The sequence below is a fragment of the Nitrosomonas mobilis genome, assembly GCF_900103035.1.
GTDB lineage: Bacteria > Pseudomonadota > Gammaproteobacteria > Burkholderiales > Nitrosomonadaceae > Nitrosomonas > Nitrosomonas mobilis.
In genome coordinates this window covers 1-57,671 of the sequence record NZ_FMWO01000020.1, presented here as the reverse complement: position 1 = coordinate 57,671, position 57,671 = coordinate 1, and the positions used below count along the sequence as shown (strand labels likewise).

General features: G+C 49.0%; 57 protein-coding genes (1 of these 57 running past the window's edge). 37 read left to right on the top strand and 20 right to left on the bottom strand.

Features of this window, described 5'->3' with window-relative positions:
* The 6 genes from NSMM_RS00950 to NSMM_RS00925 form a co-directional block, all read left to right on the top strand.
* Positions 1–288, top strand: partial view of a flagellar protein FlaG gene (locus NSMM_RS00950; RefSeq protein WP_090283702.1) — the 3' portion only. It extends 87 nt beyond the left edge of the window; the window shows 288 of its 375 coding nt (coding positions 88–375); its start codon lies beyond the left edge, outside the window; it ends in the stop codon at positions 286–288.
* A gap of 32 nt (positions 289–320) precedes the next feature.
* A complete protein-coding gene (gene fliD / locus NSMM_RS00945) occupies positions 321–2,375 on the top strand; it encodes a flagellar filament capping protein FliD (protein WP_090283700.1) in 2,055 nt (684 codons plus the stop codon).
* 50 nt (positions 2,376–2,425) lie between these two features.
* Positions 2,426–2,896 carry a flagellar export chaperone FliS gene (fliS, locus tag NSMM_RS00940; protein WP_245654624.1) on the top strand — a complete coding sequence of 157 codons (471 nt, stop codon included), beginning with the start codon at positions 2,426–2,428 and terminating at the stop codon, positions 2,894–2,896.
* Positions 2,893–3,258: a flagellar protein FliT gene (locus tag NSMM_RS00935; protein WP_090283696.1), complete on the top strand. Its 366-nt coding sequence runs from the start codon at positions 2,893–2,895 to the stop codon at positions 3,256–3,258. Before fliS ends, NSMM_RS00935 begins: the two co-directional genes overlap by 4 nt.
* A gap of 88 nt (positions 3,259–3,346) precedes the next feature.
* Entirely contained in the window at positions 3,347–4,336 is a 990-nt protein-coding gene (locus tag NSMM_RS00930; RefSeq protein ID WP_090283695.1) for a flagellar hook-length control protein FliK, read from the top strand.
* A gap of 61 nt (positions 4,337–4,397) precedes the next feature.
* On the top strand, positions 4,398–4,646 hold the full coding sequence (locus NSMM_RS00925) for an EscU/YscU/HrcU family type III secretion system export apparatus switch protein (RefSeq protein ID WP_090283862.1): 249 nt from the start codon (positions 4,398–4,400) through the stop codon (positions 4,644–4,646).
* Positions 4,647–4,677: 31 nt separating this feature from the next.
* Here the strand turns inward: NSMM_RS00925 and NSMM_RS00920 are convergent, their stop codons facing one another.
* The 5 genes from NSMM_RS00920 to NSMM_RS00900 form a co-directional block, all read right to left on the bottom strand.
* Entirely contained in the window at positions 4,678–5,382 is a 705-nt protein-coding gene (locus NSMM_RS00920; protein WP_090283693.1) for a PEP-CTERM sorting domain-containing protein, read from the bottom strand.
* A gap of 188 nt (positions 5,383–5,570) precedes the next feature.
* Entirely contained in the window at positions 5,571–6,359 is a 789-nt protein-coding gene (locus NSMM_RS00915; RefSeq protein WP_090283691.1) for a flagellar brake protein, read from the bottom strand.
* Positions 6,360–6,381: 22 nt separating this feature from the next.
* Complete coding sequence (gene fliE / locus NSMM_RS00910) at positions 6,382–6,708, bottom strand: flagellar hook-basal body complex protein FliE (RefSeq protein ID WP_090283689.1); 327 nt, start codon at positions 6,706–6,708, stop codon at positions 6,382–6,384.
* Between the two features lie 13 nt (positions 6,709–6,721).
* A complete protein-coding gene (locus tag NSMM_RS00905; RefSeq protein WP_245654623.1) occupies positions 6,722–8,041 on the bottom strand; it encodes a sigma-54-dependent transcriptional regulator in 1,320 nt (439 codons plus the stop codon).
* A gap of 31 nt (positions 8,042–8,072) precedes the next feature.
* Positions 8,073–9,275, bottom strand: coding sequence for a sensor histidine kinase (locus NSMM_RS00900; protein ID WP_245654622.1), 1,203 nt, complete (start codon positions 9,273–9,275; stop codon positions 8,073–8,075).
* A 201-nt stretch (positions 9,276–9,476) separates the two neighbouring features.
* On the opposite strand from NSMM_RS00900, the gene fliF reads away from it, so the two are divergent.
* From fliF to NSMM_RS00870, 6 genes are all read left to right on the top strand, one after another.
* Positions 9,477–11,108 carry a flagellar basal-body MS-ring/collar protein FliF gene (gene fliF / locus NSMM_RS00895; RefSeq protein WP_090283858.1) on the top strand — a complete coding sequence of 544 codons (1,632 nt, stop codon included), beginning with the start codon at positions 9,477–9,479 and terminating at the stop codon, positions 11,106–11,108.
* The gene (gene fliG, locus NSMM_RS00890) at positions 11,098–12,090 is read left to right on the top strand and encodes a flagellar motor switch protein FliG (RefSeq protein WP_090283684.1); all 993 of its coding nucleotides are present in this window, start codon (positions 11,098–11,100) and stop codon (positions 12,088–12,090) included. The genes fliF and fliG overlap by 11 nt, the downstream gene beginning before the upstream one ends.
* Before the next feature lie 85 nt (positions 12,091–12,175).
* Positions 12,176–12,877 carry a flagellar assembly protein FliH gene (locus NSMM_RS00885; RefSeq protein WP_090283682.1) on the top strand — a complete coding sequence of 234 codons (702 nt, stop codon included), beginning with the start codon at positions 12,176–12,178 and terminating at the stop codon, positions 12,875–12,877.
* Entirely contained in the window at positions 12,874–14,283 is a 1,410-nt protein-coding gene (fliI, locus tag NSMM_RS00880; RefSeq protein ID WP_090283680.1) for a flagellar protein export ATPase FliI, read from the top strand. Before NSMM_RS00885 ends, fliI begins: the two co-directional genes overlap by 4 nt.
* 180 nt (positions 14,284–14,463) lie before the next feature.
* Complete coding sequence (fliJ, locus tag NSMM_RS00875) at positions 14,464–14,913, top strand: flagellar export protein FliJ (RefSeq protein ID WP_090283678.1); 450 nt, start codon at positions 14,464–14,466, stop codon at positions 14,911–14,913.
* 57 nt (positions 14,914–14,970) lie between these two features.
* On the top strand, positions 14,971–16,083 hold the full coding sequence (locus tag NSMM_RS00870; protein WP_090283676.1) for a flagellar hook-length control protein FliK: 1,113 nt from the start codon (positions 14,971–14,973) through the stop codon (positions 16,081–16,083).
* Between the two features lie 48 nt (positions 16,084–16,131).
* Here NSMM_RS00870 and NSMM_RS00865 read toward each other — a convergent pair whose 3' ends face one another.
* Positions 16,132–19,167, bottom strand: a complete 3,036-nt coding sequence (locus tag NSMM_RS00865; RefSeq protein ID WP_090283674.1) for an efflux RND transporter permease subunit — start codon at positions 19,165–19,167, stop codon at positions 16,132–16,134.
* Positions 19,164–20,225 (bottom strand): efflux RND transporter periplasmic adaptor subunit, encoded by a 1,062-nt coding sequence (locus NSMM_RS00860; RefSeq protein WP_090283672.1) that lies wholly within the window; start codon positions 20,223–20,225, stop codon positions 19,164–19,166. Before NSMM_RS00860 ends, NSMM_RS00865 begins: the two co-directional genes overlap by 4 nt.
* Positions 20,226–20,533: 308 nt before the next feature.
* On the opposite strand from NSMM_RS00860, the gene NSMM_RS00855 reads away from it, so the two are divergent.
* From NSMM_RS00855 to NSMM_RS00815, 9 genes are all read left to right on the top strand, one after another.
* The gene (locus NSMM_RS00855) at positions 20,534–21,901 is read left to right on the top strand and encodes a DEAD/DEAH box helicase (RefSeq protein ID WP_090283856.1); all 1,368 of its coding nucleotides are present in this window, start codon (positions 20,534–20,536) and stop codon (positions 21,899–21,901) included.
* 584 nt (positions 21,902–22,485) lie between these two features.
* Positions 22,486–23,058 carry an LPS export ABC transporter periplasmic protein LptC gene (gene lptC, locus NSMM_RS00850; protein ID WP_090283670.1) on the top strand — a complete coding sequence of 191 codons (573 nt, stop codon included), beginning with the start codon at positions 22,486–22,488 and terminating at the stop codon, positions 23,056–23,058.
* A gap of 55 nt (positions 23,059–23,113) precedes the next feature.
* The gene (gene lptA / locus NSMM_RS00845; protein ID WP_342671769.1) at positions 23,114–23,680 is read left to right on the top strand and encodes a lipopolysaccharide transport periplasmic protein LptA; all 567 of its coding nucleotides are present in this window, start codon (positions 23,114–23,116) and stop codon (positions 23,678–23,680) included.
* 40 nt (positions 23,681–23,720) lie between these two features.
* A complete protein-coding gene (gene lptB, locus NSMM_RS00840; protein WP_090283668.1) occupies positions 23,721–24,443 on the top strand; it encodes an LPS export ABC transporter ATP-binding protein in 723 nt (240 codons plus the stop codon).
* Between the two features lie 43 nt (positions 24,444–24,486).
* Complete coding sequence (locus tag NSMM_RS00835) at positions 24,487–25,959, top strand: RNA polymerase factor sigma-54 (RefSeq protein WP_090283666.1); 1,473 nt, start codon at positions 24,487–24,489, stop codon at positions 25,957–25,959.
* A gap of 46 nt (positions 25,960–26,005) precedes the next feature.
* Positions 26,006–26,338 (top strand): ribosome hibernation-promoting factor, HPF/YfiA family, encoded by a 333-nt coding sequence (gene hpf / locus NSMM_RS00830; protein WP_090283664.1) that lies wholly within the window; start codon positions 26,006–26,008, stop codon positions 26,336–26,338.
* 270 nt (positions 26,339–26,608) lie between these two features.
* On the top strand, positions 26,609–27,085 hold the full coding sequence (locus tag NSMM_RS00825) for a PTS sugar transporter subunit IIA (protein ID WP_090283662.1): 477 nt from the start codon (positions 26,609–26,611) through the stop codon (positions 27,083–27,085).
* A complete protein-coding gene (gene hprK, locus NSMM_RS00820) occupies positions 27,072–28,055 on the top strand; it encodes an HPr(Ser) kinase/phosphatase (RefSeq protein WP_090283660.1) in 984 nt (327 codons plus the stop codon). Before NSMM_RS00825 ends, hprK begins: the two co-directional genes overlap by 14 nt.
* Positions 28,056–28,115: 60 nt before the next feature.
* Entirely contained in the window at positions 28,116–28,739 is a 624-nt protein-coding gene (locus tag NSMM_RS00815; protein ID WP_090283658.1) for a flavin prenyltransferase UbiX, read from the top strand.
* Between the two features lie 30 nt (positions 28,740–28,769).
* Here the strand turns inward: NSMM_RS00815 and NSMM_RS00810 are convergent, their stop codons facing one another.
* From NSMM_RS00810 to pstC, 5 genes are all read right to left on the bottom strand, one after another.
* Complete coding sequence (locus tag NSMM_RS00810; RefSeq protein WP_090283654.1) at positions 28,770–29,375, bottom strand: 5-formyltetrahydrofolate cyclo-ligase; 606 nt, start codon at positions 29,373–29,375, stop codon at positions 28,770–28,772.
* Complete coding sequence (mutY, locus tag NSMM_RS00805; RefSeq protein ID WP_090283652.1) at positions 29,368–30,465, bottom strand: A/G-specific adenine glycosylase; 1,098 nt, start codon at positions 30,463–30,465, stop codon at positions 29,368–29,370. Before mutY ends, NSMM_RS00810 begins: the two co-directional genes overlap by 8 nt.
* Positions 30,466–30,530: 65 nt before the next feature.
* Positions 30,531–31,358, bottom strand: a complete 828-nt coding sequence (gene pstB, locus NSMM_RS00800) for a phosphate ABC transporter ATP-binding protein PstB (RefSeq protein ID WP_090283649.1) — start codon at positions 31,356–31,358, stop codon at positions 30,531–30,533.
* Complete coding sequence (gene pstA / locus NSMM_RS00795; RefSeq protein ID WP_090283648.1) at positions 31,352–32,278, bottom strand: phosphate ABC transporter permease PstA; 927 nt, start codon at positions 32,276–32,278, stop codon at positions 31,352–31,354. Before pstA ends, pstB begins: the two co-directional genes overlap by 7 nt.
* A gap of 64 nt (positions 32,279–32,342) precedes the next feature.
* The gene (gene pstC / locus NSMM_RS00790) at positions 32,343–33,272 is read right to left on the bottom strand and encodes a phosphate ABC transporter permease subunit PstC (RefSeq protein WP_090283853.1); all 930 of its coding nucleotides are present in this window, start codon (positions 33,270–33,272) and stop codon (positions 32,343–32,345) included.
* Positions 33,273–33,795: 523 nt separating this feature from the next.
* On the opposite strand from pstC, the gene NSMM_RS00785 reads away from it, so the two are divergent.
* A complete protein-coding gene (locus NSMM_RS00785) occupies positions 33,796–34,482 on the top strand; it encodes a TIGR04282 family arsenosugar biosynthesis glycosyltransferase (protein ID WP_090283646.1) in 687 nt (228 codons plus the stop codon).
* Positions 34,483–34,663: 181 nt separating this feature from the next.
* Here NSMM_RS00785 and NSMM_RS00780 read toward each other — a convergent pair whose 3' ends face one another.
* Together NSMM_RS00780 and NSMM_RS00775 are read right to left on the bottom strand one after the other, a co-directional pair.
* Positions 34,664–35,491, bottom strand: a complete 828-nt coding sequence (locus tag NSMM_RS00780) for a transglycosylase SLT domain-containing protein (RefSeq protein WP_245654621.1) — start codon at positions 35,489–35,491, stop codon at positions 34,664–34,666.
* Positions 35,492–35,744: 253 nt separating this feature from the next.
* Positions 35,745–36,326 (bottom strand): exopolysaccharide biosynthesis protein, encoded by a 582-nt coding sequence (locus NSMM_RS00775; protein WP_281200859.1) that lies wholly within the window; start codon positions 36,324–36,326, stop codon positions 35,745–35,747.
* Between the two features lie 286 nt (positions 36,327–36,612).
* Between NSMM_RS00775 and NSMM_RS15435 the strand changes: the two genes are divergently transcribed.
* On the top strand, positions 36,613–36,753 hold the full coding sequence (locus NSMM_RS15435) for a hypothetical protein (protein WP_176753815.1): 141 nt from the start codon (positions 36,613–36,615) through the stop codon (positions 36,751–36,753).
* 108 nt (positions 36,754–36,861) lie between these two features.
* Here the strand turns inward: NSMM_RS15435 and bamC are convergent, their stop codons facing one another.
* The 4 genes from bamC to NSMM_RS00755 form a co-directional block, all read right to left on the bottom strand.
* A complete protein-coding gene (gene bamC / locus NSMM_RS00770) occupies positions 36,862–38,013 on the bottom strand; it encodes an outer membrane protein assembly factor BamC (RefSeq protein ID WP_090283639.1) in 1,152 nt (383 codons plus the stop codon).
* Positions 38,014–38,022: 9 nt separating this feature from the next.
* Positions 38,023–38,901, bottom strand: coding sequence for a 4-hydroxy-tetrahydrodipicolinate synthase (gene dapA / locus NSMM_RS00765; RefSeq protein WP_090283850.1), 879 nt, complete (start codon positions 38,899–38,901; stop codon positions 38,023–38,025).
* Between the two features lie 74 nt (positions 38,902–38,975).
* Positions 38,976–41,567, bottom strand: a complete 2,592-nt coding sequence (clpB, locus tag NSMM_RS00760; RefSeq protein ID WP_090283637.1) for an ATP-dependent chaperone ClpB — start codon at positions 41,565–41,567, stop codon at positions 38,976–38,978.
* Positions 41,568–41,634: 67 nt separating this feature from the next.
* Positions 41,635–43,116 (bottom strand): FMN-binding glutamate synthase family protein, encoded by a 1,482-nt coding sequence (locus NSMM_RS00755; RefSeq protein ID WP_090283635.1) that lies wholly within the window; start codon positions 43,114–43,116, stop codon positions 41,635–41,637.
* A gap of 50 nt (positions 43,117–43,166) precedes the next feature.
* Here NSMM_RS00755 and nadC point away from each other — a divergent pair, with 50 nt between their 5' ends.
* The 8 genes from nadC (at position 43,167) to NSMM_RS00725 (ending at position 50,828) form a co-directional block, all read left to right on the top strand.
* Positions 43,167–44,015: a carboxylating nicotinate-nucleotide diphosphorylase gene (nadC, locus tag NSMM_RS00750; protein ID WP_090283633.1), complete on the top strand. Its 849-nt coding sequence runs from the start codon at positions 43,167–43,169 to the stop codon at positions 44,013–44,015.
* Positions 44,016–44,351: 336 nt separating this feature from the next.
* Positions 44,352–44,957 (top strand): hypothetical protein, encoded by a 606-nt coding sequence (locus NSMM_RS00745; RefSeq protein ID WP_090283631.1) that lies wholly within the window; start codon positions 44,352–44,354, stop codon positions 44,955–44,957.
* 110 nt (positions 44,958–45,067) lie between these two features.
* Complete coding sequence (locus tag NSMM_RS00740; protein ID WP_090283628.1) at positions 45,068–46,114, top strand: DUF4917 family protein; 1,047 nt, start codon at positions 45,068–45,070, stop codon at positions 46,112–46,114.
* Between the two features lie 78 nt (positions 46,115–46,192).
* Entirely contained in the window at positions 46,193–46,495 is a 303-nt protein-coding gene (locus NSMM_RS14970; protein WP_143001812.1) for a hypothetical protein, read from the top strand.
* A 120-nt stretch (positions 46,496–46,615) separates the two neighbouring features.
* Entirely contained in the window at positions 46,616–47,200 is a 585-nt protein-coding gene (locus NSMM_RS00735) for a hypothetical protein (protein WP_090283626.1), read from the top strand.
* 862 nt (positions 47,201–48,062) lie between these two features.
* Positions 48,063–48,707: a glutathione S-transferase family protein gene (locus NSMM_RS00730; RefSeq protein WP_090283624.1), complete on the top strand. Its 645-nt coding sequence runs from the start codon at positions 48,063–48,065 to the stop codon at positions 48,705–48,707.
* Between the two features lie 33 nt (positions 48,708–48,740).
* The gene (locus NSMM_RS16695) at positions 48,741–48,872 is read left to right on the top strand and encodes a hypothetical protein (protein WP_281200857.1); all 132 of its coding nucleotides are present in this window, start codon (positions 48,741–48,743) and stop codon (positions 48,870–48,872) included.
* A gap of 228 nt (positions 48,873–49,100) precedes the next feature.
* Positions 49,101–50,828, top strand: a complete 1,728-nt coding sequence (locus NSMM_RS00725) for a hypothetical protein (RefSeq protein ID WP_218120946.1) — start codon at positions 49,101–49,103, stop codon at positions 50,826–50,828.
* A 52-nt stretch (positions 50,829–50,880) separates the two neighbouring features.
* Here NSMM_RS00725 and NSMM_RS16910 read toward each other — a convergent pair whose 3' ends face one another.
* Entirely contained in the window at positions 50,881–51,129 is a 249-nt protein-coding gene (locus NSMM_RS16910; protein ID WP_425412342.1) for a transposase-like zinc-binding domain-containing protein, read from the bottom strand.
* Positions 51,130–51,641: 512 nt separating this feature from the next.
* Between NSMM_RS16910 and NSMM_RS00720 the strand changes: the two genes are divergently transcribed.
* The 6 genes from NSMM_RS00720 (at position 51,642) to NSMM_RS00695 (ending at position 56,881) form a co-directional block, all read left to right on the top strand.
* Positions 51,642–52,517, top strand: a complete 876-nt coding sequence (locus NSMM_RS00720; RefSeq protein WP_090283620.1) for a YfdX family protein — start codon at positions 51,642–51,644, stop codon at positions 52,515–52,517.
* A gap of 249 nt (positions 52,518–52,766) precedes the next feature.
* The gene (gene smbP / locus NSMM_RS00715; RefSeq protein ID WP_090283618.1) at positions 52,767–53,180 is read left to right on the top strand and encodes a small metal-binding protein SmbP; all 414 of its coding nucleotides are present in this window, start codon (positions 52,767–52,769) and stop codon (positions 53,178–53,180) included.
* 113 nt (positions 53,181–53,293) lie between these two features.
* A complete protein-coding gene (locus tag NSMM_RS00710) occupies positions 53,294–53,863 on the top strand; it encodes an HdeD family acid-resistance protein (protein WP_090283616.1) in 570 nt (189 codons plus the stop codon).
* 288 nt (positions 53,864–54,151) lie between these two features.
* On the top strand, positions 54,152–54,835 hold the full coding sequence (locus NSMM_RS00705) for a response regulator transcription factor (protein ID WP_090283614.1): 684 nt from the start codon (positions 54,152–54,154) through the stop codon (positions 54,833–54,835).
* A complete protein-coding gene (locus NSMM_RS00700) occupies positions 54,822–56,099 on the top strand; it encodes a sensor histidine kinase (RefSeq protein ID WP_090283612.1) in 1,278 nt (425 codons plus the stop codon). Before NSMM_RS00705 ends, NSMM_RS00700 begins: the two co-directional genes overlap by 14 nt.
* A 344-nt stretch (positions 56,100–56,443) precedes the next feature.
* Positions 56,444–56,881, top strand: a complete 438-nt coding sequence (locus NSMM_RS00695) for a tetratricopeptide repeat protein (RefSeq protein WP_218120945.1) — start codon at positions 56,444–56,446, stop codon at positions 56,879–56,881.
* On the opposite strand, the gene NSMM_RS00690 is transcribed toward NSMM_RS00695, so the two are convergent.
* Positions 56,868–57,660, bottom strand: a protein-coding gene (locus NSMM_RS00690) for an IS5 family transposase (protein WP_176753814.1) whose coding sequence is annotated in 2 segments (ribosomal slippage) — positions 56,868–57,402 and positions 57,401–57,660 — 795 coding nt in all. Because the reading frame shifts where the segments join, the coding sequence is not laid out codon by codon here. The genes NSMM_RS00695 and NSMM_RS00690 overlap by 14 nt on opposite strands.
* Positions 57,661–57,671 lie beyond the last annotated feature (11 nt).

The following is a 57,671-nucleotide window of genomic DNA, read 5'->3' as shown; positions in this document are numbered from 1 at the left end:
GCCATCACTACAGAAAATAGTCTACCGACCAAAGCTGCCCCAGCAGTAAAAGCCGAGCCAGGCTCGCCTGAGAAGGTAGCAGATGCCGTTAAACAAATCGAGCAGTTCACGCAGTCTGTGGCACAGAACCTGAAGTTTTCCATCGATGAGGATACCGGCAAAACCGTGGTCAAAATCATGGATTCGCAGACCAATGAGCTGATTCGCCAGATTCCATCGGAAGAAGCGATCAACATCGCGCGCACGCTCGGCAAGATCGAGGGCGTACTGTTCAACGATCAGGCCTGATTCCACAATCAGCAACAGGACAGGAGAATACCATGCTCGCATCACCCGGAATTGGCTCAGGACTCGACATCAACGGCATCGTCACCCAGTTGATGACGCTGGAACGCAGGCCCCTGCAGTTGCTCGATACACGGGAAACCCAGCAAAAGGCCCAACTGTCAGCCTTTGGTAATATCAAGAGTGCGTTGTCTACGTTTCAGGAAACGCTGAAGACACTGTCTGATCCGTTGAAATTTTCTGCAACCACCGCCAGTTTTGCCGACAGTTCGCTGGCGGTGGTCAGCACCAGCGGCAATGCCGTGCCCGGCAGCTATGCAATCGAAATCAAAAGCCTGGCACAAGCACACAAAATCAAGTCAGAGAATTTTGCCTCCAGCAGCGACGTCGTCGGCAGCGGTACGTTGACGATCCAGTTCGGCGCCTATAACGAGGATGGCAGTTACACAGTCAATCCGGACAAGCCCGATCAAACCATTACTATCGACTCCGACCAATCGACCCTGGCGGGCGTTCGCAGCGCCATCAATAATGCCAATGCGGGCGTAACCGCCAGCATAGTCAATGATGGCAGTGGCAGCCGCCTGGTAATTGCCTCGCAGGATGGTGGAACAAGCAATGCGCTTCGCATTACCGTCAGCGACGATGATGGTAATGCTACCGACAATGCCGGCCTCTCCCGGTTAGCGTTTGATGCTTCCACTGGCGGGGTATCCAATCTGTCCCAAGCGATGGCAGCACGCAATGCTTCGCTGGTGGTCGACGGCATTCTCATTACCAAGTCAACCAACACCATCACCGATGCAATTGAAGGCGTGACCCTCAACCTGCAGAAAACCAACGAAGGCAGCACCGCATTGCTGACCATCGAGCGTGATGTGGACAGCATCAAGGAAACAGTGAAATCGTTTGTCGATGGGTACAATGCACTCGACAAAACCATCAACGGCCTGACCCGTTTTGACTCAACCAACCGTCAGGGCGCAGTACTGACGGGCGATTCGATTACGAGAACCATTCAATCGCGCATGATGGCCATTTTCAATACGCCCTTGACCACGACCAGCGGAGGATTGAGCCACTTGTCCGAGATCGGCATCACGTTCCAGAAAGACGGCAAACTGGCGCTCGACGCGAACAAGCTGGACGCCGTGCTGGCTGATCCCGGTAAAAATATCGCTGCGTTTTTTGCCAACCAATCTGCGACGACTTCAACAATCTCAGATTCAGTGACAACAAGCGATGCCCTGATCTCTATCGTCAACCCACCAGCAGCTTTCCAGGCTGGTAATTATGCGGTCAATATCACTCAGCTCGCCACACAAGGCAATGCGACGGCGAGCAAGGTTGCAGGGCTGAGTATCACCTCGTTGATTGGGTTTGCCAACAACACATTGAATGTGACCATTGATGGCGTCAGCGCCAGCATCACACTGGCTAATGGCTCATATAACGCAGATTCACTGGCGGCGGAAATCCAGTCCAAAATCAACAGCAAAGCTGCCTTTTCAGCAGCGGGCATCTCAACGACCGTCAGTCAGAATGCGGGGGTATTGTCCGTTACGTCGAGCAGCTATGGCGCGAGCTCCAATGTGCTAATCACCGGCGGCAATGGCAAAGATGATATTTTTGGCTCCCCCACGCAGACGGCCGGGCAGAATGTCGCTGGCACGATTGGCGGACTCGCAGCGACTGGGTCCGGCAAGACACTGAACGCAAGCGGCGCTCTGAGCGGCCTGGTTCTGAACGTCAATGGCGGCAGCACTGGTGCACGTGGTACCGTAGATTTAACGCAAACGACCGAGACGATTGGATCCGATCCGAATTCCATCGGCCTTGCTGGACGGTTGAATACCTTCATTGATGGTCTGCTGCGCAGCGATGGTCTGATCGATGGGCGCATGGACGGGATCAATACCTCCATTCGCGATATCGGCAGGCAACGTGATGCAGTCGATCGCCGCCTGGAGGATGTGGAAAGACGTTTTCGCACGCAGTTTTCAGCATTAGATACATTGCTCGCCAGCATGAGCCAGACCAGCAACTTCCTGCAGCAGCAACTGGCCAGCTTACCCGGATCGGGCAGATAATCCCGATTCACTAACAACCATTACACGCTGCTAATCCGAAAATAAATACCATGCAAGGAGAACTCATGTTTGCAAACTCATCCAGTGCCATTTCCGCTTACCGCAAAGTAGGCGTGGAATCCGGCGTCACTATCGCCGACCCTCACAGACTGATTCTGATGCTGTTTGAGGGCGCGCAGCAGGCACTCAATCGCAGCAAGCTGCATATCCAGCAGAACGAAATTGCCGCCAGAGGCGAGATGATTTCAAAAGCGATCATGATCATCGACCATGGCTTGAAGGCGAGTCTCGACGTCAAGGCGGGCGGCGCACTTGCCGAGCAGCTCGCTCAGCTCTATGACTACATGACCGATCGCCTGCTGCAGGCCAACCTGCGCAGCAGTGTTGAAATCATCGATGAAGTCAGCCAGTTGCTCGGCGAATTGCATGACGCCTGGGCAGCGATTGGCAAAAAACCCGCCGCCAGTGGCAAGCTGGCGCAGATCGAAAAATTATTCGAAACCGGAATGGCAGTCAAATGATTGAAAATAACTCGACCAACCATACGGCGGAATATATGAATGGCGCACAAACCATTGCGGCTTATGAAGGAATATTGGCGATTACCGGCAAAATGCTGCAAGCCGCGCATGCCAGCGACTGGGATGGACTGGTCGCGCTGGAGCAGGAGTGCAAACACATTACCAGCCGTCTGATCGGCCAACAGACGCAACATAAACTGGACGAGTCGCAGCAGAAAAAAAAAATAGCGCTGATTCAGCAGATTCTGGCGCATGACGCAGCAATACGTGCCGTGACCGAGCCATGGATGATGCATTTGCAGAATCTGCTGAGCAGTTCTCATCACAAACAACAATTGAACCAGGCTTATCGGGCGGATTGACGGGCAAATTAATCCCACATCGGTTGCCGATCATTGACATACATCGAGTAGAATTCCGACTGGTTATACGAATGTCGGAATTCTACTCATGATTACGCATCCGGTTTATCCGGCACAAATTTTATCTGCCTCGCCAGGCAAGGCGCTCTCGCCGGTTCAGCCGGTTAATCCGGTTCAGCCTGCACCCGATGCCACTCAATCGGATACGCCCGCGTTCACGCTGGGGCAGAAATATCTTGCGCAGGTTGAAGCTCGGCTGATGGGTGGCTCATCACTGGTGAATGTGGCGGGTCAATTACTCGATATGCGCTTGCCCCCGGCAGCGGCAAAAGTAGGCAATCAAATTGATTTGACACTGGTCGCGCAGTCACCGCGGCTGCAGTTTCTGCTCGCCAGCAATGCACCCGCCACCAGCCAGACAGCCACCCTCAGCCCGATTGGTCAGTTTCTGGCACACTTGTTCAAGCCGGCACCGCCGACGCTCAGCCAGACCGCCCCGTTATTGCCGGCACCGCCAACCACCAGTCATGCCCTGCCGAGCATCCTGCAACAGGCAATCGCACAAAGCGGCCTGTTTTATGAATCCCATCTGGCACAATGGGCGAATGGGCGCAAATCGCTGGATTCAGTCAAACAGATGCCGCAAAGCGCGTTGCCAGCGCATACCGCCATCATGGATCTGGAAACACCTGCGCCCGATACCGCGAAAATTCTGCCCATTGTGCAGCAGCAACTACAGGCGCTGGAAACCGGGCAACTACACTGGCGGGGAGACATCTGGCCAGATCAGGCCATGGAATGGATAATTCATGAGCAGCCTACAAATCATGCCGACACAACCGAAAGTCCTGCCCGCTGGCAAACCCATCTGCGCCTGCAGTTACCCAAACTTTCCGAAATCAATGCCACCCTGATCATCGATGCACAAGGGGTACGCATCAAACTGAATGCCAGCGCGGAAGCAACCACTCATCTGATGAAAGATGAGCAGGCGGCTTTGATTGCCGCCCTGTCTGCCGCCAGTTTGTCGGTACAGGAAATCGAGATCGAACCCCATGCCCCCACCCAGACCAGTTGATCCGGATAATCCAATCGACCCTTCTACCGGTCCCTCTGGACAGCCGGTGAAACCCACGCCCATGCAACATGCGGTTGCACTCAGCTATCACAGCGGCATGACTGCACCCACAGTAGTGGCGAAAGGGAAAGGACTGGTTGCCGAAGAAATTATTCGCCGTGCTCAGGAGCACGGCATCTATGTGCATGAATCCGCGGAGTTGGTGGCAATGTTAATGCAGCTTGATCTGGATGGACGCATCCCGCCCGAATTGTATATTGCCGTTGCTGAGCTGCTGGCGTGGCTTTACCGGCTGGAAAGTAAAAACTAAACAAAATTTTCCAGCCAGCATGTCTTCAACGTCAGATAATGCGTTTTCTGACAGCCATCAATCCCAGAAAACCCAGTCCCATCAAAAACAGCATGGCAGGTTCGGGTATTTCCTGATTGCTCTCTGCCGCCAGCAAACGGAACTGGCCATCCCAGGCGGTTGGACCCGTAAATTTCAGTTGAAATTGACTGACCGCCTGGAAAGCGAGCGGGTCGCTGAAAGTAGCGAAGTTGACAAAGAAATTGCCTGGGCCAGTGAATGTTTGCAGCCCGGAGGTGGATGGTGTCAGCGTGTTGCCATTGACGATCATTTCTACGTTGATATTCAAATCGATAGCGATTACTTCCAGCAAAATGGCATTGGAAAATGCCGTGAAATCGCTGGTTGCAAAACCATTCCAGGTAATCGTGGCCGTGCCCGCGGAAAAAGTATTGTTAGAGACGGCCAGCATGCCACCCGTGCCTGGGCCACCCGGCTCGCCGATCAGAATGGTCTGATCACCAAATCCACCGCCAGTGGCATCAGAAAACAGCGTTCTCTGAATACCCGCCAGACTGCTGGCGGTAGCAGAAAGCGCAAGGGGAGTGCTGCCGGTGCCCGGCGCTATTCCAGAATCACTGACTGTTTGAAAATCCGTGAAATCATCGATTAAAAAAACGGCATGTGCATTGGTTGAAATTGCCAAAACACTCAATAACAGCGCTCCACCAAGAAATATCTTTGTATTCTGTAACATTATTCTGACTCCTCGTCATTATGATTTGGACACGATTTTTCAATTGCTATCTATATAAGAGCAGTATTCGTGCCAACAAATATTTATTTTTAATATCAATATGTTAAAAACGAGTGCATGTACACATTCACAAAGATGTAATCAAAATCGACAACCCGCCACTCACCTCATTACTTGCAGGCATCCTGTCAAGCATCACGCCGGAACTGCCGCTCCTGCTGCTCCAGCCGGGTAATGTAGCGTTGAATCAACATACGGCCATCTTCCGGCAGGTTAATAAATTCACAACCTGCCCGCTGGCAGGAAAGCCCGTTCTTCAGCGTCATGGAATAGGAATTTCTGATTGCTGCCGTCACGACAATTTCACCTGCCTCGGGGAAATTGAGCAGACATCCGGCAAAAACCTTTCCCGGCTCCAAATCAAGCGCATAGTGCTGATCGATCAGCGCCATGCCACCACAGCTGATATCAAATAAATTAAAAATGGCTTCACTTTGCTGGTCATGGTCTACCAGCATGGTAAACAGGCAGGTTGCAGGGTTGCTGACCGGGGTCATGATGCGATAGAAATTGCGACGCTGAAAACGCAGCAACGAAGATGGAATTTTGGCTGCAAATGTGGGGCGACCTTCAAACTGTACCAGTTGAAATTTCTCACAGCAGAATTCGATTTTGACCCGGTTCTGTGAGGAGACACAGGTAACGGTATTGGCCTTGAGGACAAGTTCATTCATGGCTGGATCATTGCCAAGATCAACCAACAGCAGATTCCTGGCAGGCTCAATCGCCAGAATGGAGGACAGCACAAATTGGCCACTGCGTTCCGGAAAGAGCGACAGCAACGATTTCTCCTGTTGAATAGCCTTGAGTATAAACTGAATTTCAATTGGCGAATTCACGCCAAAATTCTCTTGCAGATCGTCTGCTGATTGATATGCGTCGTCATAATGACCAGAAACCAGATGCGGGTTGGACATAATTACCTCTTGTTAAGATTGCTTACACTTGCATGTTCATGATTTCTTGATACGCCGTCACCAGGCGGTTTCGTACCTGTATCATTGACTGAAACGAAATATTTGCCTTTTGCAGTGAAATCATGACTTCATGCAATTGAGTATCCGGATCACCACGTGCAAATCCCTGGGTTAATTGTCCAGCAGTTTGCTGGACGTCGTTGACCTGATCGACAGCGGACTTGAGCAGTTGTCCAAAATCTGCCTGTGGCGCAGTGGTTCCTGCGTCGGGTTTAGCGTTTCCCGCTGCCAGCTCAGATGCAGCTCTGATTTGCGCCAGCATCTGGTTGATACCTGAAGAAATTTCCATCACTTAGCTCCTGTTAACATCCGGAAAGGCGATACTGCTGTAACTTGTAACGCAAGGTGCGTTCGGAAATACCGAGCTTCTGTACCGCCAGCTTGCGTGATCCATTGACAGCCGCGAGCGTTTGCAGAATATGCTCACGCTCCAGCGATTTGATATCACGCAAATCGGTAACTGGCCTGGTATCGATGGCGGGCGACTGCTCCTGAATAGGGCTGGCCGGCAAATTGAGATGGGCCGCCTCGATTGATTCTGATGCCATGATCATCGCGCGTTGCATGACATTTTCCAATTCACGCACATTCCCCGGCCAGGCATAATTCTCCAGGGAATCAATCGCTGACTGCTTCAGGGTGTAACATAATTGTGCATCCTGGGCAGTCCTGGCCAGAATATGTCTGGCAAGCGGCACGATGTCCTTCGGGCGCGTTCTGAGTGGCGGAATCTCCAGTGGAAACACATTCAGCCGGTAATAAAGGTCCTCGCGAAACGCCCCCTCGCGCACCCGTGCGGCCATATCCCGGTTTGATGTGGCGATCAGACGAAAATCTAGCTTGATCAGCTTGTTCCCGCCCACTCGTTCCACTTCCCGCTCCTGTAACACCCGCAACAGTTTCGCCTGCAGACCCAGTGGCATTTCTGAAATCTCGTCGAGCAGCAGAGTGCCGCCGTTGGCCTGTTCAAATTTACCGGCCTGTGATTGGACGGCGCCGGTAAATGCTCCTTTCTCATGACCGAACAGGATGGCTTCCAGCAGATTTTCCGGAATGGCCGCACAGTTGATCGCCACAAAAGGTGCAGTGGCACGGGGTGAATGCTGATGGATATAACGGGCAAATACTTCCTTGCCGCAGCCGCTCTCGCCGGTCAGCATCACGGTTGCAGCTGATTCCGCCACTTTTTTCGCCAACGAGAGTAGATTGAGAGTTTGGGGGTCACGTGCCACGAGATTCGATGTTTCGTCACTGGCGACAGGCAGCAGGTAATGCCTGACATGCGCCAGCAAGCTGGCTGAATCGAAAGGTTTGCTCAGATAATCGCAGGCACCGTCACGCATCGCGGCCACCGCCTTTCCGATCTCACCAAAAGCCGTCATCAATACCACCGGTATGACCGGAAATTGCCGTTTGATATTCTGTAGCAGTGTATGGCCATCCATGGGTCGCATTTGCACATCACTGATGACGAGCCCGACGGGTTGTGCCGCCAGCTGCTGCAACGCCTGTTCGCCATCCGCAGCGGTCAGACTCGCGATGCCCGCCAGATGCAGCGTCGCACTGAGCGCCTCGCGAAGATCAGGATCGTCTTCAACAATCAAAACCGGTAAATTTTGCATTTCTGCCATCTCCCTATTGTTAGAGGTGCCCTCAAATTTTTCTCGGCAAACACACCGTAAAACGACTGCCCGCTCCCGGCACCGACGCCACCCGGATTTCTCCGCGCATCGATCGCACTACATCATGCGCAATCGCCAGACCGAGCCCGGTTCCTTCAGAACGGGTCGTAAAGAATGGATCAAATAACCGCTCCACCACTGCCGGTTCGATTCCCGGTCCGTCATCACCTACTGTCAGCATGACCGCATCTTCGGTCGCTTCACAGGAAAGCGTAATTCGGCTACCTGCAACAGACACCTGGAGAGCATTTTCCAGCAGACTGCTCAGGACGCTGCACAGCGAGTCCTGATTGGCATGGAGGCAGACATTATTGCTGTTGTCGGTCACGGTCAGCCGTACATCCGCGCGTTGCAGCTGCGGTGTCATCATCCACTGCAACTCGCTCAACAGGGCAGACAGCCTGACCTCATGCGTCGGAATACTGTCACCCTTGACGAACTGCAACATATTGCAGATCAGCTGTTCCAGATGCTGCAGCCGTTCCTGCGTCTTAACGGCAAAACGCTGACGCGCCTGAATACTCAGTGCTTCACTGCTCAGGTGTTCCGCATACAGCAATGCAGTGGATAATGGTGTACGCAGCTGGTGTGCCAGGCCAGCAGCCATTTCGCCCATCGCCGCCAACCGCTGGTTACGCCGATTCTGCTCGCGCATGGCATGTGCTTCGCTGATATCGTGAATCAACAGGATACGTGTCTGATCGACTACCGAGATGCTGCTCTCGATATACACACGCTGCACGCGGGTGGTTTCCGCCGCGAAATGCCATTCACCAGCCACGCCTGCCGGACACAATCTATCCTGCTCGATTTGCCACCAGCGGCAACCAAGCAGGGGTTCACCCAGCAATCGCAGCGCTGCGGGGTTGACCTGCTCGATACGATCGTCCTGATCCAGCGTGACTACCCCGGCAGGCAGGGCAGTCAATAACTGACTCAGTTTCTGCGACAACGCTTCCTTAGCCATCAATTCATGTTGCAGCTCACCATTGGCGAGCGCCAGTTCCTGCGTAAGCTGGTGGACTTGTTGCTGCAACGCCTGATAAACGCCAGAAAGCTGTGCTGAAGCCTGACTGAATTGTGCAAATGCCGCTTTCAGTTGCTGCTGGTCAACAGCCAGACTAACGTTATCCATAGTGTGCATCGAAACCGGAACTGTTTTTTCTGTTTTCATTGCCGCGCAGCTTAGCATTGCTCATGGGTTCAATCATTGAGCAAATAGCGCGGCCAAATGTGGTCTTTTTCATCATTCGGAAAATATGAAAATCCTGATAATCCTGCTATCCGCACAGTCAGCCTGAATCTACAATCAATTTTTGGCTGGTTACGACAAACTGAGGCATACCAAAGCAATAGCGAGGCAGGAGAGAAATCCATGGCAACGATTCCAAACGAGACAGAAGCGGTTAATCGGCTCGATCAAATCAAGCAATTATCCGTGCAGAAAAAACTGGGGCTGATGCTGGCAGCGGCCACTATCATTGCATTGATTGCTGGTGCCTGGATGTGGAGTCAAACACCGGATTACCGCATACTTTACGCTAATGTCTCCGATCAGGATGGCGGGGCAATCATTGGCGCACTGCAGCAAATGAATATTCCCTACAAATTTGCGGATGGCGGTGGAGCCATTCTGATTCCTGGCGGACAGGTGCACGAGGTACGTTTGCGTCTGGCCAGCCAGGGGCTGCCCAAGGGAGGGCTGGCCGGGTTTGAGATTCTGGAAAACCAAAAATTTGGCTCCAGTCAATTTCTGGAACAGGTCAATTATCAACGTGCGCTCGAAGGGGAATTGTCCCGCTCGATCCAGTCCCTATCGGCAGTCGAAGGTGCGCGCGTTCACCTGGCCATTACCAAGCCAACTGTGTTTGCCAGAGAGCGTCAGCAACCCAGCGTATCCGTATTGCTCAATCTTCATCCTGGCAGAGTACTTGCTGCTGAACAGGTCAGCGCCATTGTGCATCTGGTTTCGAGCAGTATTCCCAATCTGCCGGTCAAGAATGTGACCGTTGTTGACCAGCATGGCAATTTACTCAGCGCGCAAAAAAATGATACCGAAGAAACCGGGCTGAATCCCAGTCAGCTCAAATACGTGCAAGACCTGGAACAAAATTTTGCGCGCCGTATTGAGGCCATACTGACCCCGCTTACCGGGCCGGCCAATGTGCATGCCCAGGTCACCGCCGATCTGGATTTCTCCCGAGTGGAACGTGCCGAAGAAACTTATAAGCCCAATAATAATACTGTCGAAGCTGCAGCAATCCGCAGTGAGCAGAAATCGGAGTCACTTTCTATCGCACAAGCGGAAGGCGGCATCCCCGGAGCATTGACTAATCGCCCCCCTGCTCCCGCCCAAGCCCCTGTTGAAGTCGATGCACAGGCGACTGAAGCAGCCCAGGCCGAAAAAACCACGCCTACGGATAGCCGCAAGGAATCAACCACCAATTATGAAGTTGATAAAACCATCTCGCATACCCGTCAGTCAACAGGCCGAATCAACCGGCTATCCGCCGCCGTCGTGATCAACTACCGCAGTCGACTGGATGAGGAAGGTAATCCAATCAACGCAGCTCTACCCGCCGAAGAAATCGATAAGATCACTGATCTCGTCAAACAAACCATCGGTTTTAATGAGGCACGTGGTGATACGCTGACCGTGACCAACAGTCAGTTCAACCTTACAGAAGAAACCTTCGAGGAAATACCCTTCTGGAAAGCGCCGGAAACGATTCAGCTTGCCCAGGATATTGGCAAGCAACTTCTGATTGCGGCGATCGTGCTGTATTTTCTGCAAAAGATACTGCGGCCATTTCTCAAGACATTGCTGCCTCCGCCGCCACCGGTACCTGCGCTAGCACATGCGGAATTAGAAAGTGAACAGCCAGCTCAAGCTGTCAGGGTAATCACGCTGGAGGAAAATCTACAGCAGGCGAGATTCCTGGCTGTTAATGAACCTTCCATTGTGGCCAATGTTATTAAAGGATGGGTGGCTGGCAATGAACGATGAAGGTATTTTAAAAAGTGCCATTTTGCTGATGTCACTGGGTGAAGAAGAAGCTGCCCAAGTTTTTCGCCACCTCGCGCCCAAGGAAGTACAGAAGCTCAGCGAAGCGATTGCAGGTCTGAATGACATCAAGCGCGACAAGATAGAACTGGTGCTGGAGGAATTCTGCAGTCAGGCAAAAGACAAAACTTCGCTTGGACAGAATGCCAGTGACTACCTGCGCAAGGTGCTCACCAAAGCGCTGGGGGAAGACAAGGCCAACGCCCTGCTCGACAGGCTCAATCAGAGTGACGATACGAGCGGTATCGAAAGTCTGAAATGGATGGATGCGGCGGCGGCTGCTGAACTGATCAAGAGTGAACATCCCCAGATCATCGCCACGGTCATGGTACATCTGGAACGCGATCAGGCCAGTGCAGTTCTCGCGCTGTTTACCGAACGGCTGCGTAATGATGTTCTGCTGCGCATCGCTACGCTTGACAGTGTGCAACCGGCTGCGCTGCGGGAATTGAATGGCGTGCTCGGCAAACTGCTATCCGGCAGCGACAATATCAGAAAACCACGCATGGGCGGCATTCGAACCACTGCTGAAATCATGAATTTCATGCCAACCGCACTCGAAGCCGGCATCATGGAAAATTTCTCCCAGTATGATGAAGATATTGCCCAGAAGATCATGGATGAAATGTTTGTGTTTGATGATCTGATGAAGGTCGATGATCAGGGTATTCAGCTGCTGCTGCGGGAGATCCAGTCAGATTCACTCATTACCGCTCTCAAAGGCGCCAGGGAAGAATTGCGCACCAAGATCTTTAAAAACATGTCACAGCGTGCAGCCGAGACGCTGCGCGAAGACCTGGAATCCAAGGGACCGGTACGTGTCTCGGAAGTGGAAACCGAACAGAAGAAAATCCTCAAGACTTTGCGCCAACTTGCCGATGATGGTCGTATCGTGCTGGGTGGAGGGGCAGAAGGATTTTTGTAATCGCCCTTAAGTCAGTCTAATGTTTCTTCAATTTTTTCAATTTTTTTCTTGCTGACATTGAAACAATTTAACCAAGGACACCGCGATGGATGCCGCTCAAGTAATTGCAAAAAAAGACCTGACTGACTGGAAAAAATGGGAATTTAGCGCACTCGATGCTTTCAGGTCTATGAAAAAAAATGAGACCGCAGAACCGCCGATCCCCAAACCTGCAAAAGCCACCCGGGATGCCAATGCGCCATCCCGGCAGAAAGCTGACATTCTACCCACGGCAGATCAAATAGAGACTATTTACCAGCAAGCGCGGGATGAAGGCACGCAGGCAGGCTACCAGGCAGGTAGGGAGCAGGCTGCCCAGGAGAGTACGGCAGAGCGACAGCGCCTGTATTTGTTGATTGGTTCCTTTGAGCAGGAATTGATTAAAATAGATCAAACCATCGCACAGGATGTGCTGGCGCTTGCCATGGATCTTGCCAGAAAAATGGTGGGACAGGCTCTCCAGGCCAGACCCGAGCTGGTGCTGCCCGTCATTGAGGCGGCGCTTCGCCAGTTGCCAGTCACCACTCAGCCCTTGCACCTGAAGCTTCATCCGCAGGATGTAGCATTGGTTCAGGAACACCTCGCCAGCCAGTCAGCCCAATCAAAATGGGAAGTCATTGAAGACAGCCAAATCGAGCCCGGTGGCTGTCTGGTGGAAAGTGGCGGTTGTGAAGTGGATGCCACCCTGCCTACCCGCTGGCAACGCACGTTGGCCAGCCTGGGGCAGGAACAGCCCTGGTTGATATGAGCCATACCGACATTTGCGCACACACCCCCCTCTGGCAGGATTTTATCCGGAATTGTCAGCAACTGGTCACGCCGGTCGATCCCTATCTGATCAGCGGTACCTTGACTCGTGTTGCTGGTCTGGTAATGGAAGCGGTTGGGCTAAAACTGGCAGTCGGCACCAGTTGCCTGGTCTTGCTGCCCAACGGCAACAATGTCACAGCCGAAGTGGTCGGTTTCTCCGGGGAAAGACTGTTCCTGATGCCCTCCAGCGATGTTTACGGACTCGCTCCCGGCGCCAAAGTCATTCCATTGGAATATCTGGGTAATATGCCACATGTCGGTGTCGCGCAACACCCGAGACGGCGTGCGGCAGATCGCACCAAGCACATCCAGGTCGGTCAGGCATTGCTTGGTCGCGTGCTCAATGGAGTCGGTGAGCCGCTGGATCGTGGCGGCATACTCAATTGTGATCACAGCGTGCCACTCTACAGTCGCCCCTTCAATCCATTGGAACGCGCACCCATCGAGGAAACACTTGATGTCGGAGTACGCGCAATCAATACGCTGTTAAGTGTGGGTCGTGGCCAACGCATGGGATTGTTTGCCGGTAGCGGTGTCGGCAAAAGTGTGTTGCTTGGCATGATGGCACGCTACACCAGCGCCGATGTTATCGTAGTCGCGCTGATTGGTGAACGTGGTCGCGAAGTCAAGGAATTTATCGAGAATATCCTCGGCAGCGCAGGTCTGCAGCGTTCGGTGGTGATTGCCGCTCCTGCGGATACTTCTCCGCTGATGCGTCTGCAGGGCGCCGCTTATGCCACTGCCGTTGCAGAATATTTCCGCAATGAAGGCAAACATGTGCTATTGATCATGGACTCACTGACCCGTTTTGCCATGGCGCAACGCGAAATTGCCTTGGCGATTGGTGAACCACCCGCTACCAAAGGCTATCCACCCTCGGTTTTCGCACGCCTGCCACAACTGGTGGAACGTGCAGGCAACGGTCGTCTGGGCAGCGGTTCAATTACCGCTTTTTACACGATCCTGACTGAAAACGATGATCCTAATGATCCGATTGCCGATAATGCACGCGCCATTCTCGATGGTCATATCGTACTGTCGCGTCAACTGGCGGAGTCCGGCCATTATCCGGCAATCGACATTGAGGCCTCGATTAGCCGTGTGATGCCCAGTATCGTTACCTCCCAGCAGCTTGAACGCGCGCAGCGTTTCAAAGGACTGTATGCACGCTATCGACAAAACCGGGATTTGATTAATGTTGGTGCCTATATTCCGGGAAGTGACCTGCAACTGGATAAGGCGATCAAACTTTATCCGGATATGGAATCCTTTCTGCAACAGGGTATGTTTGAGGCGGCGCATTCTACCGACAGCATCAGTCAATTCATGCGATTAGCGTTATGAGCCCATTCGTTATGTATTCAACCAGAAGAATAAAGGGCATTTTTAACAACACCAGATTTCGTCACAACACTTTGTTACTTTCAAGAAATGTTTTCTTATATATCAAAAATATACGACGTCGACATTTTTTACTCGTGTCGCGTTTTGTTGAAAACTTTGAATTTTTAGAGGCGCCCTGAAATGTCTACTCCCCGCACTCTGAAACTGTTGACCGATCATGCTCGCAAGCAGGCGGATGATTGCGCCATCAAATTAGGCAAGTTGAACCGCAAACAGCAGGAATCCGAAAAGACACTGAAGATGCTGCTGAATTACCGGCAAAGCTATCAGCAACAACTTGCGGAGTATTCCGCAAATGCTGTCAACCCGGTCGAATTGCGTAATTTCATGGCTTTTATCAGCAAACTGGATGCCGCAATTGCGGAACAGCAAAAACTGGTCCTGCATACCCAAAAACATACCGCGGCAGGTAGCAGCGAATTTCAGCAGCATCGCCAAAAATTAAAAACTTTCGATACATTGACGCAGAAACAACAGCATCAACAGGCGGTTTGTTTGATGAAACACGAACAGAAGCAGCAAGATGAACACGCGACCAACAGCGTGAGTCGCCGCAAATCTTCTTCATGATTTATGGTATGGAAATTGCTAATAAATTGTATCCATTAATTTTATAAAGTAAACATCATGCTGAATTTACCCTTGCTACCTATTTCCCAGCCTGCCTCCAGCAATGCCAGCAGCGCAATCAGTTCGGCCGCGCCTGTCACGCCTGTTTCTGAGCAACCTCGCGATCAAGCTTTCAGTGAGGTGCTGAAAAATACCGAGAAAGAGGCGGTTGCGGAAGCGCAGAGCGATATCACGATTGAACCCATCACCACGGACGAATCGTCAGTTGAGTCACCAGTTGAATTGCCTGTAGTCATGAGCACCGGCACCGTCTCCATTCCGCCAGGGAGCGGGATTATCAATCCGGCCATACCGCTGACATCCGGAATGTTATCAACCACCATCCAGTCTGCTACCGATAGCTTTACCGCTCAACTGCAAACCAGGACGTCCATAACAGGTCAATCGGACTTTTTTACCAGCAACCCATCCAACGCAAATACATTGCCACCGAAATGGCTAACCAGTCCCGCTCATTCCATTTCATCAAAACTTGGTCAATCAGTATTCGCTGGCACCTCTTTGTTGAATGCAGACGCCGATATGTCTACCCTGGCATCAAAACTAACGGAAGCTCTGCCTGATATCAATATAATCGCGGATCATTCGGCAATTCCAACTGATAGCGGCAAATCCTTGCCGTTATCCCTTTCATCAGCAAATCCCTCTCCAGCAGCAACGACCAGTGTGCCCATGTCTGCTGCCTTGAGTGATCCAGTCTGGCCGGATGAATTTAGTCAGAAAGTTACCTGGCTGGCTACAGAACGATTGCAAACAGCCGAGTTGAAATTGCATCCGGCACATCTCGGACCAATCGAAGTCCTGTTGAAAATTTCCAACGAACAGGGAATACAGCAATTAACTGCCCAGTTCACGTCGCAGAATCCGCTGGTACGCGAAACCATTGAAGCAAATTTATTGCGATTACGCGAAGCCATGGCAGAAAGCGGCATCACCTTAACCGATACTTCCGTTGGTGCGGACACCCCTCGTCAGGACGCACGAAACCCACAGCAGACACCTGCCCATCCATATCCGTCAGGCAGAAAAAATGCAGGCAGTATCGACATCCAGCAAGATTCCGGGAAAATGGCCATCAGCCAGATGGGCATCATTAATACATTTGCTTGAAGGTGACTTTAAAAACTATCTTTGTAAACAACCGGTATCTGATTGCGATCAACGTATCCTGAACCAGAGCGCGTACAGCGCCGGGACAAAAAGCAGAGTGATTGCGGTACCGACCAGTACGCCCCCGATTAATACATAGGCGAGTGGTCCCCAGAAGCTGTCGAATGTCAGGGGAATGAAGGCCAGTGCAGCGGCTAGCGCTGTCAGGACAACCGGACGGGCCCGGTGCACAGCGGCTTCCACCACGGCAGGCAGAATTTCCATCCCCGCCGCAATGTTGTCTGACACTTGCTGGGTAAGAATCAAAGTATTACGCATCAGAATACCCGCCAGGCCGGTCAACCCAAGGAGCGCAACAAAGCCAAAAGGCTGGTTGAACAGCAGCAACGTGATAACTGCGCCTATCAAACCCAGCGGAGCCGTTGCCACGACGATAAAGGTGCCGGAAAATGAACGCATCTGCAACATGATGAAGATCATCATCAGGCCAATCATGAGCGGCTGCAGTTTCTCGATCGAGGAATCGGCGCGAATCGAATCTTCGACGGTTCCGCCAATATCGATGCGGTAATCCTCGGGCAATGCCTGTCGGATGGCTTTGAGATTCTCCCAGATGGCCGCTGTAACATCACTCGATTGCGCGCCACGCACTTCCGCATTCACTGCGATGAAAAGCTCGCGATTATAGCGTCGGATAGCCGGATCTTCATAGCGCACCTGCTGCTCGCCAATTTGCGCCAGAGGCACTTTACGTCCGTTCTGGGTTCTTATTTCCAAAGCCAGCAGATCCGGCTTATTTTCCTTGAGGCCACGCGCACGTACTTCCACCGTACGGATGTCGTGTCGAACTTCCGTAACGGAGAAACCATCGAGCTGAAACTGAAGCTGTTGCGCAACACCCTGTGGTGTCAACCCGGTCAGGCTCAGCCGATTATGATCGATGGCCAGGTGAAGTATCGGTACCCGCTCATCCCATTCCAGATGAGGATCATGCGCGTAGGGGTTAGTTTTCATGACATCCCGCACCTGGTGCGCAATGTGCCGCAGCTTGACCGGGTCTGGACCAACCACGCGAAATGTGATCGGCCAAATAATAGGTGGGCCAAATAACAGCGTTGTTACCCGGATCCTTGCTTCCGGGAATGCGCCACTAACGATATGGTGATCAAGCGCCGCCATGATTTTATCGCGCGCGGCCGTATCTTTCGCCACGACAATCAGTTTGGCAAAAGCCGGGTCGGGCTGCTCTGGATTGACCGCAAAGAAAAAACGCGGCACACCGGCACCAATGTAGGCGGAATATGTTTTGATTTCCGGCATTTCAGCAAGAATCGCCTCCATTTTTCGTACGGTTGCATCAGTATTGATAATGGCGCTACCCTGCGGCATGAAAATACTGACCAGTATTTCCGGTCGGTCAGAGCTGGGAAAAAACTGCTTCTGCACTGGCCCAGCCAGTCCGGCAATGCTTGACAGCAACAAGCCAACAGTACCGAATACAATGGTTTTGCGATGCAGAACACACCAGTGGATCAGCGCGCGAATCCTGTTATAACGCGGTGTCTGGTATAAATCACCCTCATTGACTTCATGTTTCAGCTGGTCAGGCAACAGCAAAGTACCCAAATAGGGTGTAAAAGTTACCGCCACGATCCAGGACGCCAACAACGAATAGGCGAGTACCCAGAAAATATTGCCCGCATATTCGCCCACGCCCGATTTTGCAAAACCAATCGGTACAAAACCCGCTATGGTGACCAGCGTGCCGAACAGCATCGGAGCGGCAGTGACAGTCCAGGCATGGGTTGCAGCGCGTGTGCGGTCCCAGCCTTCGGACATCTTTACCACCATCATCTCGATCGAGATGATCGCATCATCCACCAGCAATCCGAGCGCAATAATCAACGCGCCGAGCGAGATACGATCAAGATTGATGCCACCTACCTTGATCAGGAGGAAGGTAATACCCAGCGTGATCGGAATGGCAATCCCGACCACCAGTCCCGCATGCCAGCCTATTGCCAGCAAGGTCACGCCCATTACAACCATGACGGCGACCAGCAGTTTGATCTGAAAAAGATCGACGGCAGCCGAAATGACCTCGGCCTGATTGGTCAACTGCGTGATAGACATGCCGAGTGGCAGACGACCACGCTCGACATCCAGGAAATTGACCAGGCGTTTCCCCAGATCCAGGCCATTCTCACCTTTGCGCATGACGACACCCAGCACAATCGCATCCTCACTTTGCGCCCGGATCAGATAACTCGGCGGGTCCTCGTAACCGCGGCTGATGGTCGCAACATCATCGAGGCGCAGCAGGCTATCGCCGATACGGATCGGGATGGCGGCAAGTGCTGAGGGATCGGCGAGATCGGTATCCAATCGCAGGTAAATTCTGGGCCCGCTGGTCTCCAGATGGCCGGCGGGCACCATGCGATTATGTGCTTCGATAGCATCAAAAATTTGCTGTGGCGAAATTCCCAGGTTGATCAGCCGGGCGTTATCGAACTCAACATAAACACGTTCGCTACGCTCCCCCAATATTAAAGCTTTATGCACGCCTTCCACCCGTTGCAGGCGGTCGCGTATCGCTTCCGTTTCACGAGTCAGCTGCCACATAGGCATGCCGGGAGCAGTGAGCGCGATGAGAGTGAAGTAAACGTCAGAAAAATCCTCGTCGATGATAGGTCCAATCACTTCTCGCGGGAGACGGGGGGCCTCATCAACCATGCGTTTACGCACCTGATAGAAAAGATCGGGAATCATAGCGTTGGTAACGTAATCATGAAATTCCACCTGCAAATCAGCCCGGCCTGGACGAATCGTGGTTTCAATGCGGTACAGATGTTCTACTTCCTGAACACGTTTTTCCAGACGATCCACTACCTGATTTTGTATTTCCACTGTGGTAGCGCCTGGCCAAAGTACCGATATCACCATCACCCGCACCGTGAACGCTGGGTCTTCCGCACGCCCCAGCGAAAGAAACGCATAGATACCGGCAAAAACCGAGAACAGAATGAAAAACAACGTGACCGAACGCTCGCGGACAGCAAGCGCAGAAAGATTGGGGAAATTCACTGTGCCAATGCTTGGACGGCCATGCCAGGTTTGAGCAGATTGACCCCTAGTGCGATGATGTGGCTATTCTCGGGCAGATCGGCACGCACCCAGGCATGCTCATTATCCAGCGCAACAATCCAGGCGGATACCGGCTGTGCCTTACCCTCACGCAACTGCCAGATACGCGCGCCTTCGCCGCGTTCATCCAATGCACCGAGCGGGATTTTCAATGTATTGCCTGCGCCGTTAGTTTTCATGAAACGGGTTTTTACCACCTGACCAAGCGACAAATCCTGATGATCCTGCTTGATGCGATAACGTGCACGCCAGGTACGGCTGGCAGGATCGGCTGCGCCTGCCGCTTCGCGCAACAATATTGGCAACGCATTGCCATCGGGCAGATTGACGGTTCCTGACTCGCGTGGCCGGGTATTCTCGGGAAAAAATACTTCTATTTCCCGTTCGCCATCCTGTGCCAACACCGCAATCGCCTGTCCAAACGAGATGACCTGGCCAGGCTCTCCGCTCACTTCAATCAGTACACCGGATGCTTCTGCGCGTAACTTTGCATACCCCAAAGCATGTTGAGCCTGTTTCTCTCTTGCCCATGCCGCATTCAGCCGGGCGCGAGCCTCTTGTTCAACCAGTCTGCTCCGGTCAAGCGCTTGCTTGCTCACGAAATTCTTTGCCAGCAATTTCCGATCCCGGCCCACATCTACCGTTGCAGTGGCAAGCGCGGCTTGTGCGGCTGCCCGTTCAGCTACAGCAGCCTGGGCGGCCTGCAGTAAGTCACGCGTATCCAGATCAAACAAAATCTGATCTTTCTTAACCGATTGTCCGGCATGGGCGTGGCGCGCGGCAATGAGTCCACTCAGCTGAAATGCCACCGGCGTTTCATAGCGCGCGCGCACTACACCGGACAACTCTAGTGTGGATTGATTATCAACGCTGGCCAAAACGGTTTTTACCCAAGGAACCACTGTCTGGACCGAATCCGTTTTCTCATCAATCGAACAGGCCGAAAATCCGATAACAAAACAACCATAAAGCAGCAGCCGAACGAGAACCTTTATCATGATGACCAGGGTGATGGCGGGAATCGGCCAATTCTAACAGATTAAACCCGTATCCTTAGTCGGTCATTTATAAACTGCTCGACAACGAGCCTGGTTTCTGTATACTTGCTGGATTGCTACTTCACGTGGCAATGTTTTTTAGCTTCATCGTTCCTGACCTTCCCTGGATTTCTTTTTTCTTCTGGAAATTTCGCAGTACCCCGGTTAGCAGCGATGTTTATTTACCTGCGCCAGCGGTACTTGCCAGACACCTTTATCAAGGTGTTTTTTCGTTCCTGCTCGCGCGTTTCTTAATTAGGATAAGTAACGTGTCTTTTGAAAATTTAAATCTACATTCCGATATACTCAAAGCAGTTCTAGAAGCTGGCTACACTACGCCAACCCCCATTCAACAACAAGCCATCCCGGAATTAATCGCAGGCCACGATGTGATGGCAAGTGCGCAGACGGGAACGGGTAAAACTGCTGCCTTTATGCTGCCGGCATTGCATCGTCTGGCTACTCCTGCAACAGTACGTAGCCGTGGCCCGCGCGTACTGGTTTTGACGCCAACGCGAGAGCTGGCTTTACAAGTTTCGGAAGCCGCCAGTAAATACGGCAAGTTTCTGCCACGTGTCAAGGTGGTCAGCATTCTTGGCGGCATGCCGTACCCGCTGCAAAACAAACTGCTTTCTCAGCCGGTCGATATTCTGGTTGCAACACCAGGTCGCCTAATTGACCATATCCAGCGCGGCCGGATCGATTTCTCGCGCTTGGAAATGTTGGTACTGGATGAGGCAGACCGTATGCTGGACATGGGCTTTATTCAGGATGTCGAACTGATTGCCTCCGCCACACCGGCTGAACGCCAAACCATGCTGTTCTCGGCAACACTGGACAGCGCCATCGACAAGATTGCCGCACGTTTGCTGAAAACACCCAAACGCATCCAGATTGCTTCGCAACGCGCCAAGCTCGATAACATTGAGCAGCGGCTCCATTACGTAGATAATATTTCCCATAAAAACAAATTACTGGATCATCTGTTGCGGGATGTTTCAATCAAGCAGGCGATTATTTTTACCGCAACCAAAAGAGATGCAGATTCCTTGGCGGATAATCTGGCTGCACAGGGCCATAAAGCGGCTGCGATGCATGGCGACATGACTCAGCGTGAGCGTACTCGCACCTTGACTGGTTTGCGCCAGGGACATCTCAAAATACTGGTTGCCACCGATGTCGCCGCACGTGGCATCAATGTGACCGATATCACACATGTAATCAATTTTGACCTGCCTAAATTTGCTGAAGATTATGTGCACCGTATCGGACGCACAGGTCGTGCGGGCGCATCAGGGATCGCGGTTTCTTTCGCTTCTGATAAGGACACCGTCAATCTGAAGAAAATTGAGCGCTTTACTGGAAATGCCATCGAATCGCATGTCATTCCTGGCATGGAGCCACGCTTCAAGCCAAGAGTTGGTCGCGCTGACGGAAACTCCAGAAGGGCGCCTGCTACCGATCACAAAGGCAAGCGAGTCTGGTCAAACAGCAGTGATACCCGTAACGCCACCAGTTACAATAAAAACAGGCCAGCGGGATACAACAGCGGTCAACCCCAGGAGCGCGACAGCCAGAGACGTACTTTCAGAGGTGACAGTTTGGTTAGCGCAAGCTATCAATCACGCACAAAATAAAGCTGTCGAACCTGGTCACTTGTGAAAGACTGATCAGCAAGTAGAGAAAATATTATTGACGAAGCATTCTGCCCAGAAAAATAAGGCTTATTTTTCTGGGCAGAATGCTTCGTCAATTGCTTGATCGATCATCTACTGGCTTTATCTCTCTGATGGGCAGCCTGCCCTTTCTAATCCAGTCCCGCTCTCTCCATTGCACTCAAATCCCCCGGTACTTCCTCAGTAACCCAACCTAAGGGTACCTCTAAAAGTCTACATTTCGTCACAATACTGTGTTGCTTACAAAAAATATTTCCTTACATATCAATTATATGCTGCGTCAATATTTTTATTCGCGCCTGGTCTTGTTTAGAACTCTGAATTTTTAGAGGTGCCCATAAGCATGTTAGCAACAAATAGAATTGCTCAATCGAGTAAAATCTTAGATCGCGGAAGCAGGTCTGCTGTCAAAACCATGCCGACAAGGCTCAATGATAACCTCTAGATACTAAAATAAATTCGGTTACTAGATATGCTCCCTTTTCACCATTACACCATTGATAACGTTCATTGAGCATTAACGCTAACGATCGAAATAAATATACATGAATCGCTCCTATATTTTGCGGCCCACTATATGGCTAGTCGTTTTGCTGTTGCTGACAATGTTGTTGGAAGGTTTTTTTCAAAAACAGATTCGACGGGATACTGCCGCCATAAAAAATAGCGTAGATTACATAATGGAACATCTTGAAGGTATTCAGATTAATCACGACACCACCGCGCACCGTCGGTTTACGGCAAACAGGATGACGCATTATCCACAGGAAGATAATGCCTTACTGGAACAGGTGAAATTCTCCAGTACTGAGCCCGACAAGCCGTTACTAAGGATAACTGCAGATCAATCAGAACTGTTTGCAGGTAGCGATGATATTTTTCTTAGTGGAAATGTTTTGATTATCAGGGGAGAAGATACTGACGAGGATAAGATTCGTATGGTGACTGAATTTTTACATATCATCCCTGATGAAGATTTGGTGAAAACCGATCATGCCGTGACTGTGTTTCGAATGAACAGTCTTGCGAAGTCCGTAGGAATGACACTTAACAATCGAACCGGGGAAATTCAGTTGCAGTCACGGGTCAGCGCGAATGATCAGCGAAATGAACGCTGAATGTCGTTGTCAGTCGCTGCCATTGATGTGGATGCCTCATGCTGGAAAGCTGCTAATGATGAAACGACTTCTTACTTTATTGCTCTGTCTTTGTTGTTCCTTCCCGGTTATCTCTCTCGCAGAACGCGCCGATCGAGACAAACCTATTCATCTGGAAGCCGATCGTGCCACAGTCGAGGATTACAAGCGTAAAGGCGAGTTTCGTACCAGCATATTTATCGGCAATGTAATATTGACCCAAGGTACGCTCCGGATACAAGCAGACAAAGTTATTATGAAAGAAGATAGTACAGGCTATCGTTATGCAACTGCTTATGGCAATTTGGCTAGTTTCAGAGAAAAGCGTGATGGCCTGGATGAATATGTCGAAGCGTGGAGCAAACGGGTCGAATATGATGACAAAACTAACAAGATAGAACTGTTTGGTAACGCAAGATTGAAACGTGGCGGGGATGAAGTGGTCGGGGACTATATAACATATGACATCACGCGCGATTTTTTTCAGGTCCAGGGCTTGGCGAAGCAAAAGAATGACGAACAGCCGGATAGCCGTGTGCGCGCTATTATTCAACCAAGAACCAGGCAGCCTGCCACGCAGCCAATTGAGGAAACAGATAAGTGATCCGGTTTGATCATTACAAATGCATGGGTCAGATTGACCCATGAGCAGGCTGCGGGCGCAACATCTACAGAAGCATTACAAATCACGTAAGGTAGTGCTGGATGTTTCCTTTTCTGTTGACAGCGGTGAAGTCGTTGGCTTGCTGGGGCCAAATGGTGCCGGAAAGACAACTTGTTTTTATATGGTCGTTGGCCTGGTTCCGCTAGATGGGGGAGAAATTTTTCTGGATGAACACGATCTTGGCCGGCTTCCAGTTCACAAGCGTGCGCGCCTGGGCCTAAGCTATTTACCACAGGATGCGTCAATTTTTCGACGCCTGAGCGTCGAGGAAAACATCATTGCGGTACTTGAGCTGCAAGAATTGTCCGAAGTGGAAATCATGCAACAACTAGATGCCCTGCTCCATGATTTTCATATTGGGCATTTACGCGAGAGTCCGGCTATCAGTCTTTCGGGAGGGGAGCGGCGGCGTGTTGAAATTGCGCGAGCGCTGGCATCCCGTCCACGTTTTATTCTGCTGGATGAACCATTCGCTGGCGTAGATCCCATTTCAGTTCTGGACATCCAGAAAGTTATCGGTTTTTTGAAGAATCGAGGTATCGGTGTGCTGATTACCGACCATAATGTTCGGGAAACACTGGGGATCTGTGACCGTGCTTATATTATCAGTGAAGGTGCGGTACTCGCGAGCGGCAAATCTGAAGATATCGTCAATGATAGTCGCGTCAGGGAAGTTTATTTAGGCGAAAATTTTCGGCTTTGATACGCTGATACTCAAGCGTTCAGTCTGATTTTTAACTGGAAATATGAAACCAACGCTTACACTTAAACCGACGAATAGTCTGACATTAACGCCGCAGCTGCAGCATGCCCTCAAGTTGTTAACCTTGTCAACACTTGAGCTGAATAAAGAGATCGAGCGAATGGTTCAGGAAAATCCGATGCTGGAGCTCGATGAGCATTCTGATGACAGCCGGTCTGAATTCCAGCAGCCGGTTGACTCGAACCTGCCCGATTTGGCTGACGATGCTGCAAATGCTGATTTGCCTGATCCGGTAGCAATAATTGGGAATGACGAGCCATTGGACACATTTGCTGACTCCTATGAGGATAGCGGCAATGTTTACCAGCAGCCGTTACTAAATTCGCATGGTACCGACAGCAGCGATCTGGAATTTTCCCGTTTTGCAATCAAACCCATCAGCTTGTGTGAACATTTACTGACGCAGCTCAGCATGAGCCAGTTACCCGAACAGCAACGGCAAATCGTCAATCTGCTGATTCATAGTCTAGATGATGATGGCTATCTGACCCAGGACATTGATGAACTGCTGCGGCAATTGCCGTCCAGGCTCACTGCAAGCCGCACTGAATTACAGGCGGCGCTTGAATATCTTCAGCAGCTGGATCCCCCTGGTGTTGGAGCAAGAAATCTGCAGGAATGCCTGTCTCTGCAGATCAGAGCCTTACCTGCAGACACACCCAGCCGACAACAGGCACTGGAATTAGTGGAGAATCATCTGGAAACTTTTGCAGCGAAAAATTTTCGCCTGCTGCAAAAAATACTGGGATGTAACGAAACCTGCCTACAGCACATCCAGCAGATGATTACTCAGCTACACCCCAAGCCAGGCAGCGACTTCAACTCAACGCTTGCACATTATATCGTTCCTGACATAATAGTAGTCAGATCTGACAAAAGCTGGCTGGTGAAACTTAACCAGGAAGCAGTTCCGCCTGTTCATATCAACCAGCTCTATGCGGATGTTTTAAAAAACAGTCGCAGCGAGGAGACCCGTCCACTTAGAGGGCAATTACAGGAAGCGCGTTTGCTGATTCGCAATATTCACCAGCGTGTACAAACCATTTTACGTGTGGGTCAGGCGATTGTTGATCACCAGCAGGCATTTCTTGAGCACGGAGAAACTGCTGTGCGTCCGCTGGTGATGCGTGAAATTGCCGAGACTCTCAAATTGCATGAATCCACCATTTCTCGTGTGACCTCTCATAAGTATATGAGGACCCCGCATGGTATCTTCGAGTTTAAATATTTCTTTGGCAGTCATGTGTCAACGGAACAGGGCGATGCCTGCTCATCCATTGCAACTCGCAGCCTACTCAAGCAACTGATTCAAAATGAGAACCCCAAAAAACCACTCAGTGATAACCGTCTGTCACAGTTGCTGTCACAGCAAGGCGTCATCGTTGCACGACGAACGGTTGCAAAATATCGGGAGTTAATGCATATTCCCCCGACCAATTTACGTAAGATACTCTAATTTTTTTATTGCTTTATTGTTACAACTGCTTAAATAAGGAGAAATAATGAATTTGAATCTCACCGGTAATCATGTGGAAATAACCCCTGCACTGCGTGAATATGTCTTATCAAAATTTGAAAAAATTACACGCCATTTTGACCATGTGATCGATATCAAGGTGATACTGTCGGTAGACAAACTCAGCCAAAAGGCTGAAGCAACGATTCATATACGGGGAAAAGATATTTTTGTCGAAACAGACAGCCCTGACATGTACGCTTCCATCGACAGCCTGGTGGGCAAGCTGGATCGCCAGATTCTGAAACACAAGGAAAAAGGATTAGACCAGCGCAATCATGGCGGGCTGAAAGATCAGCCACTTGAGCAACCCGAATAAGTATTCTTTATCCTGAAAACTGGTAGTGTCTGAATGAACTGTCACTACTATCCTGACGAGGTAATCGCTCACTTAAGAGAGCCTCTAAAAATTCAGAGGTCCAGGCAGGAGCAGACGAGAATAAAAATATTGACGTGACATATAATTGATATTAAAGGAAATATTTTTGTGAATGCCGAAGTATCATGACTGAATATGAATTTTAGAAATGCCCTTAAATATCCTAGTATAAATATTTCGTGCTACTAGAAGCCAACTGATTAGTTATTTATGAATCTTATCTCTGAACTATTGCCGGAATCAAACGTGATGATTGATCTGGAAGCCACAAGCAAGAAACGTATCTTTGAACAGGCGGGATTATTGTTCGAGAATACACTTCATGTGGCGCGCAGTCAGGTTTTTGACAGCCTGTTTACTCGTGAAAAGCTGGGGTCGACCGGTCTCGGTCAGGGAGTTGCGATTCCTCATGGCAGGATTAAGGGTCTTCGCGAAGCCGCTTTGATGCTGATTAGATTAAAGGAAGCAATTCCGTTCGATGCGCCGGATGGCCAACCGGTAAATATCGCGTGTATTCTGCTGGTACCCGAAAAGGCGACTGACCAGCACTTGTTGATTTTGAGCGAACTTGCGCAAATGTTCAGCAATAAAAGTTTTCGTGAGAAATTGCTTTACAGCAGGGATGCCAAGGAAATTCGCCAGTTGATATCGGACTGGACACCCGAGCCAGAGTATGTCCAGAATTGATATTGTTCAATTATTCAGGGATAACGAAGAAAAACTGAAGCTGCAGTGGAATACTCCATCAAGTGTAATAAGCAAGCAGCTTGAGAATACCCAGGTTTCAGACCGTGCACAGAATCTCATCGGTTATCTTAATTTTATCAATCCCAACTGGATTCAGGTACTGAATCAGGCATCGATTACATTCCTGCTGGAAATGGATGCGCCGTCTCTGCAAAAGAAACTGTCCATACTGGAAGCGAGCAATCCTTTCTGTCTGATCGTTGCCAATGGTCTAGCGGTACCGGCAAGCATAGACAAATTTTCCTGCCGAACGCAAACACCATTATTACGTTCCAGCAGTACAGGTTCACAGGTCATCTGGATGCTGCACTCCTATCTAGTCAGAAATCTGGCGCCTACCATTTCCCGCCACGGGGTCTTGCTGGATGTACTTGGTATGGGCGTCATGATTACAGGTGACAGTGGCGTCGGCAAAAGCGAGCTCGCACTGGAGCTGATCAGTCGTGGGCACGGCCTGGTCGCGGATGATGTGATCGAATTATCGCGTATTGGTCCCGAAACCTTAGAAGGTTGTTGTCCACCATTACTGCGGGATTTTATTGAAGTACGTGGGCTGGGCATGTTGAACATTCGTACTATTTTTGGTGAGACAGCTGTCCGTCGTCGCAAAAATATGAAACTGATCGTCCATTTGGAAAAAACCACCAGCAGTGAAATCGGTGCCTACGAACGCCTGCCATTGAGTAACCTTGATGAAGAAATTTTGAATGTCAAGATACGCAAGGTAACCATTCCAGTTGCTGCTGGACGTAATCTGGCCGTGTTAGTTGAGGCTGCAGTTCGCAACCATATTCTGCAATTACGCGGGATTGACAGTACACAAGACTTTGTTCATCGCCATGAGTTGGCAATGGGTGGGAATACGGCAGATTATGACGAAGAAGATCATGCGGATCATCGGAATAACTGAGGCACACGGCTGCTTGTTTGCCGTCATAAGAGGTAATGGTGCAGATTATCTTTATCAGATATGAGTGAAAAAACCAACACTCCCTGCAAAACAATCACTATTGCTTTGACAGGTGCATCGGGTATGCCTTATGGCATCCGCCTGCTCGAAATATTGCTACGACAGCGCTACCGGGTGTATCTGCTGTATTCACAAGCCGCACAAATTGTAGCGCAACAGGAAATGGGACTGATTTTATCCTCACGTCCCAAGGAAACCGAAGCTTCCCTGAGTGAGTATTTCAAAGTTGCGCCAGGACTGTTGAGCGTGTTCGGTCGTGAAGAGTGGTTCGCACCAGTCGCATCAGGTTCCAATCCTGCCGATGCCATGGTGATCTGCCCATGCACCATGGGAACACTCTCGGCGGTGGCTGTTGGAATGAGTCAGCGATTGATAGAACGCGCAGCGGATGTCATGCTGAAAGAAAAGCGCCCTCTGATCGTCGTTCCACGTGAAATGCCATTTTCGATCATCCACCTGGAAAATATGTTGAAACTTGCTCATGCAGGCGCCACCATTCTGCCTGCCAATCCCGGCTTTTACCAACAGCCCGAGACCATTCAGGATATTGTCGATTTTGTTGTTGCGCGCATACTGGATCATCTGGGTGTAGCACATGAGCTGATGCCACGCTGGGGTGAATAGGCTAGACAGCGAGATGGCTCGTCAAGATCCTCATCGCGTCATATTCGCACATTCTTCAGGGGACAGCGTTACCAGCTTGCCCTGTTGACGATAAAAAATCGCTTGCTCGGTGACGATGTAATCCATGGCGATATCGTGTGACTGCGGAAAAACAGTTGGTACTCTCAACACTTCAAAGGCAATACCAATTGTTAGCGGGCGCGGAGTCAAGCTCACCAGTGTCCGGTCAAAGTAGCCGCTACCATAACCAAGCCGGAAACCACCTGCATCAAAACCCAGCATCGGAATCAGAACAGCATCGACTGCGACAATCGGGCTCTTATCCGGAACTGGAATGCCGTAAGCATCGTTTCTCATCGGCGCGCCGAGCCACCATGCAACAAACTCAAGTGGCTCGGATGAGGTGAGCACTTTAGGTAATGCAAGAGTGGCGCCATGAGTGCTCAGCCATTGCATCAAAGGAAGTGGGTCATATTCCCCTGCATGAGGCCAATAGCCGCCAACACAACAATTTTGTAACTCAGGAAACCCTTGTTTCAGGTTATGGCTGATCGCATTGCTCCAACGTAATCTTTGTGCGGATGTTATTTGCCCACGCAATTGGCGCAAATCCTGACGTAGTTGTTTTTTACTCATTCTTTTCGTTTATGCTCGCCACATTGACAGATGATCCCAGAACATTGGACACTGTTAATAATACTTTTCTGATCGGTGCCGGGATAGCCAGTTTCATTGCCGCGCTGACAGTCACCCAGCACTGGTTATCTTTTTCTTCGAACGCGTTATTGCACCCGACGTGTATCAGTCGCGGATAAATATTGAGCCTGAAGTGTGTGAAGGTATGAATTATGCAAGGAAATTCAAAAAACGGTGTGTTGCAACTTGCCAGATTAGCAGAATGACTATTGTCGCTGCTGGAATCAAACGGAATTTCTGGGAAACACCACAGCCCTCCCCAGATACCAGGAGACGGGCGTTTTTCCAGAAAAATCTTGCTGTCTTTAACCAGTAACAAATGGATGATATTCTTTTCTGGACGTGTCTTTTGCGGTTTAGGCACAGGCAATTGATCAGTTGATCCATGAGTGAAAGCAACGCATTCCTGCTGCAGTGGGCAATACTCGCATTTTGGCCGGCTACGGGTGCAAACGAGCGCGCCCAGGTCCATAAATGCTTGCGTATAAGTTGCCATGGCTTTTTCTTGATTATTTACTGGCAGTAGTTTTTCCGCCATCTGCCATAATCTGGCCTCAACTGCCTTGCCAGCAGGATGGCTATAAACTCCAAAATAACGTACCAGGATACGCTTGACGTTGCCATCCAGAATTGCGCAGCGTTCACCAAACGCAAATGCGGCAATAGCTGCGGCCGTCGAACGCCCTATGCCGGGAAGCTGCTCGATAGCAGATGCGCTAGCCGGAAAAACGCCGCCATGCTCCGATACAAGCAAGCGGGCAGCTTGATGAAGATTACGGCCACGCGCGTAATAACCAAGGCCACTCCACAACGCCAGAACATCATCAGGTGCTGCACTTGCCAGAGTCGCAATATCCGGGAAAGCACGCATGAATCGCTGGTAATAGGGAATGACAGTCGTTACCTGGGTCTGCTGCAGCATGATTTCCGCAATCCAGATCGCGTAGGGGTCCTGATTACCTTGCCAGGGTAAATGATGGCGACCGGCTTCCAGCTGCCAGCGAATCAACCTGTCTGCAAAAGTCGGCAATACGGGCTAAATTTTGTAAAGGAAGGGTAAAAAATGGAAAGCACTACAAAATACTGATTCAGAACCTAGCCAAACCGGCCGGTAATATAATCCTCGGTCTGTTTATGCTTGGGTTTGATGAAGATGGTGTCTGTCACACCAAATTCGATCAGCTCACCGACATACATGTAGGCGGTAAAATCAGAAACCCTTGCCGCCTGTTGCATGTTATGGGTGACGATCAGAATCGTCACCTTGTTTTTGAGATCGGTAATCAGTTCCTCGATGCTGGCAGTTGCCGCTGGATCAAGTGCGGAAGTAGGTTCATCGAATAACAGTAATTCGGGATCGGTGGCGAGCGCGCGCGCAATACACAGGCGCTGCTGTTGTCCACCGGACAGGTTAAAGGCAAGATCATTCAACCGGTCTTTTGCTTCCCCCCACAGTGCAGCATTGCGCAATGCGGTTTCTACTTTCTCTTCCAGAATCGCACGTTTATTGATACCCCGGATACGAAGACCATAGGCTACATTCTCAAAAATGGATTTTGGAAATGGATTTGGTTTCTGAAAAACCATGCCGATACGCATTCTGACCTCGATCGGATCTACCGCACGAGAAAGAATATTTTCGTTGTCCGGGTGCAGAATGATTTCCCCGTCATAGCGGTTGCCAGAATAAAGATCATGCATACGGTTGAAGCATCGCAAAAAGGTAGATTTGCCACAGCCTGATGGGCCGATGAGTGCAGTTACCTGCTTTTCATAAACCGTCATGCTGATCGACTTCAGCGCCTGCAATTCACCATAAAAGAAGTTAAGATTTTTTACAACACACTTATCAGCTACCGGTTTGCTGGCCGGGGCAGTTGAGTTATCAGATCCGGCGGCTTGCGTGAAATAGTTGGTTACCATTTGATTTTTTTGCGAAGGTTATAACGTAAATAAATGGCCAGCCCATTCATGGCCAGCGTCATAACGACAAGCACCAGACCAGCTGCAGCCGCATTGAGCTGGAAAGCTTCTTCAGGTCTCGAAACCCAGTTGAACATTTGAATCGGCATGACAGTAAAAGGCGCCATTAACCATTCGAAAGACAGAAAAGGAAATTCACTCTGTATCGGCGAAGTAGGTAAAAAAGCAATGAATGTCAGTGCGCCAATCGTAATAATAGGAGCAGTTTCTCCAATTGCACGCGCCAGTCCGATAATGATACCGGTCAATATACCGGCCGAGGAATAAGGCAGAATATGATCGGAAACAGTTTGCCATTTGGTTGCACCTACAGCATATGCCCCCTCACGGATAGAAACCGGGATGGACCGGATGGCTTCCCGTGTGGCAACAATGACAACTGGCAGAATCAGCAACGCAAGCGTCAGACCAGCGGCGAGAATGCTCTGCCCCAGGCCAAGTTGATACACAAACAACCCAAGTGCAAGCAAACCGTAAATAATCGACGGTACGCCCGCCAGATTAGTGACGTTTATTTCAATGATTTCCGTCAGCAAATTTTTAGGTGCATATTCTTCGAGATAAACACCGGCTGAGACACCCAGTGGCACGGCAGCGACCGCAGTCACCAGCATCACCAGTGTGGTACCGACCCAAGCAGACAGAATACCGGCAGCTCCAGGCCGACGAGAAGGGAACGAGGTAAAAAAATCCAGTGTCAGACGCGGCATGCCATCGATTACCATGCCCATAATAAGTGCGAAGAAAATCAACATGGCAATCATCAGCGTGACGATACCTGTTATCAGAAACAGCCTGTCCCAGCGTCGGTGACGGGCAATCATCATCCGGATTTCAGTCAGATTTTTATCGTGATCCATGTCAGAATTGACTTAAAATTTTTATCGTTATTCGGAAAAAATAATTCCACACGATCCATGACGATCAATAAACCTCGCGATAATATTTACGCAGCAAATGCCCAAGAATATTGAATATCAGGGTTATCAGCAATAACGTCAAACCAGCAGCAAAAATAGTCTGATAACCAATGCTGCCATGAGGTAAATCGCCCAGACTGACCTGAACAATATAAGTAGTGATAGTGGCAGCGGGTTCCGTAGGGTTCCAGGTTAAATTGGGCTGCATCCCTGCCGCTATGGTAACCACCATGGTTTCACCCACCGCGCGTGAAATTCCAAGTATGTAAGCTGCTGCTATCCCGGACATAGAGGCAGGCACGACAACCTTGACCGCTGTTTGAAATCGTGTTGCCCCGGTAGCATAGGACCCCTCCCGCAGATGCATCGGTACCGAGCGCATTGCATCCTCGGTCATTGAGCTCACATACGGAATGATCATGATGCCCATCACTAACCCGGCGGATAATAAACTGAAGCCCGGCAAGTCTGGAAAAAAATATTGTAACAACGGCGTGACGGATAGCAAGGCAAAGTAGCCGTAGACAACTGTCGGGATACCACCGAGTAATTCCAAAAACGGCTTTGCAATTTCGCGTACCGCAAATGGAGCAAATTCAGAAAGATAAATCGCAATAATGGTACCAAGAGGGAGCGCTACAGCCAATGCAACAAGTGAACTGACAACCGTACCGGAAACGAGAGGAAGAATACCGTAGTGGGCATCATCAAAGAGCGGCGTCCATTGGGTATCGGTCAGAAATTCACGTAATGAGACGTGTTCAAAAAAGACCATGGACTCACTGACCAGCATGTACACGATCGCAAATGTAATAAAAACCGAGAACAAGGCTGCCAGAAACAAAATGGACTCGATGATTCGTTCCTTGATATGACGTCTGAAGTTACGCCGCAAACTTTTATATGCAGGAACAACGTCATTCCTATTGTCCATATTCTGTGCGGAAATTTTCATATCCTCAGATTTTGCATCGTTGCGTCTGGAAAATTTCATTGTAGGTATGGATTATTACAATTTAATGAAATTGAATCGGCCGGCAAACGACTTCGGGTTATCTTCACTGCCGCGCTTGACCCTCTCTGCTCTCTGTTTAATGCGCGCATTTTAGCATACCGGTCTTGTCTGCAAGCGATTACCACAGTACGCTCGTGCATAGAGTCCACTTATTTATTTACTATATTCAAACAATTAACGGCATAACATTCACAAGACTCATTGATATTACATGCAAAATATCAGCAATATAATATGGCAAAACGCCGACTCCGGGTCATTGCTGATCCAACTTAAACAATCAAGGGTCCTTCTAAAAATTCAGCGTTCTAAGCAATGCCAGGCGCGAATAAAAAATTTTGGCGCAGCATATGATTGATATATATGGAAATATTTTTTATGAACAACGAAGTATTGTAGCGAAATATGAATTTTTAGAAGTGCCTTCAACTAAATTTTCCAGATGAAAACAACATTAGTGCTGGTATGCAAGCGACCGCGGCCGGGAGAGGGTAAACAGCGGCTAACGGCTAAGCTCGGAGTCGAAGCTACCTACCTGGTTGCACAGGCGTTATTGAACTGCGCACTGGAAGATGCTCTTTCGTGGCAAGGACCGGTCGTAATCGCTCCAGCCACTGATAACGATACGACCTGGGCTGCAGGACTGCTCGCAACGGCCCCACACGTAACTATTTTTCCCCAAACACACGGTAACCTTGGACAGCGATTGAATGCACTGGACACGACACTGCGACAGCATGGGATGACTTCGCTGATTTTTATCGGAAGTGACGCCCCATTACTCGGCGACGCAGATTATGCTGGCTGCCTAGCGGCCTTGCAGGATTATCAAACTGTCCTGAAACCTGCTGCCGACGGAGGCGTAGTGATGATGGCGAGCCATTTGCCTTGGCCGCCACTTGACAAATTACCCTGGAGTACCGATCAGCTGGGTAAGGCATTATTGAATTGCTGCCAACGCTTTGGGCAAACTATCGGTACGCTGTCAACAGGCGCGGATGTCGATCAACCGCAAGATATCGCTAGATTATGCATGCAATTAAAAAATGATCCACGACCAGCGCGCCGTCGTCTGCTTGCGCTGGCCTGCACGCTGACAATGAATAATGGTCTGGATGCTTGCCGCTAACGCAAACTGTTACTTGCCTTGGTCAAAATTGTATACAGCTGCAGCCAAAGCAAGGATAAGCCAGTGTTATGGTTCCTGCCATGCAGACTGCACTCACACAAAGCGCACTTGGTGGTTATTTGGGTTTCAGGTTTAATCTTGCGAGTAATAAGAAACCAACAAATCTCAGTTTGTGTACGCCCTAATTTCGTTGTTCCGCAGACGTAAAAATGAAAGATGATCGGTTAATTATTTCAGGCTGATAAGGATGAACGGCTTTCTGGTAACGCTGAAGAATTTTATCAACATAATTAACTGTCTCGGGATAAGGAGGAATACCACGGTATTTCTCAACAGCGCCCTCCCCGGCGTTGTAAGCAGCAGCAACCCACGCAACATTTCCCTTGAAATAAGCAAGTAGCCATCTTAGATAGGCAAGCCCACCTTTAATATTTTCCTCGGGGTCAAAACTGTCCTTGACCTGAAAGCGTTGAGCAGTCTCCGGTATAAGCTGCATGAGCCCCTGGGCATTTTTCGAAGAAACCGCACGACTGTTAAAAGCGGACTCAACCGAAATAATGGCCAGCACCAAATCTGGATCTACCTGATATTCTGGTGCCAATTTATACACCAACGAAATAACAGGTTGTTGTCCCGCAGAGTACGCATCCTGCTGCTTGTCCACATAATTGATACTTGCAGAGGAAGAAGCTACGCAACCAGATAATGCGGTATTGGATTTCTTGACAGGTGGCGGCAAATAGGTAAGCATTTTTTGTGCCCCAGGATGTTCTTTTGAAGCCGCCCGAGTAAGCAGCGCCGCAGCAATCTTATCGTCGCGTGTTACCCCACGCCCATTGGCGTACATCCACCCCAGTGCATACAGTCCATCGGCGGAACCTCCCTGCGCAGCAAGGCAGTAATATTCCAGTGCTTTGGCATAATCTTTAGGAATACCTTCGCCATGTTCATACTGCTGTCCCAGCGCCAGCAAGGTTTTAAAGTTGTTGGCCATTACAGTATTACTCATGAGTAATAGCCCACACAATAAAATTATTGATCTTTGAAAATACAGATTAAAAAAACAGGAAGCCATAAGTAGTTATCCTGAGAATATTTTGATAACCATAAAGTAGCACAGAGCGCGCCAGTTTAAATATCACCCACCTTACCAGTTGATCTTGAAGAGAATATATATAAACTCATCAAACAACCTTAGTTAAATATTCAGTTGCTTCAGAAAATGTAAATTTTATCGACAGCCGTATTTTTTCTGTTTCTGGTTACCCATAAAAATCCGGCATAGAGACCCCCATCCATAAAAGCGCAAGCACTACCAAAGTAATACCTACCCCTACTGTACCAACAATCATACCAGCAATGATGGTCAAGCCATCCTTGCTGAGCAATCCCAAAGACATGATAAGAATACCCCAACCAGGCGGAAAATTAGTCAATGGGATCGGCAATGCAATTGAAAGTGAGAATATAAATGCAAAAATTCCGATAATGCGTTCCCATGCACGCGTGCTGATATAGGTCAATCTCGGATGAAGATAACTCTCGATTTTGCGTAACCAGGGCGTGGCTTTCTGCACCATTCTATCGAGATTTACTTTTTTGATTTGCTTGACTGCCAGCCATTGGGGAATCCAGGGCGAGCTCATGCCCCACATCATCTGCACGGAAAAAATGAATAGCGGTATCGAAAAAAAAGTGGAATACCCCGGTGGAACCGGAATCGGCAGACACAGCGGCAATGCGGCAATTGCCAGCAATACGCCAAACCCTCTCTCATGCAGAGAGTTTTTTATCTCTCCCACACTGATAAGTTCATTGTGATTTTTTACCACAATTAACTGCAACAATTCAGATGTGTTATTTTCTTTTTGCTCAGGATTCTCCAATTCAGCCCCCCCCTATTTATGTGGCTGATCTATTTTATACAGATAATGGCCTCCCGATTTGTTTTCTAAATTCCCTTCAGTACCGGCACAAAAGTAATTTTTTATTTCTCCCCTCAAGAAACTAAACCACTCAACAGCTGAATTCTATCTCGCATTTATTTTAGTTCTTGAGTAAAGTATGTGTCTCGTTATATACTGCAGCTCCACGATGTGGTTTTTGTGCAATCTTACTGAGGAATTTATAATGAAATCTGTTTATGTATTAGCTATAGTCGCAGCAATGATATTGGCAGCATGTGGACGCCCAGAACAGCCGCAGCCTGTTACACAAAAAGAGAATTTTGAAAAAATTCAGTCTGAAGCAGGCCAAAGCTCTAAAGAATAATATTCTTCACTAAGACTTGACTATAAAAAAACCGCCCAATGGCGGTTTTTTTATGGAGTAATTATGACGTAATACCGTAACCACAGCATGAATTGCCAACCGTCTTTTCTACTTCAATTGTTCATACAATAAATTGATAATACGCTTGGAAATCGCTGGTTCCGCTGGCGTTCCATCAGTATTTCTTACCACAGCTTCACTGTTTAAACCAATTTCATTAACTTGAATTTGATACTTTTCGGCTGTTTTGTCGTCATCGGTTTTCCAGAAAGTAATTTTTGAGAGCAGCCCCTCTCCTTTGTTCGCCTGGCGAGTTTCTTCTGCACTGACGTAACGGACAAAATAAATACCGTTTGCGCGGTCTCTGTCTTCTACGGTAAACCCTACCCGATCCAGAGCCAGCCCTACTCTGCGCCATGCTCGATCAAATGCTTCCTTAACGATCAGCACGCCCTCTCTGCTGTTATCGACAAAGGCACGCGTTTCAGTAATATTTTCACTGGCGGCAACCTCCGTAACTGCCCGCTCTTCCTCCACCCCGAAGTGTTTCATCATGCGCGTTAGCATTTCTGCCTCCAGCTCAGGATCGGCCTGTCTTGGCTGCCAAATAGTACGATTGGTGCTTCGATCAGCGAGCACTTCGATCATCCCTCGATGACTAATATAAACTTCAGTCTCACCGGCTTCGTTACGTTCCAGACGGGCACGAAACTTGTCCCGCTCCGCAGTCGAGTACAAACCATCCAGAAAGGTCGAGAGTGCGCTGCGAATAATATCTTGTGGAATCTTGGCGCGATTCTCGGCCCAGTCAGTTTCCATGATGCCAACGTCTGGTGCCTCCAGCTTGAGCAAAAAGCCCATATCCTGCCAGAATTCCTTAACTTGTGGCCAAACGACTTCTGGCGCACGCGGCACAACCAACCAGCGCTGCGTACCGGCACGCGCCATTCGAATATTTCCTTGCATTTCCGTCACCGATAAAACAGAAGATTCGGTGCGAACATTGCCTTGATCACCCCGCATACGATTACTATCGTAGGTGGAGAAAGTTGCGCTTCCAGGGGTATGCAAGTCCGGAACAGTAAAGCGGTCTTCAGTATCGGGCAGGGTCAGATCGGGTGGAATTTCAAGTGGCGGCAGTTTACCTGCTGATTTATAGTCGATCTTATCTGCCTCAGGCAATAGATTACAACCCGAAGGCAAAACCAAGAGTGCAAGATGCAATACGATGAATCTGTATTTATGCTGCTTGTTCTGCATGAATGACCCTTATGCGGTGACGCCAGCATGTCGCATAGCATCCTTGACTAATTCGTGATACTTGCTCGATAGCACCGTCAATGGCAAACGTATTCCGTTTTCAATCAATCCCATCTGGGCGACTGCCCATTTGACCGGAATGGGATTGGCTTCCACGAACAAATTAGTATGCAGCTTGAACAGCTGATTATTGATACGCCGTGCCTGAGTCAGATCCCCTGAAAAGGCGGCGGCACACATCTCGTGTATGCGTCTTGGTGCCACATTTGCCGTAACCGAGATGACACCATGGCAGCCGAGTAGCAGCAATGCAAGTGAAGTTGCATCATCCCCGCTGTAAACCAGAAAGCCTTCCGGAACCCGCATCAACAGATCACACCCACGCGCGATATTGCCAGTGGCATCCTTGATGCCGATAATTCCGGGAATCTGTGCCAGCCTGATTGCCGTGTCATTCTCGATGTCAGCAACCGTTCGCCCGGGCACATTATATAAAATCAGCGGAATATCCACGGCTTCAGCGATAGCCTTGAAATGCTGGTATAGGCCCTCCTGGGTTGGCTTGTTGTAGTAAGGCGCAACCGACAGACAGGCATCGGCACCGGCATTCTTTGAAAACACGGATAACTCGATTGCTTCCCGGGTTGAATTAGCGCCCGTACCGGCAATGATGGGAATACGCCCTGCTGCATGCTTGACAGCAGTACGAATCAGCAGATGATGCTCTTCAAAATCAACCGTGGGCGATTCACCGGTGGTGCCGACCACTACGATGCCGTCCGTTTTCTGCTCGATATGAAAATCGATCAGGGCGCGAAATCTCTCCAGATCCAGCGCCCCGTCTTCTAACATGGGGGTCACAATTGCTACCAGGCTACCTGTAAACATGAGTGCTTCGTCCAAACAAAAACAATCATTTTACCCGAATACCCACCCTTTGCTTTTCAACTTCGCAGGATCGTTCAGCCTGCTTTCACAAATCGAAAGACGCCATTCTCACAAGTAACAGAAACAGTATCACCCGCTGCAAAACGTCCTTCCAGCAATTCCTTGGCAAGTGGGTTCTCTATCTGAGACTGGATGGCCCTTTTTAATGGGCGCGCGCCAAACACCGGATCAAAACCAGCTTGTGCCAGCTCAGCAAGCGCCGATTCGTCGACGGTCAGCTCAATTTCCATTTTCGCGAGCCTGGCTTCCAGATGTCCCAGCTGAATGGCAGCGATCGATTTGATATGGCGTTCATCCAGCGCATGAAAGACGACGACTTCATCGATGCGATTAATGAATTCCGGGCGGAAATAGGTTTTGACTTCTCCCATGACGGCCAACTTGATCACCTGATAATCGTCCCCGGTCATCTGCTGAATCATTTGCGAGCCCAGGTTGGAGGTCATAACGATCACGGTGTTCTTGAAATCGACCGTGCGCCCCTGGCCATCGGTCATGCGGCCATCGTCCAGCACTTGCAGCAGCACGTTGAAGACATCCGGGTGCGCCTTTTCAACCTCATCGAGCAAAATCACCGAATAAGGTTTGCGTCGTATCTGTTCTGTCAGATAACCGCCTTCCTCATAGCCTACATACCCTGGTGGCGCGCCAATCAAGCGAGCGACTGAATGCTTTTCCATAAACTCCGACATATCCACCCGGATCAGATGATCTTCCGAATCAAACAGAAACGAGGCCAGCGTCTTGCATAGCTCGGTTTTACCCACCCCGGTTGGCCCGAGAAACAGAAAAGAACCGTAAGGCCGATTCGGATCTGCCAGGCCTGAACGTGAACGCCGGATGGCATCAGAAACTAACTGCACGGCTTCATTCTGACCAATGACACGCTCATGTAGTTTGGCCTCCATGTGTAGCAGTTTCTCGCGCTCTCCCTGCATCATTTTCGAAACTGGTATACCGGTGGCACGCGAGACGACTTCTGCAATTTCTTCCGCGCCTACTTGCGTGCGGAACAGTTTGGGCTGCGTACTCTCCTCGGAAGCTTCCCCCTGACGAGCTTGCTCGGCTAACTGCGCTTCCAGTTGCGGAATGTCGCGGTAAAGTAATTCCGCGGCTTTCTGCAAATCACCGCTGCGCCGGGCTGCCTCCTCTTCGCGGCGCAGACGCTCCAACGCTTCCTTGGTGCCTTGGGAACCTTTAGCACGTGATTTCTCAGCTTTCAGAATCTCATCCAAATCGGCATATTCGCGTTCGAGCTTGTGGATTTCATCTTCAAGTAACGTCAGTCGCTTTTTCGAGGCTTCATCTTTCTCTTTCTTAACTGCCTCACGTTCTATTTTCAGCTGAATCAGACGGCGATCCAGTTTATCCATGATTTCAGGCTTGGAATCCTGCTCCATACGAATACGCGCAGCAGCTTCATCGATCAGATCAATGGCCTTGTCAGGCAAAAAACGGTCGGTAACATAGCGATGCGAAAGCTCGGCAGCGGCAACAATGGCCGGATCGGTAATTTCCACGCCATGATGCAATTCATACTTTTCCTGCAAACCACGCAAAATAGCGATGGTCGCTTCCACACTCGGCTCCTCTACCATGACTTTCTGAAAACGGCGTTCGAGCGCCGCATCTTTCTCGACATGTTTACGGTATTCATCGAGTGTAGTCGCGCCAACACAGTGCAGCTCGCCTCGCGCCAATGCGGGTTTCAACATGTTACCGGCATCGATTGCGCCTTCCGCCTTACCTGCCCCGACCATGGTATGCAATTCATCGATAAAAACGATGGTGCGCCCTTCATCCTGTGATAACTCTTTCAGAACGGCTTTGAGCCGTTCTTCAAATTCCCCCCGATATTTGGCGCCAGCCAGCAGCGAGGCCATATCCAGCGAAAGAACACGCTTGTTTTTCAGTGTCTCGGGAACTTCACCGTTGACAATCCGCTGCGCGAGTCCCTCGACGATAGCGGTTTTGCCGACACCCGGCTCGCCAATCAGTACTGGATTGTTTTTGGTACGTCGTTGTAGCACCTGAATGGTGCGCCGGATTTCATCATCGCGGCCGATAACCGGGTCAAGTTTAGCCATGCGTGCCCGCTCAGTCAGATCCAGCGTATATTTTTTCAACGCTTCGCGACTGCCTTCTGCTTCTGCATCAGCCACCTTCTCGCCACCACGCACCGTATTGATCGCCTGCTCCAGCGCGGACCGGTTGGCGCCATATTGCTTCAGGAGTCTGCCAGTTTCGCCCTTGTCTTCCAGCGCTGCCAGCAGAAACATTTCAGAGGCAATGAATTGATCACCCTTTTTTTGCGCTTCCTTATCGGTCACATTCAACAGATTACTTAGATCGCGGGAAACATTAACCTCCCCCCCCGTACCTTCCACTTTTGGTAAACGCTCCAAGCTTTGCGTCAACGCCTGGCGCAAAGGCGGCACACTGACGCCAGCCCGTTGCAACAATGAAGTCGTACCGCCATCCTCCTGTTGTATCAGGGCAAGCAATAAGTGTTGGGGTTCGATGTAGGCATGATCCTGTCTGGTTGCCAGACTTTGTGCATCGGAGAGAGCCTGTTGAAATTTGGTGGTGAATTTGTCAAAGCGCATGTGATCTCCTGATTATAATAAGTTGAGCTGGTACTAGTATGAGGTGAAACCAGCAAATTTCAAGTATTCAGGCTTTCGTTTGCGGGTACGGGTGCAGCATGTTAAGTGCAATGCTTTGCCCCGCCGTCTGCACGATACGCACATGTTCACGAGTAAATTCACGTGCATGGCGCAATCCGCATGAGTGCGCAATCATGTCCATCTCGCGGTTCACATTGGCAACGTAATTGGCGACGCGCAGATATTTTTCCTCAACCACCAGACCGCGTTGCAGGCGTGGATCATGAGTAGTCACACCAGTTGGACAAGTATTCAAATGACAGCGCATCGCCTGAATACAACCCAGCGCAAACATGAAGCCACGTGCGGAATTGATAAAATCCGCACCGGCGCACAGTGCCCACGCGCCTTGTGCGGAAGTCACCAGCTTGCCGGCAGCAACCACACGAATGCGTTGCTTCAAACCAGACTCGATCAGTGCATCTATAACTCTTGGCAGCGCTTCGGCAATTGGCAGGCTGGCATGATCCAGCAGCGTCTGGGGTGCCGCTCCCGTTCCGCCTTCCCCCCCGTCGATGGTCAAAAAATCCGGTGCATGATCCAGCCCGCGTCGCAAAATTGAATCACACAATTCATTGATGAATCTCCAGCCCCCAATAGCAGTTTTAACACCGACCGGCCGTCCGGTCAGCTCGCGGATAAAACTGATCTGATCAAGCAGCTCGTCAATGCTCCCTATATCATAATGACGATTCGGACTGATAGAATCCTGAAAGACAGCGATACCCCTGATCCCGGCAATTTCCAGGCTGACTTTGGACGCAGGCAACACCCCACCCTTACCCGGTTTAGCGCCTTGCGACAGCTTGATCTCGAATGCCTTGACCTGACCGGCAATCTCCTTGGCGCGAGCAACAGAAAAGCCACCCAGCTCATCTCGGATGCCATATTTGGCGGTACCGATCTGCATGATTCGGTCACAATCACCCGCCAGGTGATGGGGGGAAAGGCCACCTTCTCCGGTATTCAGCCAGCAACCGGCTTTAGCTGCGCCGAGTGATAGCGCACGCACAGCCGGTGCTGAAATTGCGCCGTAACTCATTCCACTGATGTTGAATATGGATTTCACCCGAAAAGGATGCGCGCAATAACCTTCGCCGACACTTAATATTGGGGCGGGTAACTGGTCTTCTTCCAGAATCGGAAAAGCAGCACTGACGAAAATAAAGGCCCCCGGTTCACGCAAATCATAAGAGGAACCAAAGCCAACAATGCCCCCCTTATTTTTTGCGTTTTTATAGATCCATCCGCGAGTGGCACGGTTAAACGGCATTTCATCGCGATCGCTGGCAAAGAAATACTGACGGAAATATTTACCCTGCGTCTCGAAGAAATAGCGCAACCGCCCGATAATGGGATAATTACGCAGGATGGTGTGTTCTTTTTGAGTGACATCACGAATAAAGAAAGTCACGACGGTACCAACCACAATCAATCCGAGGATGGTACCGAAACCGTAAATAATCAGGTTAAACAGGCTGGTAGGCATAGTAGTAATCTTGTGGGTACCTCTAAAAATTTTAAAGGAAAGTATGCAGCATGTTGAATAGTGAACTCATTATCAATCAGGTTTGCCAGGCACTGGCTGAAGATATTGGCAGTGGTGATCTAACGGCTGCACTGGTGCCGAAAGAAGCATTCCTGAATGCCCAAGTGGTAACACGAGAAGCGATTGTCGTCTGCGGCACCGCATGGTTTGAAACCTGTTTTCAGCAGCTCTGCCCCTCCATTACCATTGACTGGCATATCACCGACGGTCAGGCGGCTTCAGCCGGAGAAAATCTGTGTGTGGTACGCGGCGCAGCCAGACCACTGCTCACCGCAGAACGAACCGCGCTCAACTTTCTGCAAACCCTCTCCGCAGTAGCCACTCGCACCAGACAATTCGTAGCAGCCATCCAAGGCACCGCTGCATGCATTGTCGATACTCGCAAAACCATCCCGGGATTACGCACCGCACAAAAATACGCCGTGCGCTGTGGAGGAGGGACGAATCACCGCACGGGACTCTATGACGGCATCCTAATCAAGGAAAATCATATCATCGCCGCTGGTGGTATAGAAAACATTCTGCGCAAAGCCACGGAAATTGCACCTGCCAATGTCTGGGTACAAATTGAGGTAGAAACAACCAATGAACTACAACAGGCATTGCAAGCGGGCGCCAAAATGATACTGCTCGATAACTTCAGCGTGTCTGACTTGCGCGAAGCGGTGAAACTCAACCAGCAGCTCCCTGCTCATCCAGCCATACTGGAAGCCTCCGGAAATATCACACTGGACAACGTGCGTCTGGTAGCAGAAACCGGCGTAGACCGAATTTCCGTGGGCAGCCTGACCAAACATATCCAGGCAGTCGATTTATCAATGCGTTTTGAAACGGCATGACTTGATCATATCAAGTACTCACGATCCAAATTTTAAACGAACGCAAGTCTGATTGAGTAAGGCGGAAACCAACTGCATAGACCGATTACACAGCGACCAGCTTACTACTAAACCATTCAATCCGGACAATACAACCCTAAAGCTGCCGCTCCACATCAGATTCAAATAAAGCTTCTGAAACCGTTGCCGTAATTATCTTTGAGACTGACTTGTCACCCACATAAAATCGCAATAATGTCAGCTAGTTGGAATTCAGCATGATATGTATGGGATGGGTTGCTATTTTTGTAAGGCAAATAATGTCGTATATATTATGTTAGAAATCATAGGAAACATATGAGGATTACCGTAGAAAATATTATTGTTGTTTTATCGCTCATTTTGTTTGAGGCATGGTTTCTTAGTGGCTATTTTTCTGGAAATCCGGAATTTGAACCAGCAATTGGTTTTTTAGTCTCGTTAGGTGCCTTATTCGGCAAAGATAAAGTCAAAGAGAAACTTGGTTTTGGTGGTGAAAAAAACAGTCATGACCTAGCGTTATTTGAGGAGTTTCAGCAGGTATTTCCAGTCGAACCAACTCTGCGCTTATTAAAAGAAACAGATTTTGGTAATTCATTTCCGAAAAGTTCTATTCAGCCTTTATATGACTTTGCTGACACTTGGGATACGGTTGAGAAAGAATTCTTCAATAAGAAATTGGAAAAAGAGCGAAAATCTCTATATGAAGCCGCAAAAGAACTAGCTATGGAATTCGCCAAACAAACAGTACCAGTAGGTTCTGGTGATTTTATTTCTGTTTACCCAGATAACGTAAGAAACGAAGGCGATCCAAGACCACAACATGTTCTTGATTCAGCAAAAATACTAAATGATAGGTCGAGTGAATTTACACCTAAATACGAATCTTTTGTCCGTATCTGTAAGGCAGCGTTGAAACAATGATTTCTGACAAGTGGGTCAAGTTCGCTCCCTTCGGTCGCTGGGACCGCCAAAAAGCGGCGGCGGCCCCTTGCCCATGTCGTTATGTTTCACAGGACACGTAGGAGACACTCATGAAGCTCGAAACCTTCGCTGATGTCCTGAAGGCCGTAGGAAAATATAGGAACCGCGAATTTCATCTCCTTTTGGGCAACGGTTTTAGCGTGGCGTATGACCCGGAGATCTTCTCTTACAATGCCCTACACGAATTCATAGACAACTTGAATGATGTTGACTTATCAAAGATTTTAGAGGTGATTGAAACCAAAAACTTTGAAATTATTATGCAGCAACTGGACAACTTTTCAGCCCTGATTGACGCGTTCGGCGGTGGCGTCGGGCTGAAGAAAAAGATCGATGCAGCAAGCGCCAGGCTGAAGAAATGTCTCCTTGAATCGGTTAAAGAACTACATCCAGAGCACGTGTTTACGGTCCCTGAAAACGAAAGCGAAGCTTGCTCAAAATTTCTTGCGAAATTCCTGAACACCGGCGGTAAGATATTTTCAACCAACTACGATCTGTTGCTGTACTGGATATTGATGCGCAACAGTGTTTCCGATCATTGTGATGGTTTTGGGCGAGAGTTAGAAAACTCCGATGAGTTCGTCCCGCCTGAAAAGCAGATTCAGTCTGACTTAATGTGGGGGAAAAACAGGGATAACCAGAACGTTTTCTATCTTCATGGCGCCTTGCCGTTTTTCGATGCCGGCATCGCCATTGAGAAAGAGGAATACTCGCAGCACCATTATTTGCTTGAGAACATCAGCTCTCGTATGGAGCTTGGTGAGTACCCAATTTTCGTTACTGCTGGTGACGGAAACCAGAAGCTGAGCCACATCAAGCACAACCCGTACCTCACGGACTGTTACGACAATCTATGCAATGCAACTGGGTCGCTAGTTACGTTTGGGTTTAACTTCGGCAAGTACGATGAGCACATCATCGAGGCCATTAATCGTGCTGCGAAATTCGGGAGAAAGTCGTTCCCGAAACTCCTTAGTATCTATATCGGCACCTACACGGAAGACGATAGGGAACACATCCACAGCATCGAGCACAAATTCAAGTGCAAGGTGCACATCTACGATGCGAAGACGGCCGATGTGTGGGGGAGAATGTGAAACATAACATTTCGCTGCAGGTGACGTTTAACCCGCCACCCATCTTTGCTTCCGCAAAAACAGTAGTTAGGCCGCACTATGGGTGACTATTATCGAAATGTGATTATTGAAACGTTCCATCACACGGGAGGAAGCTCGAAGCACTCAATTCGCGCTCGTCCGCTACTTGGCCAAGGTCTTTCGACTTCAATGCGGGTTGAATGCTCATCATCCATGCGAGAAGGTCATCCGCTTGGAACGCTCTTCAAAGTACGTGCAAAAATTAAGAATACCGTTCAAGAGCTACACCTCTATACATCATGGCAATGGGCTTATGAAATAATAAACGCCCAAGAGGCTGCAGATTTCATTGCAAAAAAAAGAAGCATGGGGAAAAAGTGAAACTCGCTAAGGCTACTGCGGCAAAGTACCACCGTAACATCGTGCAGCCTAACCTGGCGTTCGAGCGGGACGCCGCGAGCGCAGCACCCCTCGACTTTGCGTTATGAGCAAGGAGAGAGAATGAGGAAATATATATTTGCTTTGGTGGTCCTAATACTTGCCCCTACTTGGGCTGCAGCAGAAAATGAGGCATCTCTTCTGCTAGAAGGGTCTTTAGGAAGTTTGATCGCACATAGAGACAACTTTTTCATAGAATATAGTGATCAAGTGTCGGATGGTTGCCTTCCTCAGCCATCAAAAATGAAAGACAAGATGGAACTAGTACTTAGGCAAAATGGTTTCTCAATTGCCGCAGAGGAAGCATTTATTGCAAACAAAATATCTATCACAGCTTTGGGTTTTGCAACAAATTCATCTTCTTGCGCTGTGCATATTAATGCCAACTTGGTGTTTTGGGGTAGTGTGGTCGTGCCATATGCTCAAACCGTACCAGATGGGCCGAACACCCTAGCGCCAATTACTTTTTCAATGGGTAGCTACATATTGGCTGGAAGCAAAAGTAGCATGCAAGAAAGGATTGAAGCGCAAATCAAAGAGTTTGCTGAAGGTTTCTATTTGAGTATTTCCCGTGCCAAAGATGACGTGAAGAAAAAGTTCCCACAGATTCTAGAGTATCAAACTCAACAAAAAGCGCAGAAAAAATAAACTCATAGAAAAAATAGGACGCTACCCTTTCTTATTAGGCAAACAAAGAAATGAAAATCGCATTTATATTTTCAGAGAAGTATTGGCTCGACAAGGCCGTCAACCCGGGCGCATTTTTCGCCTGCCGCGCTCACTACAAAAGCACCGGTTACGGTTGGTGTTAGTGCTCATCACAGGCGGTACTTATGGCTATTTCTACAGAGAAAGTTTGGCAAAGCACTCAAGAACAATCAGGGCAGCATTGAGATTGAAGGCGACCTACCAAAAAAAGCTCTTCGAATTAAAGCAACCGGGAAGATTGCCCGGGCAAATGCGATTGGTACAATCGGCATCGCGATAGTCATCCTGTTGGTTCAAGCGGCACTGCTGCACCAACAGCATGGGTTGTCGGCGGCCGTCTCTGTCCTTGGTGTCTCAGCAGCGTCCACTGTAATATAGCGTAGCGTCTCCTTCCTTAATTTTCAGTTGGGTACTTTTGAGTGGTAATTAAAACGATAAAAATGCGGTTAATTATGTAAATTCCGGTGAATTCCTCTGTGCTCCGTTCTTTTAACTGAAAATAATATAGGAGCATATTTTTTTTGATTTTTTTGTGTTAGCTGAACCAAAGTACAGTCATTTTTCGATCGATTATCACCGTGTTTGACAACCGAGCCGGCTTTCAGTACATTCAGAACTCATGGAAAAGGTGGTTTAGTTTTTCCTTTACCCGTATCTCATGGCGTAGTACAAGCAGCGCCATGGGTTGATCCGACGAAGCGGCCCTGAGGACCATTGTTGAGGTTCGTGCCTGAGTACACTCAGGCGCCAGGCAGGACTCATGAATTTCCGATGCGGCTGGGTACTGAAATGGAGGTAGTGCATGCTGCTTTATGACGCGAAGAGTCCAGCGCCGCGCTGCTTGCGGATGTTTCTGCTGGAAAAGCAATTGCAGCTGCCAGCGGTGACGATCGACGTGTTTGCCGGTGAAAATCGCCAACCGGCGTTTCTTGCCATCAATCCGGCGGGGCAAACTCCGGCGCTGCGCTGCGATGATGGTAGCACGCTCGCGGAGGCCGTCACGATCGCCGAATATCTGGAAGAGCTGCATCCCTCACCAGCGCTGATCGGCAGTACGCCAGAGCAACGCGCGCAGACCCGGCAGTGGTGGCGACGGGTGGAGCTCAATGTCACCGAGTTTATCCACAACGCCTATCACTATGCTGAAGGCCTGTCACGGTTCGAATCGCGCATCCCGGTGTTGCCAGACGCGGCGGCTGGACTTAAAGCCATTGCGCAGGACCGCCTACGCTGGCTGGACGGCATGTTTGGCGCCGGGCCGTATCTGTGCGGCGAGCGATTCAGCGCAGCCGATATCTGGCTATATGTCTGGCTGGATTTTGCGCTGACCGTCAACCAGCCATTTGATCGCAGCCTGCCGCACATTGAACCGTGGTTCGCACGGGTGGCGGCGCGACCCAGCGCCGCGCGCAGTCAGCAACTGCTGCAACCAGCCGCTACTGATTAAAATTTGATCGAGAATTGATGGCAGAAAGAGAGTATGAAGAGTCACTACTGCGCAATTACGCGAGCACATGCAGAGGAGGCGAATAGCGAACTTCAGGAAAAAGAACTCGCTAATGCGCTGTTCACTGCTTTATCCGAACACGAAATAGTCAAGGATTGCACTTAATAATATAAGGTGCCCCCCTCCTCTCCCGATTCTGGCCATCGTCCTTGAGCGCAGCACCAAAAAGGACAGTAAGAATGCTAGCAAGCCTTCATATCATAGGCTTAACTCTGATCAGAACAAATTTTTGCAACAGAGTCACTAAGATATCTCTAAACCAACAACTTAACTAGAAGGTGTTTTTTGCGTATTTTTATTCTTCAATTTATTATTTTTCGTACATTTCCTTTAATGCTGCTGTTGAGCTTGGGGTTGTGTGGGCCAGAGCTATATGCACAAGTTAAACCGCAAGTTAAACCCCAAATAAATGGCTCGACTGTTAGCGATTCAGCCAAGAATGCTGAAGCCTCTCCCCGAGAACCAGCAGACCAATTATCTGCCATTACTCAATCCCTACAGGAAAAGCGCGAGCAACGGAAAGCGTTGCAGCAGAAATTGGCTAAGGTCACCGAAGAAGATGATAAAAATGATTTGCAGCAGCAAATTGATGAGCTCAAAACAACCATCAAACAGCTGGACCATTCATTTGAGCAAATAATCACTGGCGGCCTGGACCTGGATTCGTTTTCTGATACCCCAACGCAGCCATTTGATTGGCAAGAAGAGTTGATTCTGGCAATTAAACCGATCATTGATGTACTTAAGGATCTGACCGAAAAACCACGTAAAATTGAGAAGTTACGCGGGGACATCAGTCTATTACAGGAACAACAGAATCTAATTGAGCTTGCGTTGGACGCGATGGCGCGGTTTCAGCCAGATGCTATGGACCAATCGACCAAAGCTAAATTTGAATCTATTACCCAAAAGTGGTTGCAGAGACAAGCCGATAACGCGCAAGATATAGACATTGCTCGCATTCAGCTGGCGAGCCTGGAAGAAAGCAATAAGAACTGGTGGCAAAGCCTGAAAACTGGAATGGCAGACTTTGTGCAGGGTCGCGGGCTTACCCTGGCAATCGCCATCATGGCCGCATTAAGCGTTTGGTTGCTAATGCACGGTTTGTTATGGCTGTATCAAAAGAAGCTGATTTCCCCCGGTAACCGCAATAGTATCCAAGCACGATTGGCGAGATACGCTTATCGTATTATGACCGGATTACTGGCGATGCTGGCAGTTCTAGCCACATTTTATCTGGCCAATGATTTCTTGTTACTGACTTTGGCTTTTATTTTATTAATCGCGGTTATGCTAAGCTTCCGGCATTTGTTGCCGCACTATATTAATGAAACGCGATTGTTGCTGGATATTGGACCGGTAAGAATTGGTGAAAGAATAACTTATAACGGCTTGCCCATGCGGGTTAGATCAATCAATGTAGATTCCCTGCTACGTAACCCTGATTTAAAAGGTATTGTCCGGCTCCCATTAAGCGCGCTTAATGACATGGTGTCGCGTCCAGACATTGATGAACCTTGGTTTCCTTGCCGTCCAGGCGAATACGTTATGCTGCCGGATGGCCGTTTCGGTGAAGTATTAGAGCAAACCTTGGAACTGGTGAAGTTGAATATAAAAGGTAGCCTGGTTCAATTCCCTGCTGCTGATTTCTTTCGCCTAGACCTTCTCAACCTATCGCGGCAGGGATTCGTCGTGGTCGTTACATTCGGCATTGATTATCAGCATCAGGCGCAGTGTTTGGATGAAGTGCCGACACGTTTGCGCGAGGCACTGGAGCACGCGCTTGCGCAAGCGGAATTTAGCGACAAGGTTGTCAGCTTGCTGGTCGAGTTTAAGGAAGCCAGTGCAAATTCGCTGGACTATCTGATTGTTGTTAACTGTAAAGGTGAAGCTGCCAGCTCATATTTTGCGATCGGCCGTTTGATCCAGAAAACATGTGTTGAAGTCTGTAATCGAGAACACTGGATTATTCCATTTGCTCAACTGACGGTGCATCAAGGCGAAGGATTCCAGGCGCTGAGCGAACGCAACACGCAGTCATATGAACAAGGGGCACCGTAAGGATTCATTAGTGAATGGGTAAAATTCCCCGGCAAGTCGCATCAGGCCAAGCTTAAGAAGCGTATTCCCTGCACGGTAAACAATGGAACAGGCAAGAGTTGGCGGTTACGCCGTCACGTAAAAACTTGGCCCGCGCAAGCCATTTTGCCTTCTGCCGCAGACGGGCCGGCGGTGTCCCAGTCAGGGCGTTGTAAGTTCGGCTACAACCACGGTATTTGTAGCGCTGCATACCATTGGCACTTCCGTTCCTGACTATGCTTCCACTTCCACAATGCGGATACACCACAGACTTATCCTTCATCTCGATCGCTTCGATCACCGCTGCCTCCTCGTCCTCGGCAACCAATTAATAGTCTGATTCATTTTCGGCCATTTTCAGGGTGAATTAATCCTAACCTGTTAGTTGTACTGCAGGTTTTATGGGTACGCTGTTTTACATGGCTGTCTCTCAAACCGATGTAGGCTGCGTAATACATCTCCATCGCATCCCACCCGTGTGCGCACAATCCGCATGCAGCATGTTGCAGTTCACCGCCGGGCGAGATTGGGTGGCGGAATAGCCACCTGTTTGATCAGTTACGTCAGCGTGACCAGCTTGCTTTTGGTGTACAGGAAACCGAAATGGATGAAGAATATTTAATGCGGCAAAGCTGTTTTTTCCACCATCTGAGCAAAATACTGATGATTTAGCAAAATTTTAACAATACTTTAACGCAACATTTACATACATGCTTTTAAAGTCTCTATCACACGAGGCGATAAAAATCGTTATCCCCTTGGTGCATTAAACCTTTAAAAGTATGGAGGCATGAAATGAATAAATATAAATTAATCCGCGGATTTTTACTGGTTGTCGCTTTTATGCTACCGAGCATCGTAATCGCTGCCGATGCGTCAAAAAGTCAATCGGCTAAAGAGAAGACGCCAATTGAGCTGCAGCGCGAGCAAACTCTGCAGCTTGCGCACAAAATGATGGGGCACATCAACCTTGCACAGTTTGCATTGGGAATCAAGCTTCCTGATGAAGCTTCCAGTCACATTAAAAAAGCACAGGCCATTCAAACTACGCTGGCGGAACAATTACCGGAGCTCAAGATTAATTCTTCGTTTAAGTACGGCAAGGTGAGCTACGACGACAGCCAAACGGTCAAGGAACACTATGTTCCCATCATGGATGACGTATTCCTGACTAGCGATTATGAAACTATTTTCAAACGTTCAAAAGAATTGGGAATAAAGGAAATAGATGCGGGTTTGGTGCACGTAAATGTCAAGATAGATCTGGCCACAGTTAAAACGGATCTGAATAATGCTCTCCAGGACATAAACAAAAAAGAATATAGCAAGGCGCAAAACGCGCTTGCCTCAATTTTTGAGGGTGCGATTATTGATGAAACAGAAATCGATGATCCCGTACTGGCGATCTCCGGTAACTTGGCGCTTGCCAAAGCATTCTTGAGCGAGAAAGAATACGACAAGGCGCGTTTCACACTTCAGTACGTGCAGAAACGTTTAACCGACGCAAAAGAAGCAGACCTTCCCGATGTTGATCAGGCGAGTGTAGAAAAGCTCTCAGCAGATTTGAATAAGTTACAAGCAGAGTTAAAGAAGCAGGACCCTACTATAACCCAGCGCATCAGCGATCAACTTGATCAATGGAAAAAAACCATCAAAGGATGGAGCAGTTAACTCGGTATAGTTTAGATCAGCCGGATTGGTATCTCACTTATGATTAAAGGGCACCTCTAAAAATTCAGGGTTCTAAATAAAACCAGGCGCAATTAAAAAATGATTACGCAACATGGTATTGCGACGAGGCGGGGTAAGCAGGCAATCCCCGAAGGAGGTGCTCGCAAATGTGGATTTCAGAGGTGCCCTTAAGATAACAAAATAATAATGAATGTTTTACTTTTACACAAAAAATGGAGCGGTTAAATCATGAAAAAAATATCAACTATTTTAGCAGTCAGTACGTTAGTGCTTTTCTTCAGCAGTCAGATCAGCGCATCAGGTTATGGTGGACAAGTTGAATCTGCAGAAAAAACTGGTAACTCTATGACAGAAGCTATCAAGCACGCAGAAATGGCCAAAGCGCACGGAAATGATGCAAAGGAAATTCTTAAGCATGCAGAAATGAGTTTGCAGTATGCCCACGCTGCTGATGTAAAAGCCATTAGCAAAATAAATGTTTCCGGAGTGGAACACATAAATGCGTCAATTAAGCACTTGGAAGAGGCTGTAAAGCACGCCAAAATGGGACATGCGGATATTGCCAGCAAGCATATCAATGCAGCATTAGATGAGATGCACGCATACACTCCAAAGAAAGTCGATTACCTGAATGATAATTGAGAAAATTTATAAAGTTAGGCAAATCAAAATTACAGCATTGTTCAGTTTAATCATATTTCTTGTAACAGGTAGCTAAACCATTAGTTCAGTATCTTTGATATTGGGGAAATAAGATGCAACCAACAAATACTCAATTAAACTTATCGCCGCCTTCCGGGTGGTTTAAAATTTTTGGCATTGTTTTTATTTTAGGAGGTTTTGCCGCCTTATTTGCCCCTGTGGTAGCGGGCATAGCAATTGAATTGTTACTTGGATGGCTATTTTTCATTAGTGGCTGTATTCAAGCCGGATCTGCTCTGACCACACGCAAACATGAATCGTTTTGGTTTAGATTACTGTGGGCGGTACTTTTTTTAGTAGTTGGGTCATGGCTATTAATACGTCCGGCTGAAGGCATACAAGCATTAGCTTTTGTTGTTGGAACGCTGTTTGTTGTTGAGGGAGTAATGAAATTGATATATTCCTGGCACTGGCGCAGCCAACCAAAAATTGGTTGGCTCGTGGCAAGTGGAGTTCTGTCCATCGCAATAGCAATGATATTGTTAGGCGATTGGCCACAACAATCTGCAGCTTTATTAGGTATATTGGTCGGAATTAATTTATTAGCAAGCGGGACTGTGGCTTTATTGCTGGGTTTTAGGGCCAGCGTCGCAGATAATACCGGACATAATAAAAATGATTAAGAATCATAGTCATAATCTGTGCGGAGCTAAAATAATGAGCAGAATCTTCAATCGATAGCACCAAGAAAATTCAGCTATATAGACAATTTTCCAGATTCAAGGAGTGTTTACGCTGACTCTGTCGCATCGAGCCCTTTTAATCAGAATAAACCATTTTTATCAAGTGTTTTCTTGATTATTTTTCTAAGGGGGCGAGTAGCTATGTTTCTTCTGTATTAAGTGATCTGGCGAAATGTAGAGTTTGGTTAAGTTTTCTTTTAGTTTTTTGTTTTGGCCTAAGACGCTCCCATGAAAGTGCTTATCATAGAGGACAACCAGGACATAGCCGCCAGTATCTTCGATTACCTGGAAGTTTTAGGGTACACGGTTGATGCTGCTGGAGATGGGGTGACAGGTTTGCATCTGGCGGCCACGAAAGACTACGATGTAATTGTCCTTGACCTAGGTTTGCCTGGTATCGATGGGATCACGCTTTGTCGTCGACTTCGCGCGGATGCACAACGATTAATCCCTGTACTTATGCTGACCGCCCGTGATTCAATCGAAAATAAATTGGAGGGCTTCAAATCGGGTGCGGACGACTATATGGCAAAGCCATTTTCCCTAAAAGAACTGGCAGCGCGCATTAAAGTATTATCCGAGCGCATCTGCCGTATACCTAACCCACAACTGACAGTTGGAGATCTTTCACTCGATGTGAATGCTCACGAAGTTTGCCGTGCAGGTAAGCATATCACCCTCAATCCGACGCAGTTCCGAATATTGATGTTTCTGATGCAAAACGCGCATCGAGTCATCGGGCGCGAAGAAATCGAGTACGCCATCTGGAAGGATGATCCGCCGGATAGTGATGCCCTGCGTACCCACCTTTCCAATCTGCGGCAGATTATTGATAAACCGTTTGATCAACCGCTTTTACACACTGTACGTGGTTTCGGGTATAAATTTACCGACAAACATGCAGAAGATTAACCGAATCAGTCGACGTATCGTTCTTGAGTTTCTATTTTTTGGAGTTATATTAGTCTTTGTTTTCGGGGTGGTTCTGATTATTGTATTGGAATCATTTGAGAAAAACATGCTCGACGACATACTCTATGCAGAGCTAAGAGAATATCGTCTGCAGGTTGAAAATGCTAAAGCTCTTGGATTCCCTAATTCGCGCACGACTATCTTCATCTATATTACGCCATTCGATGAAATCGTCGACATGCCTGAGCATTTGCGTGATCTTACTCAGGGTTTTCACAACGTAAAGCACAACGATCGAAACTACCGAATACTGGTCGAGCATATCGACGGAACTCGTTATACCGTGCAATTTGACGAGACCAGTATCCGCGAACGTGAACGTGTTTTTAGCTACTTGGTTGGGTTATGTTCAATTGCCATTCTGATTATTGCACTAGTTTTTGGTTGGAGACTGTCACTTCGCGTAATCAATCCTATCAAGCAGCTCGTTGGACAAGTCGCTGCATTTAAGCATCAGCCAGGAGAATCCCTGAATCTGTCCGTATTCAAAGACGATGAGATAGGCGCCCTGGCGCAAGAGTTTCAACACCACCATGAACAATTGCAGCAGCTTTTGCTTCGCGAAAAAGAATTTGCGAGCAATGTGAGCCATGAGTTAAGAACACCCGTTACCAGTATTAGTTTGGCGGCAGAATTAATGTCTGCGAAGCCTAATTTATCTGCCATAGATCTCGGGCGAATTCGGCGAATTCAACGTGCAGTCGGTGAGATTTCTGAATTGATCGAGACATTTTTAGTGTTGGCACAAATTAAAAGCGAATCAAGCATATGCCATGATGATTGTGCTTTGATGCCAATAGTTCACGGGGTAATTGAACAGCAGCGCGTATGGTTGGGCGACAAGCCGGTCAAAGTGATAATCGAAGAAAAGGGCCAGCTACAAGTGCAGGCGCCCTCAGGAATTCTCAGTGTTCTGGTTGCGAATCTGGTACGAAATGCATTTCGATATACCAATCAAGGTACTGTTACAGTGACAATAACATCCAACCAGCTAATAGTTGCGGACACTGGTGTTGGCATCGATGCAGCTATGCAGACTAAACTATCTGAACATACTGTAAATGTTAACCTGGACAATTCGGATAGGGTCAGATTAGGATTCGCAATTGTTCAACGTATTTGTGAGCGTTATGGCTGGACGATATCCTTTGAGAGCAAGATAGGCCAAGGCTCTAAATTTACAGTGTTATTCACTTCAAATTAGTGTACGCGGACTGCATTTATATTTATGGTTCTGTCGCATTAACCACAAAAAAACATATTACGGATGAGCTGACATGCCATCTTTTTAAGCTAGACGGATTTATTCTGCCAATGCATAAACTTGCGTAAAAAAAACATCCTGACAGCTCCCCCATCATCAACTGGCCTTTGCGAAAAAGTGTACATTAGTTCGATGCCAGCCAACACGTTTCTGGCTGAGTAAAAATATTTTAAATTCGAGCATTGGCCGTGTTATTCGCTTCACTGCCCGATAATCGTTATTTAACGGTGACATAGCCCCTGTTAATTCATATTGGGCGCACAATGCGAATAGGAGGCACATTGATGAATACCAACAAGTTATCACTTAAGGTAGCATCCTTACTCGTTCTGCTGAGCACTGCATGCACCTCGGTAATTCCTAACGTAGATCGAGAAGAGAGGCAATCGGTCGTTACCTCAAACATATCAGATGAAGATATTGAAGCGGCACGATTGGCTGTTGAATCCGAAGATTTTGTGAAAGCAGCCCGCCTTTTGCCACCTCTGGCTGAACAGGGACATCCCAAAGCACAGTATGCCCTTGGCGTTATGTATTTCGAGGGCAAAGGCGTAAATAAGGATTATGCCGAGGCGATGAAGTGGTTTCGGAAATCTGCTGAACAGGGAATTCCTGAGGGGTATAGCGCTCTCGGTGGAATGTATGCCGATGGCGTTGGCACAAACAAGGATTTCACTGAAGCAGTAAAATGGTTTCGTAAGAACTTGTTCAAAGTCTTTTGAGTAGAAGGGCCAGGAAAGCCAAGTGGATGAACTGCAAACTGGTGTTAATCATTCGCTCGCAGTTCTTCCACAGTCTTCTATTCTTTTCCAGCCAGGCGAAACTACGCTCGACGATCCATCGCTTGGGCATGACCTTAAAGGTGTGTAGTTCGCTGCGTCTGGCAATCTGTACTTGCACATGCTTGCCCAGGATTTCGCGCACTCCTTGCGCAAAGGGCGGGCCCACATAGCCGCTGTCGCACAGCAGGCTTTGCACTCGCCCAAGCTTAGGTTTACAGCGGCGCAGCGCCTGTAGCACTCCTTTCCGGTCTGTCACCTCGGCTGTGGTTACGGCCACCGCGTGCGGCAGCCCTTGCGTGTCCACTGCGATGTGGCGCTTGATGCCCGAAACCTTCTTGCCCGCGTCATAGCCCTTCTGGCCTGCCGTGTCCGTGTTCTTCACGCTCTGCGCGTCCACAATCAAGAACGTGCTGCAGGCGTTGCGCCCCCGTTTCTCGCGGGCCACGCCAACCTGATTTTTTTAATGCCTGCTCCAGCAGGCTGCCTCCTTCGCGGGGCTCACTCCAGATTGCCCAGTATGAGTGCACTGTGCGCCACTTGGGAAAGTCACTGGGCAGGGCTCGCCATTGGCAGCCCGTGCGCAGCAGGTACAGCACCGCGCAGAATACCTCGTACAGATCTACTTGACGTGGCGCTGTCCTTTTGCGGGCACTCTCCAGCAAAGGCCTGATAACCTCGAATTGCTCCGACTTGATATCACTTGGATAATCTCTTCTCATCTCCCAAGCTT

Coding starts and splice junctions, on each gene's coding strand:
- fliD (WP_090283700.1), top strand. CDS start 321: ATGCTCGCATCACCCGGAATTGGCTCAGGACTCGACATCAACGGCATC.
- fliS (WP_245654624.1), top strand. CDS start 2,426: ATGCAAGGAGAACTCATGTTTGCAAACTCATCCAGTGCCATTTCCGCT.
- NSMM_RS00935 (WP_090283696.1), top strand. CDS start 2,893: ATGATTGAAAATAACTCGACCAACCATACGGCGGAATATATGAATGGC.
- NSMM_RS00930 (WP_090283695.1), top strand. CDS start 3,347: ATGATTACGCATCCGGTTTATCCGGCACAAATTTTATCTGCCTCGCCA.
- NSMM_RS00925 (WP_090283862.1), top strand. CDS start 4,398: ATGCAACATGCGGTTGCACTCAGCTATCACAGCGGCATGACTGCACCC.
- NSMM_RS00920 (WP_090283693.1), bottom strand. CDS start 5,382: ATGTTACAGAATACAAAGATATTTCTTGGTGGAGCGCTGTTATTGAGT.
- NSMM_RS00915 (WP_090283691.1), bottom strand. CDS start 6,359: ATGTCCAACCCGCATCTGGTTTCTGGTCATTATGACGACGCATATCAA.
- fliE (WP_090283689.1), bottom strand. CDS start 6,708: ATGGAAATTTCTTCAGGTATCAACCAGATGCTGGCGCAAATCAGAGCT.
- NSMM_RS00905 (WP_245654623.1), bottom strand. CDS start 8,041: ATGCAAAATTTACCGGTTTTGATTGTTGAAGACGATCCTGATCTTCGC.
- NSMM_RS00900 (WP_245654622.1), bottom strand. CDS start 9,275: ATGAAAACAGAAAAAACAGTTCCGGTTTCGATGCACACTATGGATAAC.
- fliF (WP_090283858.1), top strand. CDS start 9,477: ATGGCAACGATTCCAAACGAGACAGAAGCGGTTAATCGGCTCGATCAA.
- fliG (WP_090283684.1), top strand. CDS start 11,098: ATGAACGATGAAGGTATTTTAAAAAGTGCCATTTTGCTGATGTCACTG.
- NSMM_RS00885 (WP_090283682.1), top strand. CDS start 12,176: ATGGATGCCGCTCAAGTAATTGCAAAAAAAGACCTGACTGACTGGAAA.
- fliI (WP_090283680.1), top strand. CDS start 12,874: ATGAGCCATACCGACATTTGCGCACACACCCCCCTCTGGCAGGATTTT.
- fliJ (WP_090283678.1), top strand. CDS start 14,464: ATGTCTACTCCCCGCACTCTGAAACTGTTGACCGATCATGCTCGCAAG.
- NSMM_RS00870 (WP_090283676.1), top strand. CDS start 14,971: ATGCTGAATTTACCCTTGCTACCTATTTCCCAGCCTGCCTCCAGCAAT.
- NSMM_RS00860 (WP_090283672.1), bottom strand. CDS start 20,225: ATGATAAAGGTTCTCGTTCGGCTGCTGCTTTATGGTTGTTTTGTTATC.
- lptC (WP_090283670.1), top strand. CDS start 22,486: ATGAATCGCTCCTATATTTTGCGGCCCACTATATGGCTAGTCGTTTTG.
- lptA (WP_342671769.1), top strand. CDS start 23,114: ATGATGAAACGACTTCTTACTTTATTGCTCTGTCTTTGTTGTTCCTTC.
- lptB (WP_090283668.1), top strand. CDS start 23,721: ATGAGCAGGCTGCGGGCGCAACATCTACAGAAGCATTACAAATCACGT.
- NSMM_RS00835 (WP_090283666.1), top strand. CDS start 24,487: ATGAAACCAACGCTTACACTTAAACCGACGAATAGTCTGACATTAACG.
- hpf (WP_090283664.1), top strand. CDS start 26,006: ATGAATTTGAATCTCACCGGTAATCATGTGGAAATAACCCCTGCACTG.
- NSMM_RS00825 (WP_090283662.1), top strand. CDS start 26,609: ATGAATCTTATCTCTGAACTATTGCCGGAATCAAACGTGATGATTGAT.
- hprK (WP_090283660.1), top strand. CDS start 27,072: ATGTCCAGAATTGATATTGTTCAATTATTCAGGGATAACGAAGAAAAA.
- NSMM_RS00815 (WP_090283658.1), top strand. CDS start 28,116: ATGAGTGAAAAAACCAACACTCCCTGCAAAACAATCACTATTGCTTTG.
- NSMM_RS00810 (WP_090283654.1), bottom strand. CDS start 29,375: ATGAGTAAAAAACAACTACGTCAGGATTTGCGCCAATTGCGTGGGCAA.
- pstB (WP_090283649.1), bottom strand. CDS start 31,358: ATGGTAACCAACTATTTCACGCAAGCCGCCGGATCTGATAACTCAACT.
- pstA (WP_090283648.1), bottom strand. CDS start 32,278: ATGGATCACGATAAAAATCTGACTGAAATCCGGATGATGATTGCCCGT.
- pstC (WP_090283853.1), bottom strand. CDS start 33,272: ATGGACAATAGGAATGACGTTGTTCCTGCATATAAAAGTTTGCGGCGT.
- NSMM_RS00785 (WP_090283646.1), top strand. CDS start 33,796: ATGAAAACAACATTAGTGCTGGTATGCAAGCGACCGCGGCCGGGAGAG.
- NSMM_RS00780 (WP_245654621.1), bottom strand. CDS start 35,491: ATGAGTAATACTGTAATGGCCAACAACTTTAAAACCTTGCTGGCGCTG.
- NSMM_RS15435 (WP_176753815.1), top strand. CDS start 36,613: ATGAAATCTGTTTATGTATTAGCTATAGTCGCAGCAATGATATTGGCA.
- bamC (WP_090283639.1), bottom strand. CDS start 38,013: ATGCAGAACAAGCAGCATAAATACAGATTCATCGTATTGCATCTTGCA.
- dapA (WP_090283850.1), bottom strand. CDS start 38,901: ATGTTTACAGGTAGCCTGGTAGCAATTGTGACCCCCATGTTAGAAGAC.
- clpB (WP_090283637.1), bottom strand. CDS start 41,567: ATGCGCTTTGACAAATTCACCACCAAATTTCAACAGGCTCTCTCCGAT.
- NSMM_RS00755 (WP_090283635.1), bottom strand. CDS start 43,116: ATGCCTACCAGCCTGTTTAACCTGATTATTTACGGTTTCGGTACCATC.
- nadC (WP_090283633.1), top strand. CDS start 43,167: ATGTTGAATAGTGAACTCATTATCAATCAGGTTTGCCAGGCACTGGCT.
- NSMM_RS00745 (WP_090283631.1), top strand. CDS start 44,352: ATGAGGATTACCGTAGAAAATATTATTGTTGTTTTATCGCTCATTTTG.
- NSMM_RS00740 (WP_090283628.1), top strand. CDS start 45,068: ATGAAGCTCGAAACCTTCGCTGATGTCCTGAAGGCCGTAGGAAAATAT.
- NSMM_RS14970 (WP_143001812.1), top strand. CDS start 46,193: ATGGGTGACTATTATCGAAATGTGATTATTGAAACGTTCCATCACACG.
- NSMM_RS00735 (WP_090283626.1), top strand. CDS start 46,616: ATGAGGAAATATATATTTGCTTTGGTGGTCCTAATACTTGCCCCTACT.
- NSMM_RS00730 (WP_090283624.1), top strand. CDS start 48,063: ATGCTGCTTTATGACGCGAAGAGTCCAGCGCCGCGCTGCTTGCGGATG.
- NSMM_RS16695 (WP_281200857.1), top strand. CDS start 48,741: ATGAAGAGTCACTACTGCGCAATTACGCGAGCACATGCAGAGGAGGCG.
- NSMM_RS00725 (WP_218120946.1), top strand. CDS start 49,101: ATGCTGCTGTTGAGCTTGGGGTTGTGTGGGCCAGAGCTATATGCACAA.
- NSMM_RS16910 (WP_425412342.1), bottom strand. CDS start 51,129: ATGAAGGATAAGTCTGTGGTGTATCCGCATTGTGGAAGTGGAAGCATA.
- NSMM_RS00720 (WP_090283620.1), top strand. CDS start 51,642: ATGAATAAATATAAATTAATCCGCGGATTTTTACTGGTTGTCGCTTTT.
- smbP (WP_090283618.1), top strand. CDS start 52,767: ATGAAAAAAATATCAACTATTTTAGCAGTCAGTACGTTAGTGCTTTTC.
- NSMM_RS00710 (WP_090283616.1), top strand. CDS start 53,294: ATGCAACCAACAAATACTCAATTAAACTTATCGCCGCCTTCCGGGTGG.
- NSMM_RS00705 (WP_090283614.1), top strand. CDS start 54,152: ATGAAAGTGCTTATCATAGAGGACAACCAGGACATAGCCGCCAGTATC.
- NSMM_RS00700 (WP_090283612.1), top strand. CDS start 54,822: ATGCAGAAGATTAACCGAATCAGTCGACGTATCGTTCTTGAGTTTCTA.
- NSMM_RS00695 (WP_218120945.1), top strand. CDS start 56,444: ATGAATACCAACAAGTTATCACTTAAGGTAGCATCCTTACTCGTTCTG.